This is a genomic window from Burkholderia sp. MSMB1589WGS, assembly GCF_001636105.1.
GTDB lineage: Bacteria > Pseudomonadota > Gammaproteobacteria > Burkholderiales > Burkholderiaceae > Burkholderia > Burkholderia humptydooensis.
Genome location: NZ_LNJT01000008.1, coordinates 1,204,928 through 1,259,638, shown reverse-complemented (window position 1 = coordinate 1,259,638; position 54,711 = coordinate 1,204,928). Strand labels below are relative to the sequence as shown.

Genomic DNA, 54,711 nt, shown 5'->3' with positions numbered 1-54,711 from the left:
CGCGGCCGTGCGATCTGTTCGTCGCGGCGGTCGGCGTCACGCCGAACTGCGGCTGGCTCGACGGCAGCGGCCTCGTGCTCGGTGATGGGGTCGAAGTCGACGCGTTCCTGCAGACAGCCGATCCGGACGTGTTCGCGGCGGGCGACGTCGCGCACTTCGGCGATCCGATTTTCGGCGTGCGGCGGCGGATCGAGCACTGGGACAACGCGGTGCGGCAGGGCAGGATCGCCGCGCGCAACATGCTCGGCCGCCGGCTGCCGTATCGCGACGTGTCGATTTTCTACGGCAGCGTGTTCGGGCTGTCGTACAACCTGCTCGGCTATCCGGCCGGCGCGACCGAGACGATCGAGCGCGGCTCGTTCGAGGATTCCTCGTACACGCTGCTCTATCTCGCCGACGACGTGCTGCGCGCCGCGTTCACGATCGACCGGCCGGCCGGCGAGATCGCCGCGCTGAACGATGCGATCCGGCTGCACGTGAACGTCGCCGCGCAGAAGTCGAAACTGAGCGATCCGAACTTTGCGCTCGACAGGCTGCCGGTGCAGACGATCCTGATCCTGCAGGGCGGCGGCGCGCTCGGCGCGTTCGAGTGCGGTGCGATCAAGGCGCTCGAGCAGCACGGCGTGCGGCCCGACGTGATCTCCGCGGTGTCGATCGGCGCGTTCAACGGCGCGATCGTCGCGAGCCACCCGACGGGCGCGTCGAAGGCGCTCGAAGCGTTCTGGCGCGACATGTCGATCGCGCTGCCGCTGCCGCACGGCTCGCAGTGGCATCAGGCGTGGCTGTCGACGTATGTGCTGTCGTTCGGCGTGCCGAATTTCCTGAAGCCGCAATGGTCGCGGCTCGGCTTCGACGCCGATCGGCTTCGCGCGAAATGGACGAGCTTCTTCGACGCGTCGTCGATCGAGAAGCTGATCGAGCGCTACGTCGATTTCGATTCGCTCGGCATGAGCCCGACGCGCCTCTTGATCGCCGCGGTCGACGTGGAGACGGGCGAGCCGCGCATCTTCGACAGCTACGTCGATCGCCTGAGCCCCACGCATCTGCTCGCGAGCGGCAGCCTGCCGCCGGGAATGCCGTGGACCGTCGTCGACGGCCGGCCATACTGGGACGGTGGCGTCGTCAGCAACTCGCCGCTCGATCTCGTGATCGCGCGGTGCGGGCAGATCGGCGGACGCGTGTTCATCGTCGATCTGTTCTCGGGCACGAAGATGCTGCCGACGAACCTCGTCGAAGTGATGCTGCGCCGCGAGGAAATCGCGTACATGGACCGCGTTCGCAACGATCTGCGCTTCGAGGAATACGCGAGCGATTTTCGCGATCTCGTCGACGGCATCCTCGCGCACGTCGACGCGCCGGCCGCGAACGAGATCCGTCAGCAGCCGCTCTACATCCGGCTGATGGGCAATCGCGCGGCGATCGACATCGAGCGGATCACGCTGAACCGGGACGGGCGGCTGTCGTTCATCGAGGATTACGATTTTTCGTCGGACGCGATCGCGCAATTGCAGAAGCAGGGCTACGACGCGGCACTCGCCGCGCTCGCGAACGGCCGCGCGCAGCGCCGGCGCGCGCATCGCGGAGCGTGACGTTTGACGTGTGACGTGTGACGTGTGACGCGCGCGAGGCGCTCGCGTCGCCCCGCACGCGCCCTCGCTCACGCCGCGGCGCGTTCCTCCCCGGCGCTGTCCCACTGCTGCTCGCCCGCCGCGGGCACGTGGCTCATCGCATGTTCGGCGAGCGCGGTGATCGTGAGACTCGGGTTGACCCCGAGATTCGCGCCGAGCACCGAGCCGTCGCAGACGTACATGTTCCGGTAGCCGAACACGCGGCTGCAGCCGTCGCACACGCCGTCGCGCGCCATCTCCGCGCCGCCGAGCGCGCGCGCCGCCTTCCGCGCGAAGTCGTTCGCGGCCGGAATGTACGCGGGGATCTTCGCGCCGGATGTCGCGAGCTGCTTCGAGAACGGCCAGACGTGGCGGCAGCCGACCATGCAGCCGCCGCAGCCGACGCACGACGTGCGCTCGGGGCACGCGCCGCCGAAGTACGGATCGGCATGGCGCGTGCCGGGCGCGTCGGCGTCGTCGCCGAAGAACACGCCGACCTCGGTCGGATAAAAGCTCTTCTCGGCGCCGATACGCTGCCGCCAAAGCCGGAGCCGATCACGACATAGTCGTAATCGCAGGACTGCTGCTTCATTCGGTTCACCTTTTTGATGGTTCGAACCGGCCGGCGTGCGCGACGGTGCGCGAGCGGGTTCGTCTCCCTGTTTTCCTGCTGTCGCGCGATGCGGCGCACGACGCGCGCACACCGATCCGATCCGCGTATTCCCGCGCGAACCCCGCGGTGTCGAGCGCCTTGCGCCGAGCATCGATTCGAAACGCGGTGCGCGCGATAGCGCGTTGATTTCCCGCTCGTTTGCGCGGCGATTCAAACAGCGGCCGGCGGAGCTCTCAGCGCCTGCGCGATGCACGGCCGCGATGCTTGCGCGGTTCCTGATTCATCGCGAACGCGCGTCACGCCGGCGCGTGCTCGGCGCACTCGACGATCGCGCGATGCGTGACGACGATCTGCTCGCGCAGCCAGCGCAGGCCGGGCTGAGCGTCCTGCTGCCGATGCCAGATGAGGCTCACCTGGATCGGCGCGATGTCGATCGGCAGCGGCGCGATCTGCAACGCATGGACATCGGCGAACCGCTCGGCGAGCCGGCGCGGGATCGTGCCGAGCAGGTCCGATTTCGCGACGAGCGCGGGAATCGTCAGATAGTGCGGCACCTGCAGATGCACGACGCGCCGCACGCGCGCGGAGCCGAGCACGATCTCGAGCGGCGAGCCGCGCCTGTCGCGCGGCTGGATCGACACGTGCCCGCTTTCCTCGTAACCGCGCAGCGCGAGCCCGCCGGCGAACGCCGGATGGCCGGCGCGCCCGATCACGACGAGATGCTCCTCGTGCAGCGGCTCGTAGCAGAGCTCGGGATTGTCGAAATGCAGATAGTCGATCGCGAGATCGAGCGTGCCCGTCGTCAGTTGTGCGGGAATCGAGCCGGCGTCGTCGCTCTGCACCGAGAGCATCACGTTCGGCGCGCGCGACTTGATGTGCGCGAGCAGATCGGGCAGCAGCACCGTTTGCCCGTAATCGTTCATCGACAGCTTGAACAGATGATGCGTGTCGGGTTCGAAATCGGCTTGCGGGCCAAGCCCGATCTGCAGCAGATACAGCGCCTGACGCACCGGCTCGTACAGCGCGCGCGCCTGTGCGGTGGGCGTCATGCCGCGCGCGGTGCGCGTGAAGAGCGACTCGCCGAGCTGCTGGCGCAGCCGCGTCAGCGCATTGCTGACGGCCGGCTGGCTCATGTGCAGGCGCACCGCGGCGCGCGACAGGTTCTGCTCCTGCATCAGCGCGTCGAACACGAGCAGCAGGTTCAGGTCGAGCTGTCGCAGATTCTGGATCATTCGGTGGCGCTCCGGAAGGGTTGCATGCCGCGCGCGGGGCGCGTCGACCATCTGCGCCGGGACGTCGTGCGCAACGAGCCCGGCGCGCCGTGGCAGGCGCGCGCCGCGAACGCGGCCGGCAGCCTGAGCATCCTGCCGACCTACGAGTGTCGCTCCGGCGCGCACGGAACGCGTTTCGTCCGCAGCACGCTGCACTACCATTCGCCGAGCCCGCTGCTGCGGCTCGCGAACGCGCTCGTGATGCGCAGGCGCGTCGAACGCGAGTCCGCGCATTCGCTGACGCTGCTGAAGCGGCGGCTCGAAGCCGCGCCCCGCGACGCATGCGTATCGAACGCATGCTTCGCGCTTCACGGTGCGCCTGTCGCCGCTTTCCGCGCGCTCACGCCCAGAGCCGCCGCGTCGCCACTTTCCCGAGCCCGCGGCGAATGCTGCCCTCGAGCACGTGCCGGACGAGCGGCGCGACGAACGGCACCTTGCCCTCGAACGTGATCACGTAATGAAAATACGTGCGGCGCTCGTCGATCGGAACGAAGCGCATCACGCCGAGATGGTCGCGCAGCGGGCTGCCGCGCGTGATCCGGTATTCGATCCGTTCGTTTTCCTGATAAGCGGTCACCGTCTCGACGAACGGCGGCGCACCCGGCACGCGCATCTCGCGCGCCGAGCCGACGCCGTTGCGCGCGGGCTCGCCGTCGCTGATCCGGCGGATTTTCGCGGGCGAGAAGATCGACTTGAGATTCTCGTGCTCGCTGAAGAAGCGGAAGACCTGCTGAACCGGGGCGTCGAACTCTTCGGCGATTTCTATGCGTTGCTGTTTCATATGAAGCTCGCGTTTCGAGGGTGGAGGGCGGCCGGTGCGCAATCGAGCAGGGCATCGCCCGGCTGCGCGCCGGCCGATGCTGCGGTGCGCCACGGCAGCCGGTCTCGTCGCACACGCAATGACAATGACATCGATCAATGTAATCGTCAATCGGGACGATCGCCGCGCATCGCCGTGCGGATGCGGGGCCGAGTCGCGGACGAGCGTCGCGCGACGGAGACGACGGGAAGCGACGGAAAGCAACAATGAAGCGAACCGTCAGCGCCGCGGCACCTCGCAATCGACGTACTCGATGTAGCCGCGGCCGCTGTATGCGCGGCCTTTGGTGAAGCCGTCGAAGCGATAGCTCGCGACATACCCGCGCCCATGGCCGAAGCGCCAGGGGCTGTCGATCGTGCCGCGCAGTTCGAGCCACGGCCGGCCCGCGCCGTCGCGCGCGGTCCACGACAGCCGTTGTGGCAGCCGCATGCGCCGGCCGTCCGGCGCGTTCGCAAGCTCCGGCCCGTATTCGTCGACGACGAACGCGACGCCGCGCTCGTGGAACTCGGCTGCGCCGTCGAGCGCGCGCAGATGGATGCCCTTGAACGCCTTTTCGCCGAGCACGCGGACTTCGGTCAGCAGCAACTGGACGCCTTCGCCGAGGTTCACGATCTGGTACGTGAAGAAATCGAGCGGCAGCTTCCAGCGCTCGCCGAGCGGCTTCGCGAACCACGCTTGCGGCGTCGTCATCCGTGCGTATTCGAACGTGCACAGCGTGTCGACCGGCATCGTGCGGCCGCCGTGGCGGATCGTGCCCGAGCACGTCGCGAGCAGGCTCAGGTGGTCGTATGCGACGTTGCGGACGAACCACGAGACGATGTCGGTGCAGTCGATCGCGACGTCGAGGCCGAAGTGCGCGTAGTCGGCCTTCACCGTGTAGCGCGGGTACGCGCCCGCGATCGTCAGGTCGCCGCCGAACGCGACGACCGTGTCCGCGCGCCGTACCGCGCATTCGCGCGCGATCGAATACGCGCGATAGTGATGCGCGCCGTCGGCGGCCGTTGACGACAGCACCGTCGCGACGTCGCGCGGATCGCCGTCGGTCAGGTAGTCATTGTCGAACGCGACGCTGCCCGTCGCGCCGAGCAGCGTCATCACGTTGCAGTACCGGTGCGGTTCCGGCAACTCGGGAAAGAAGATGCCGTAATGCGTGAGCCCGTAGCGCTTGTCGCGCACGTGCGGCACGAGCATGTCCGGCGTGACGAACGGACGCGTCGACGCATCGGCCGCGCGGTCGATTCTCGGCAGCAGCGCGGTGACGACGATGCGCGCGAGCGCCGACATCAGCGGGTTCGTGCGCGTCGCGCAGGCGGGCGGCGCGTTGTCCGGGGCAAGGATCGAGTTCATGAGCGAAAGCAGTCGGTGGCGCGCCGCAGGCGACGAAGTCGTGACGATTCGGAATCCAGATGATGTCGCGCGCGGGCGGTCTCCATGTCGTGAATGAAGCGGACTTCGCGCGAACGGTCGAGACGGAATGCGCGCCGCCCAGCCAATAATTACATCAATCGATGTAACGTTCTGGAGAGTCTAGGACGAAACGCGAAACCGCGGAAATTGATTGTGGTGATAAGCGATATTCGAATCGCGATGCGCCGCCGTTTTCCCCGCGTCGGCGGGCGGACGCAAGCGCATAACTCGTGACGAGAGTGGGGGCATCGCGCACGGCGCGCGCCGCTCGTGCGACGCGCGCATGCCGGGCGGGTTCGCGCGCGCGCTCGCGCCGCGGCGCTTGCGCATCGCACAAAAACGAACTCGACGAACACGCGTGCCGCATGCACGGCAACATGCCGCGCGATATCGCGCCCGCAGCATCCGCCGCGCGCGACCGACGCCACGCGAACGAGCGTGCTAAACGATCACATAACATTCCGGCGTCCGTTTGAAAATCGGGGCGACTCCGGGGCCGAAGAAGCTTTCACCATGCGCGATAACTTTGTTACGCTCTGCGGCGAAGCGTGCGACAAAATCAAACGTGGAGACAATTGAATGAGCCAGTACGGGCCATTGCGATTGCATGTGCCGGAGCCTACCGGGCGTCCGGGATGCAAGACCGATTTTACTTACCTGCGCCTGTCGCCAGCCGGCAAGGTGCGCAAACCCCCCATCGACGTCGCGCCCGCCGACACGAGCGACCTGGCCTATGGCCTCGTGCGCGTGCTCGACGAGCACGGACGAGCCGTCGGGCCCTGGGCGCCCGACATCGATCCCGACATCTTGCGCAAAGGCATCCGCGCGATGCTGAAGACGCGCATCTTCGACGCGCGCATGCAGATCGCGCAGCGCCAGAAGAAGATCTCGTTCTACATGCAGTGCCTCGGCGAGGAAGCGATCGCAGTCGCGCACACGCTCGCGCTCGAGCGCGGCGACATGTGCTTTCCGACGTATCGGCAGCAAGGGATCCTGATGGTGCGCGACTATTCGCTCGTCGACATGATGTGCCAGTTGATGTCGAACGCGCGCGATCCGCTGAAGGGCCGCCAGTTGCCGGTGATGTACTCGTCGCGCGACGCGGGCTTCTTCTCGATCTCGGGCAATCTCGCGACGCAGTTCATCCAGGCGGTCGGCTGGGCGATGGCCTCGGCGATCAAGGGCGACACGCGCATCGCATCCGCGTGGATCGGCGACGGCGCGACGGCCGAAGCCGATTTCCATACCGCGCTCACGTTCGCACACGTGTACCGCGCGCCCGTGATCCTGAACGTCGTCAACAACCAGTGGGCGATCTCGACGTTCCAGGCGATCGCGGGCGGCGAGGGCGCGACGTTCGCCGGGCGCGGCGTCGGCTGCGGGATCGCATCGCTGCGCGTCGACGGCAACGACTTCCTCGCGGTCTACGCCGCGTCCCGCTGGGCGGCCGAGCGCGCGCGCCGCAACCTCGGGCCGACGCTGATCGAATGGGTCACGTATCGCGCGGGCCCGCACTCGACGTCCGACGATCCGACCAAGTACCGCCCCGGCGACGACTGGACGCACTTCCCGCTCGGCGATCCGCTTGAGCGCCTGAAGCGCCACATGGTCGGCCTCGGCGTGTGGTCCGAGCAGGAGCACGAGGACACGAAGGCCGCGTTCGAGGCCGAGGTGCTCGCCGCGCAGAAGGAAGCGGAGCGCTACGGCACGCTGGCCGACGAGCACGTGCCGAACGTCGCGAGCATTTTCGAGGACGTCTACAAGGAGATGCCCGCGCACCTGCGCCGGCAGCGCCAACAGCTCGGGGTTTGACAGCGATGACGACAGCAGGCAAAGACGGTCCGGCGGCTTCGCCGATGACCATGATCCAGGCTTTGCGCTCGGCGATGGACGTGATGCTCGAGCGCGACGGCAACGTGGTGGTGTTCGGGCAGGACGTCGGCTATTTCGGCGGCGTGTTCCGCTGCACCGAAGGACTGCAGAACAAGTACGGCAAGTCGCGCGTGTTCGATGCGCCGATCAACGAAGGCGGCATCGTCGGCGCGGCGGTCGGGATGGGCGCGTACGGGCTGCGCCCCGTCTGCGAGATCCAGTTCGCCGACTACTTCTATCCGGCGTCCGACCAGATCGTGTCGGAGGCGGCGCGGCTGCGCTACCGGTCGGCGGCCGAGTTCATCGCGCCGCTGACGATCCGCATGCCGTGCGGCGGCGGCATCTACGGCGGCCAGACGCACAGCCAGAGCCCCGAGGCGATGTTCACGCAGGTGTGCGGGCTGCGCACCGTGATGCCGTCGAATCCGTACGACGCGAAGGGGCTGCTGATCTCGGCGATCGAGAATGACGATCCGGTGATCTTCCTTGAGCCGAAGCGGCTCTACAACGGCCCGTTCGACGGCCACCACGATCGGCCGGTGACGCCGTGGAGCAAGCATCCGGCGAGCCTCGTGCCCGACGGCTACTACACGGTACCGCTCGATTCGGCGGCGATCGTGCGCGCCGGCGGCGACGTGACGGTGCTCACCTACGGGACGACCGTTCACGTGTCGCTCGTGGCCGCCGCGGAAACCGGCATCGACGCCGAGGTGATCGACCTGCGCAGCCTGTGGCCGCTCGATCTCGACACGATCGTCGAATCGGTGCGCAAGACGGGGCGCTGCGTCGTCGTGCACGAGGCGACGCGCACCTGCGGCTTCGGCGCGGAACTCATCTCGCTCGTGCAGGAGCACTGCTTCCATTGGCTCGAAGCGCCCGTCGAGCGCGTGACCGGCTGGGACACGCCGTATCCGCATGCGCAGGAATGGGCGTATTTCCCGGGCCCGAACCGGGTCGGCGACGCGCTGCGGCGCGCGATGGAGAATTGACATGGGCATCCACGTCATCAAGATGCCGGACATCGGCGAAGGGATCGCGGAGGTCGAGCTCGGGCTGTGGCACGTGAAGATCGGCGATCGCGTGAAGGAAGACCAGGCGATCGCCGACGTGATGACCGACAAGGCGTCGGTCGAGATTCCGTCGCCCGTCGCGGGCGTCGTCGTCGCGCTGGGCGGCAAGGAAGGCGACGTGCTGCCGGTCGGCAGCGAACTCGTGCGGCTCGAAGTCGAAGGCGACGGCAATCACAAGGGCGAGCCCGATGGCGCGGCGGCGAACGGCGACGCGCGCGGCTCGGCCGCGGCGCGGGAGCGCATTGCCGACGTGGCGCATGCGCATGCGGGCGCGGCAGCCGCGCGAAGCGAGCGCGATGCCGGCGACGACCGCGAAGCGCGGAGCGCCGCGCACGCGGCATCGCCCGCCGCCGCGCAATCCGCCGCGCGCGAGAGCGCCTCGCCGCCGCCGCCCGCGCGCCGGCCGGGCGAGCGTCCGCTCGCGTCGCCCGCGGTGCGCAAGCGCGCGTGGGATCTCGGCGTCGAGCTGCGCTACGTGCACGGCACGGGCGAAGCGGGCCGGATCCGGCACGAGGATCTGGACGCCTTCCTGCAAGGCGGCGGCGCGGCCGAGTCGCGCGCGCGCGGCGGCCATGCCGCGTACGCCGAGCGTCACGACGAGGAAGCGGTGCCCGTGATCGGCCTGCGCCGCAAGATCGCGCAGCGGATGCAGGACGCGAAGCGCCGGATTCCGCACTTCAGCTACGTCGAGGAGATCGACGTCACCGAGCTCGAAGCGCTGCGCGCCGAGCTGAACCGCAAGTACGGCGATGCGCGCGGCCGCCTGACGGTGCTGCCGTTCCTCGCGCGCGCGATGGTGATCGCGCTGCGCGATTTCCCGCAGATCAACGCGCGCTACGACGACGAAGCCGGCGTCGTCACGCGTCACGGCGCGGTGCATCTGGGCATCGCCACGCAGAGCAAGGCGGGCCTCACGGTGCCTGTCGTGCGCCACGCGGAGGCGCGCGATCCGTGGGCGATCGCGGCCGAGATCGCACGGCTCGCGGACGCGGTGCGCGCGGGCCGCGCGGAGCGCGACGAGCTGTCGGGCTCGACGATCACGATCACGAGCCTGGGCGCGCTCGGCGGCATCGCGTCGACGCCCGTCATCAATTCGCCCGAAGTCGGCATCGTCGGCGTGAACCGGATCGTCGAGCGGCCGATGTTCCGCGGCGGCGCCGTCGTCGCGCGCAAGCTGATGAACCTGTCTTCGTCGTTCGATCATCGCGTGGTCGACGGCATGGATGCGGCCGAGTTCATCCAGGCCGTGCGCGCGCTGCTCGAGCAACCCGCCCTTCTTTTCGTGGAATGAGCCGATGAGCGACACCAGGACAACAACCCTGCTCGTGATCGGCGGCGGGCCCGGCGGCTATGTCGCCGCGATTCGCGCGGGGCAGCTCGGCGTGCGCACGATCCTCGTCGAGCGCGACAGGCTGGGCGGCACGTGCCTGAACATCGGCTGCATCCCGTCGAAGGCGCTGATTCACGCAGCGGGCGAATTCGACAAGGTGCGCGGCTTCGCCGGCGATTCGCCGCTCGGCATCCGCACCGAGGCGCCCGCGATCGACATCGCGCGCACGGTGGCGTGGAAGGACGGCATCGTGAAGAAGCTGACGGGCGGCGTCGGCGCGCTGCTGAAGAAGAACGGCGTCGAAGTCGTGCACGGCGACGCGCGCGTCGTCGACGGCAAGAACGTCGACGTCGACACGGGCGACGGCGCGCGCGTGCGTATCCAGTGCGAGCATCTGCTGCTCGCCGCGGGCTCCGAGCCCGTCGAGCTGCCGGCGATGCCGTTCGGCGGCAACGTGATCTCGTCGACCGAGGCATTGTCGCCGGGCAGGCTGCCGAAGCGGCTCGTCGTCGTCGGGGCAGGGTACATCGGGCTCGAGCTAGGCATCGCGTACCGCAAGCTCGGCGTCGACGTGACCGTCGTCGAGGCGCGCGAGCGCATCCTGCCGATCTACGATGCGGAGCTGACGAAGCCCGTCGCCGCTTCGCTCAAGCGCCTCGGCGTGCGCGTGCATCTCGGCCACGAGGTGCTCGGGCTGAACGCGCGCGGCGATGCGGTGCGCGTGCAGGACGACGCGCACGCGCAAACCGAGCTCGCCGCCGACCAGGTGCTCGTGACGGTCGGCCGCCGTCCGCGCACGCAGGGCTGGGGGCTCGAGACGCTGCAGCTCGACCGCGCGGGCGCCGCGCTGAAGATCGACGACATGTGCCGCACGTCGATGCGCAACGTGTGGGCGATCGGCGATCTGACGGGCGAGCCGATGCTCGCGCATCGCGCGATGGCGCAAGGCGAGATGGTCGCGGAGCTGGTTGCCGGCAAGCGGCGCCATTTCATGCCCACCGCGATTGCGGCGATCTGCTTCACCGATCCCGAGGTCGTGTCGGCCGGGCTAGCGCCCGACGAAGCCGAGCGCGCGTTCGGCGCATGCCTGAGCGCGTCGTTTCCGTTCGCCGCGAACGGCCGCGCGCTGACGCTCGAAGGCGCGGACGGCTTCGTGCGCGTCGTCGCGCGCCGCGACGATCACGTGATCGTCGGCTGGCAGGCGGTCGGCGTGGGCGTGTCCGAGCTCGCGGCCGCGTTCTCGCAATCGCTCGAAATGGGTGCGCGCCTCGAGGACGTCAGTGGTACGATTCATGCACATCCGACGCTCGGGGAAGCGGTGATGGAAGCCGCACTTCGCGCGCTCGGCCACGCGTTGCACATCTGAAGCACGCATTCGCGATCGCGCGCGCCGCGCGATCGCGTCCGACATCAACGACGCCGGGACGCGTCGCGATCCCGGCCATCAGGCACAGAGGCGAGCGAGGGCGAATGGCGATCTCCAACATCCACTACGACGAAAACTAAGCGGTACGGCGACGTGCCGGACGCGTTCGCGCGTCGCGGGCTGCGCTGGCCGACGCGTTTCGTTCGCCATTCCGGCGCGCGCCGCCGGTGCGCGGCATCGTGCCTCGCGCCGGCGGCGCGCCGCTTGAGCGAACGCAGCCTCTGCCGCGCGCGTCGCGCGCGTTTTCGCATTCGGTGCGCCGTGCCGGCGTACCGGTTCCAGCCCAGATAACGAGGCCCGCCGGGCACGCCGGCGTCCGATTCGCCCGCGCATCGCGCGGGCGTGCCCTTCCTTTTCCCTTTGCTTGACTCCGCTTGACGGCGGCAGCGTCGCTGCCGCGCGACTGATCACCACCGATGGCCGCCGGTGGCCGTGATGCAGGAGCAATTCTTTTCTTTCCCGACTCCGCACGACGCGTTCACGTCACCGTTCGCAATTTGACCTGTCGCCATGAGCCGCCCGGTCGTCGTGCGCTTTGCGGCTGTCGGGCCAAACCGCCATCGCCTTCCCACCCCAACCAATGGATCGGCGTCATGGCTCGACAATCCACCTCTGTTCCTTTCGAACCTTCCTCTTCCGACCTCGCGCGCACGCGCGTCGGCATCGTCGACGGCAAGCGCATCTCGCTCGGCGTGCAGGGCGACGCGTTGCGCGGCTTCGTGCTCGAACGGCGCTGCAAAAGCCCCGGCGAGCCGGTGTCGACGCAGCGCGTCGGCCTGCGCGACCCGGCGGCCGTCGCGGCGTTCGTCGAGCACGACCCTTATGCCGCGCAGCTCGGGATCGACTACCGCGCGTTGCTCGACGTGCATCGCGCAGCAGGCGATGCGGGGCTGCACGGCATGCTCGCTGTGCATGATGCACGGCATGCGCATGCCGCGAACGACGCATCCGATGCATACCGCCCAGCGGAGCGCGCGGCCGCCGCACCCGCCGCACTTGCCGCACCCGCCGCGCAGCCAGAATTCGCGGTCGAATGCGAGCACGACGGCGCGCTGCTCGCGCTGATGCGATGGATCTGCGCGTCATGCGGTGCGACGCAGTGCTTCTATCACTGGTTCGTCGTCGACGAGGACACGGGCGAGTTCACGACGCATGATCTGCTGATCGGCGGCGCGCCTGCGTGGGCGCAGCGCTACGTGCACCAGCACTGGTATCTGAACGATCCCGCCGTCGCGCACGCGCGCGACAACACGCAGCCGTTGCGCGGCTCGGCGCTTGCCGAATTGCCGTCCGATCACTGGCTGAACCACTACGCGCAGACGCAGGGGCTCGGCAGCAACGTGTTCTTTCCCGCGCATCGCCGCGACGTGTCGACGTTCGGCTTGCTGCACGTCGCGACGCCGCTGTCCGCGCCGCACGGCGAGGACGCGCTGTGGCGCAACCGGCGCGTGCTGCGCGGGCTCGCGAACGAGATGCTCGAATGGCGCGTCGTGCGGCGCCGTCGCGAGCTCGCGCAGGAGCTGTCGCTCGCCGCGCAGGACGTGCTGGCGCTGCGGCTCGTCGCGCGCGGCGGCGGCGCGCGCCACGTCGCCGAGGAATTGCGGCTCGACGAGCGCGCGGTCTATCAGCTCTTCACCGCGATCAACCGCAAGATGGACAGCAAGCACATCAAGAGCAGCGCGACGAAGGCGAAGCGCCTGGGATTGCTTGCCGAAGGCTATATCTCGAAATGAGCGTAAGCATGCTTGCCATATGCCGTAAACGATCTAAGTCATTACGCGGGCGTTTTCCGTTAGCCTGTATCGCACGCATCGGCCGTCACGCGCGATGCGTCGCCGGACGAACGCCGCGCACGCGCGCGGCGCGTCGCGCGGATGCGCCGTCCGGTTGGCCGCTGCATCCATCGGTTCACGATTCAGGTTGAATGCATGACGAAGTGCGTTCGATGCGGGCCCGAACCGCGCCGGACGCCGAGAAACAGAAACGGGCAGATTCGAACGAGAGGCAATTGGACGACGAGGGGCCGGTAGTCGTCGACGAACGGGCGCGCGCATCGGCGCACGGATGCGCGGCCCGCCGTTCGCCCGCCCGCCGGCGTGCGATGTCGCTGAATCGCGACGACAAGCGACGCCTCGCAGCGAGGATTCGATCAGATGGCGACAGACACCGGATTGGCGCGGCGGTTATCGCGTGTTGCGCACGGCGCGGGAAAGCGCGCGCTGTCGATCGTGGCGGCGGGCGCGGGCCGCGCGGGCTATTCGGTCGACGCGCGCATCGCGTCGGCCGGGCCGCTGTACATCGGCGGCGGCTGGTTCCTGATCGGCGGCGGCGCCGCGCGCTCCGGCACATCCGAATTCGCGTTGTTCGACGACCGTTTCGCGGCGACCGCCCGATATCAAAAGGAGGAGACGTAATGGCGAGCCCCTGGACCGAGCGCGCATCGCGCGCCTCAAGCGACGCGCACGCCGCATTCGAGCGGCCGGCGCCCGAGCGCGAACGGCGCGACGCATCGCGCGCCGAGCCGCGCGCATCGACGCCGCATGCACACGCATCGGCGCCGATGCGCGCGGCATCTTCCGCGCCCGCGCCGGATGCGCTCGCGCAGCATTTCAAGGCCGCGATGCGCCGGCTGACGTCGACGGTGTCGATCGTCGCGACGCGCGACGCGTGCGCCCGCTACGGCATGGCGGCGACCGCGGTGAGCGCGCTCACCACCGAGCCGCCCGCGATCCTCGTGTGCATCAATCGCGCGGCGACGCTGCATGCGCCGCTGATGCGCGCGCGCCGGTTCTCGCTGAACCTGCTGCACGAGCGCCAGCTCGACCTGATCGCGCCATTCAGCGGCAAGCTCGATCACGACGCGCGCTTCGCGCACGGCGAATGGCGCGACGCGCACGGCGTGCCGATGCTCGCCGGCGCGCAGGCGACGCTGTGGTGCGCCGTCGACGGCGATTTCAGCTACGGCAGCCATACGATCGTGATCGGCCGGGTCGATTCGGTGCTGGTTGCCGGGCCCGTCGCGCCGCTGCTGTGGCAGGACGGCGCGCCGTGCGCGGCGCGCGCCCTGACCCCATGCTTGCACGATGCGCAATGACGCCGAGCGGGCGAGGGAATTCCTGCACAAATGCGAAACGCTCATATAGACTCCAATGCGAATCATCCGATGGTTCCATGGCCGCAGCGCGGCGCGCCGACACGCGCCGGATTGTTGCGCTGCAAAGTCTTCGATCGTTCAGACGCTCGCGTGCGGTGCGGGCGCCAAGCGCAATCGTCGCGCGCATCCGAGGGCCGGCGACATGCCGCTTGCCGCGCGACGCGCCATTGCATTCGCGATGGCGCAAGCTTGCGGGCGCCGTGCGATCGAGGATGCGACGCCGTATCGACTAAAACGAATCGCGCTGTCCGCGTCGCGCTCGCGCCGTGGATAGCCGCCATAACAGGAGCGGACATGTTTGCACCCGAAACGCATCGACGCGACGGATCCCCACGTTTCTTCAATCCGATGATGATCGCCGTGATCGCCGGCGCGCTCGTGATGAGCGCGGCGATGGGCGTGCGGCAAACCTTCGGCCTTTTCATCGGGCCATTCTCGTTCGACCACGGCTTGCCCGTGACGACGATCGCGTTCGCGATCGCCTTGCACAACCTCGTCTGGGGCGCTGCGCAGCCGTTCGCGGGCGCGGCCGCCGACCGCTACGGCGCCGGGCCGCTCGTCGCGATCGGCGCGGTCGTGTTCGCGCTCGGCCTCGCGATCGCCGCGGTCGTGCCGACGGGCGCGATGCTCGTGCTCGGCATAGGCGTGCTCGTCGGCATCGGGATCAGTTGCACGAGCTTCGGCGTCGTGCTGACCGCGGTCGGCCGCGGCGCGCCGCCCGAAAAGCGCAGCATGGCGATGGGCATCGCGAGCGCGGGCGGCTCGCTCGGCCAGGTCGCGCTCGTGCCGGTCGCGCAGTGGTTCACGTCGCATTCGGGCACGATGGTGGCGCTGTTCGTGCTTGCCGGCTGCATGATCGCGATCGCGCCGCTCGGCGTGCTGCTCGACCGGAACACGCGCGGCAGCCATGCGGTCGTGCACGAGACTGCGGCCGTATCGCTGAAGGACACGCTGTCGTATGCGGTGCGGCATCGCGGCTATTGTCTGCTGACGCTCGGCTTCTTCACCTGCGGATTCCAGCTCGCGTTCATCGGAACGCACTTGCCGAACTACCTGCTGCTCTGCCACATGCCGGTCGGGCTCGGCGCGACCGCGCTCGCGCTGATCGGCCTGTTCAACATGGCGGGCAGTTGGGCGTGCGGCTGGCTCGGCGGGCGCTACCGGCAGCATCACGTGCTCGGCTGGCTGTACCTGATTCGCGGCGCGGCGATCGCGCTGTTCTTCCTCGGGCCGAAGTCCGCTACGTCGGTCGTCGTCTTCGCGGCGATCATGGGGCTCACGTGGCTCGGCACCGTGCCGCTGACGAGCGGGCTCGTCGCGAAGGTGTTCGGCACGCGGCATCTGGGCACGCTGTTCGGCGTGTGCTTCCTGAGCCATCAGATCGGCTCGTTTCTCGGCTCGTGGCTCGGCGGCTACGTGTTCGACGCGACGGGGTCGTACACGCTGATCTGGGCCGCGACGGCGCTCGCCGGGCTGTTCGCGGCGCTGCTGCACTTCCCGATCAACGACGCCCCCGCGCATGGCGGCGCGGCGGTCGCGCGGGCTTGACGCAGGGCGGCGCGCGAGGCGTCGGCGCCGCGAATGCGGACGCAATCGCGCGCGCCGACTCGAACATGGACCCGAATACCCGCGCGAGCGGCTCGCGCACGATACGACGACCCGTATGACGAACGCCTCGACGCCCTTCCCGACGATGAACGCATCGACTGCGCTGCCGCTCGGCGAACGCGACGCGCACGTGTGGTACGCGCGCACCGCCGCCTGCGACACGCCCGCGCTGCGCGAGCGCTATCGCGCGCTGCTGAGCGCCGACGAGCGCGAGCGCCTCGAACGCTTCGCCTTCGATCACCTGAAGCTCGAATATCTCGTGACGCGCGCGTTGTGCCGCACCGTGCTGTCCGCGTATGCCGGCGACGTCGCGCCCGCGCAATGGCGATTTCGCGCGAACGCGCACGGCCGGCCGGAAATCGACGCGGGCGATGCGCGGCCGCCGCTGCGCTTCAATCTGTCGAACGCGCGCAGCATCGTCGCGTGCGTCGTCACGCGCACGGCCGACGCGGGAATCGACGTCGAGGAGCGCGCGCGCAGCAACGATCTCGACGGCATCGCCGCATCGCACTTCTCGGCGAGCGAGCGCGCGGCGTTCTTCGCGTTGCCGCCCGACGAGCGGCGCACGCGCTTCTTCGAGCTGTGGACGTTGAAGGAGGCGTACATCAAGGCGCGCGGCGTCGGGCTGTCGATCGATCTCGGCGAGTTCTCGTTCGCGCTGCCCGCGCAGCCCGTTCGCATCGCATTCGATCGGCACGTCGGCGACGACGCGAGCCACTGGCAGTTCGCGTTGCTCGACATCGGCGCCGAGCATCAGATGGCGCTCGGGATTCGCGACGCGCACGCGGCGGCGCGCCCGTTCGACATCAGGATGCGCGAGATCGTGCCGGACCCGGCCGCGAGCGCGCGCTGCGCGGCCGCGCTCGGCTGAGCGCGCAGCGCGCACCGAAAGCAGGACGGCCGAACCGTACACGGATCGGTCGCGCGAATTTATTTAGTATCGCGAACTGACGGGCGATGTTCGCCCGACGTTCGAGACAGGCGCCGTCGCACGACGAAGTCCGGGTTCGTCGGACGACGGCGCCGCGAGGCTGCGGCGTGGTGCGCGGCCTTCCCGGGCGCGCGGCCCGAGCGGCGTGATGCGCCGCCGCGTTCGCGCGCGCTGTTTGAACGTTTCGATAGAGCCTTCCCATGACCAGAAAACACATCCATTTCGGCGTCCTGATTCAAGGGGCGGGTGCGAACATGAACGCATGGAAACATCCGAGCGTGCCCCCGGACGCGAGCATCAACTTCGATTTCTACGTCGATCGCGCGCGCCGCGCGGAAAGCGCCGGCATCGCGTTCGCGTTCATCGCGGATTCGGCGTACGTGACGCTGAAGTCGGCGCCGCACTTCCTCAACCGCTTCGAGCCGATCTCGCTGCTGTCCGCGCTCGCGGTCCTCACGTCGAAGATCGGCCTTGTCGGCACGATGTCGTCGTCGTACAGCGAGCCGTACAACGTCGCGCGGCAGTTCGCGTCGCTCGATCTGATCAGCGGCGGGCGCGCGGGCTGGAATGTCGTGACGTCGTCGATCGAGGGCACGGGCAAGAACTACGGCCGCCCGCATCCGGATCACGCGCAGCGCTACGCGATCGCCGAGGAGCATCTCGACGTGGTCCAGGGCCTGTGGGACAGTTGGGACGACGACGCGCTCGTGCGCGATCGCGCGACCGGCCAATTCTTCGATCCGGACAAGCTGCATCGCCTCGATCATCGCGGCCACTTCTTTTCGGTCGAGGGGCCGCTCAACATCCGCCGCTCGCCGCAAGGGCAGCCGGTGATCTTCCAGGCCGGCTCGTCGGACGACGGCATCGGCTTCGCGGGCCGCTACGCGGATGCGGTGTTCTCGAACGGCAGCACGTTCGACGAAGCGCGCGTGTTCTATCGCCGAGTGAAGGCCGCCGCCGCCGCCGCGGGCCGCGATCCCGATCACGTGAAGGTGTTTCCGGGCATCGGCCCGATCGTCGGCGCAACGCAGGAAGACGCGGACGACAAGTATCGGCAGGTGCGCGAGCTGCTGTCGCCGCGCGAGGCGCTCACGTACCTCAGCCATTTCTTCCAGCAGCACGATTTCAGCGTGTATCCGCTCGACGGCCCGTTTCCCGACATCGGCAATCTCGGCAACGACGGCTTCCAGTCGACGACCGAGAACATCAAGCGGCTCGCGCGCGAGCGCAAGCTGACGCTGCGCGAGGTCGCGTACGAAGTGTCGACGCGGCGCTCGAACATCGGTACGTCGGAGGCGTTCATCGGCACGCCGGACAGGGTCGCGGACGAGATGATCCGCTGGGTCGACGAGGGCGCGGCGGACGGCTTCATGCTAGGCCTGCCGGTGACGGGCTTCGGGCTAGACGATTTCGTCGACCGCGTGCTGCCGGTGCTGACCGCGCGCGGCTACTTCGATCCGGTGCGGCGTGGCGCGACGCTGCGCGACCACCTCGGGCTGCCGTACAAGGAGAGTCGCTACGCCCGTGACGCACAGGTTGCGGCAATTTAGCTAAACTGGCCGCCGGCGCGGCGCGCATGCCGCCAACCCGGGCGCACGGCCGACTGAAGCGCTCCGATCGCCCGCAACCTGTCGATGGCGCCGCCGCCCGCGTGCGGCGGCGTGCTCATGGAGGCGATCATGAAAGTAGGCTTCGTTGGCATCGGCGTGATGGGGCTGCCGATGGCGCTCAATCTCGCGCGCGCCGGAACCGGGCTCGTCGTGTGGAACCGCACGCGCGAGCGTTGCGAGCCGCTGCGCGCGGCCGGCGCGCAAGTCGTCGATTCGGTGGCCGACGTCTATCGGCACGCGCGCATCGTCATCCTGATGATGGCGACCGACGCCGCGATCGACGCGGTGCTCGGCCGCGGCAAGCCCGCGTTCGCGCGCAACGTCGCACAACATACGATCGTCCAGATGGGGACTGTGTCGGCCGAGTATTCGCGCGGCCTCGAGGCCGACATTCGTGCGGCGGGCGGCCGCTATGTCGAGGCGCCGGTGTCCGGCTCGCGCAAGCCGGCCGAAGCCGGGCGGCTCGTCGCGATGCTGGCGGGCGAGCCGGCCGCCGTCGACGAGGTGCGAGCGCTGCTGGCGCCGATGTGCCACGAGATCGTCGTGACGGGGCCGGTGCCGACCGGCCTGCTGATGAAGCTCGCGATCAACACGTTCCTGATCGCGATGGTGACGGGGCTCGCCGAGGCCGCGCACGCGGCGCGCGGCTTCGGGCTCGACATGAAGCAGTTCCAGGCGGCGCTCAACGCGGGGCCGATGGCGAGCAGCGTGTCGCGCGTGAAGATCGACAAGCTCGTCAACGAGGATTTCGACGTTCAGGCGTCGATCACCGACGTGTTCAAGAACAGCCGGCTCGCGACCGAGGCCGCGCACGGCGCGCATCTCGCGGCGCCGCTGCTCGAAGTCTGCTGCGAGCTGTATCGCGAGACCGAGGCGCTCGGGTACGGGCAAGCGGACATGGCGGCCGTCGTGCGCGCGATCGAGGCGCGCAGCGTCGCGCGGTACGCGGGCAGTTGACAACGCGCGTCTCGCCGCGCGATCGCTGCGCGACAGGCGCGCAGCGCGTCCGGCGCATTCATTGCTGCGCGGTTTCTCCATCGTGCTCGCGCATCAGCGCGAGCCGGTTGTACAGCGTCTTCAGGCTGATGCCGAGCGCCTTCGCGGTGCGCGGCTTGTCGCCGTCGAAGTACTTGAGCGACGCGGCGATGAAGCGCTGCTGCGAATGCGCGAGCGTCATGCCGAGCGGCAGCGTCATCGCGTGCTTGCGCACGTCGTCGCGCGGCGCGATCCGCCGCAGGGGCAACTGCTCGATCTGCTCGTCGGAGAGGATGTACGCGCGCTCGATCGCGTTGCGCAGCTCGCGCACGTTGCCGGGCCACGAATAGGTGCGCAGCGTCTTCAGCGCCTGCCCCGACAGCCGCTTGCGCGTGCGGTGCCGGGCGTTGAGCGTGTCGACGAGTTCCTGCGCGATGCCTTCGATGTCGTCCTCGCGATGCCTGAGCGCCGGCACGCGCAGCGCGAACACCGCGAGGCGGTAGAACAGGTCTTCGCGAAAGCGTCCTTCCTGCACCGCTTCGGCGGGATCGTGATGGGTCGCCGCGACGACGCGCACGTCGAGCGCGATCGGCTCGCTGCCGCCGACGCGCGTGATGCTGTTCGATTCGAGCGCGCGCAGCAGCTTCACCTGCAGATCGCGCGACATTTCGGCCACTTCGTCGAGAAAGATGGTGCCGCCGCGCGCGGCCTCGAAGAAGCCGATGTGCTGCGCGGCCGCGCCGGTGAAGCTGCCTTTCTCATGGCCGAACAACTGCGATTCGGCGATGTCGCGCGGGATCGCGCCGCAATTGACCGGAACGAACGGACCGTGGCGGCGCGGGCTCATGTCATGCAGGAGTCTCGCGACGATATCCTTGCCGACCCCGCTTTCACCGACGATCAACACGCTCGCGCGAGTCCCGGCCACTTTCTCGACCTTGTGCAACAGCGCCTGGATCAGACACGAATTGCCTTGCAGCCATCTGCCGTCACTGCTGGGTTGCGACATGAACCTCTCGCTGAGTGGGATATCCCCGAGGGGCCGCGCGGGCTCGCTCCGGTCGAACGGTGCCGGATGCGCCCGGCGCATGCATTTTTTACACAGAAGAAGCCTAGCGACTATTTTTCAACAATGAATTGAAATTTCCATGCTGACGATGGGACCGGATAGAAATATCCGATAACAGGTTTTGCCGCGGGCGCGTTTTCTATACTGTAATGAGCAACGCGCTTCGTCGCCGCGATCGAATCGTCGATCGCATCGCACATCGGCCGGCATCGTTCGGCTGCCTGATCGGATATGCGCCGGCATGCGGGCTCGTTCGTTGCTTGTGTCGGCGCGCAACGAATGAAGGAGCACGAATGCCCTGCATTCTCATCGTCGAGGACGATGCGGACACACGCGACATGCTGTCCGCGCTCGCCCACACCCAGCAACTTGCCTGTGACACCGCGGCGACGCTGGAGGAAGCGCGCGCGCTGATCGCGGCGCACACGCCGGATCTCGTGCTGTGCGATCTCGTCCTGCCGGACGGCAACGGCATGGATCTGTTCGACGAGCTGCCGAAGGGCGCGCATGTCGAGATGGTGTTGACGACGGGGCACGCGAGCCTCGAGACCGCGATCGACGCATTGCGGCGCGGGGCGACCGATTATCTGGTGAAGCCGATCAACGTGCAGCGGCTGAACAGCATCTTCGCGCGCGTGCCGCGCACCGGCGTGCTGCACGAGGAGATCGCCGCGCTGCGCTCCGAGCTGCAGCGGCTCGGCCGCTTCGGCAGGCTGCTCGGCAGCTCGCCCGTGATGCAGGTGATGTACGACGCGATCGGCCGCGTCGCCGGCACCGAGGCGTCCGTGCTGCTGATGGGCGAATCGGGCACCGGCAAGGAGCTTGCTGCGCAGACGATCCACGATCTGAGCCTGCGCCGCAAGGGGCCGTTTCTCGCGGTCAACTGCGGCGCGATCGCGGCGAATCTCGTCGAGAGCGAGATGTTCGGCCACGACCGCGGCAGCTTCACCGGCGCGGACCGTCAGCACAAGGGCTTCTTCGAGCGCGCGGACGGCGGCACGCTGTTCCTCGACGAGATCACCGAGATGCCCATCGAGTCGCAGGTGAAGCTGTTGCGCGTGCTCGAGACGGGGCGGCTCACGCGGCTCGGCTCCGCGCGCGAGATCGATGTCGACGTGCGGATCGTCGCCGCGACGAACCTCGACACGGAAGCGGCGATGGCGGACGGCAAGCTGCGCCCGGACCTGTATCACCGGATCAACGTGTTTCCGATCACGCTGCCGCCGCTGCGCGCGCGCGGCGACGACATTCCGATGCTCGCCGAGGCGTTCCTGCGGCAGCTCGGCGAAGAGAGCGGGCGCAAGATGCGCTTCTCGCCGTCCGCGCTCGCCGCGCTCGCCGAATACGACTGGCCGGGCAACGTGCGCGAGCTGCGCAACTTCGTGCAGCGCGCGTGCATTTTCAACGACGGCGACGTGATCGACACGCTGCCGCCGCCGATCATGGACGAAGTGGCGAGCGAGCCGGGCGGCGGGGGCGATTCGGTGACGGTGCCGTTCGGCACGACGCTCGAGGAAGTCGACAGACGGATCATCCTCGGCACGCTCGCGCAGTGCGGCGGCGTGAAGACGCACGCGGCCGACGTGCTCGACATCAGCCTGAAGACGATCTACAACCGGCTCGCGCAACGCGAAGAAGAGGAGGACGACAAGGCGAAGCGATGACGATGCGCGCGCCGTACACCGCACGCGATGCCGACGCCGCTACCGTTGCTGTCGCCGCGCCTGCCGGCGCGCGATGCGCTCGATGGCCTCGACGACGCGCCGCATCGCGTCGACGCGCATCGGAATCGGCCGGCGTTCGCGCAGCGTCCACGGCAGGCCGGCGAGCGTGCGCCACCAGCCGCGCAGGCCACCCGCTTCGCGCCAGACGCGCGGCGCGAGGCGCAGCGTGCGCGCGAGCTCGTGCTCGCGGCGGTGCGTGAGCACGATCGCGGTGATGCGCGGCTCGCGCGTCGGCACGACGACGCGCGCGGGCGTTACGCAGACATGGTCTCGCATTGGAGCCGCCGGCAGGTTTCGGGAGCATGGAGGTCGACGAGCGCATGAGCGGCGAAGAGGGCGACCTGGCTCGCATACGCACGCATCGTTTCGGCTTGGGCCGGCGGACTCGCTCGTGCGCCGGCGATCGGCGCGGCGGGCCGCTCGACGGCGCACGCGAGCGCCGCCGGCGCGAGCGACCGGTCGCAGCCGAACACGCCGCCGTCGAGATGCGGCGGCGAGATGACGAGCCGGCGGTGTGTCGATGTCATGGTCCGCGAGCCTCCTCGATGCGGCGCGCGTGGATGCGCGGCTTGTCCGCCCGGGCCCGCAAATTCCGTGCCGTCGGCTGGCGCCGGGCATCGCGGGCGGGCCGCGCGCGCATGCGCGGGCAGGAGAGGACGTAATGGCGGGATTTGTACGGAGACACGCAAGAAATTACGTGACAGTCGCGGGCTTCATCGCGATCGCGACGCTGCTGCAGGCGGCGCTCGTGCGCGCCGGCGGCGCCGACATGCCGCTCGCGCTGTATTTCCCTTTCATCGCGGCCGCCGTGTGGGCGACGTCGCTCGCGGGCGGAATCGGTGCGACCGCCGCGAGCGCCGTGCTGATCTGGGTGATGTTTCTGTCCGACACGCTCGCGTATCCGGGGCCGTTGTCGGCGCGCATCGTGCAGCTCGCGACGTTCGTGATCGTCAATTGCGCGATCTGCGCGATCGTCGCGGCGCTCAAGGGCTCGCGCCGCATGAACGAGGCGCTGCGCCGCCGCGAGGCGCTCGCGCGCCGGTACTACGAGGCGCTGCTGCAATCGCTGACGCAGGGCGTCGTCGTCAGCGACCGGCGCGGGGTGATCACGTACATGAATCCGGCCGCGGCCACGCTGATCGGCTGCGATGCGACGGCCGTGCGCGGCCTGCCGTTTCGCGGCGTGTTCCGCGCGTGCGACGGGCACGGAGCGCGCGTGCGCGCGACCGCGCTCGACCGCGTGCTGAGGAGCGGCGCGAGCGCGACCGTCGACGGGCACTGGCTCATGCCGCACGACGGCCAGCGCGTGCCGATCGCGGAAGTCGCGTCGCCGCTCGTCGATGCGGCGGGCGGCATGACAGGCGCGGTGCTGATCGTGCGCGACGTGAGCGTCGATCGCGAGCGCGTGGCTGCGAGCCAGATGCTGCGGCGGCTCGTCGAGGCGTCGCCCGATGCGATCGTCGGCGTCGGCGCGAACCGCCGCATCACGAGCTGGAACCCGGCCGCGCGCCGGATGTTCGGCTACGACGAGCAGGCGGCGCTCGGCCGCGACGTCGCGATGCTGATCGCGCCGCGCTGGCTGCGCCGTCATCCGCTGCCCGCATCGGTGCCCGGCGTGCGCGAGCCGATCGAGAACGTCGACGTGCTGTGCATGCGGCAGGACGGCTCGCGGCTGCGCGCGACGCTGTCGGCGTCGCCCGTGCTCGACGAGCGCGACGCATGCGTCGCGCTGTCGCTGACACTGCGCGACACGGGCGGGCAGCGCCGGCGCGAGCGGCGCGCGCATCGCTCGCTGCGCGGCGCGCGCGATGCGCGCCGGCAGGCCGATACGTCGAACCGGCTGAAGGACGAACTGCTCGCGACCGTGTCGCACGAGCTGCGCACGCCGCTGAACGTGATCTATGGCTGGATCGAGGTGCTGCGCAATCCGGTCGACGGCGCGCTGCAGCAGCAGGCGATCGACGCGATCGACCGCAGCGCGCGGTCGCTCGCGCGGATGGTCGGCGACATCCTCGACGCATCGTCGCTCGCGACGGGCAAGCTGCGGCTCGACGCGATGCCGGTCGATCTCGTGCGGATCGTCAACGACGTGACGGGCGCGCTCGGCACGGCCGCGCAGGCCGACGGGATCGAGCTGGCGGTCGAATGCGCGCTCGACACGTGCATCGTGTCCGGCGACGGCGAGCGCTTGCGGCAGATGCTGTCGAACCTGCTGTCGAACGCCTTCAAGTTCACGCCGCGCGGCGGCCGCGTGACGGTGTCGCTCGAGCGCACCGGCTCGCAGGCGAAGCTGACGGTTGCCGATACGGGCCAGGGCATCTCGCCCGAGTTCCTGCCGCATGTGTTCGAGGCGTTCCGGCGCGCGGAAGGCGCGCCCGCGTCGTCGCGGCGCGGGCTCGGCCTCGGGCTGTCGATCGTGCGGCACATCGTGGAGCTGCACGGCGGCAAGGTTGGCGCCGCGAGCGCCGGCAAGAACCGCGGCACGACGTTCGCGGTCACGCTGCCCGCCGGCTGGCAGCCGATCGGCGCGCTCGCATGGGCGGTGCAAATGGAGCGCGGCGCGCGGATGACGCTCGACGCGCAGCGGGTCCTGCTCGTCGACGACGACGCGACGTCGCGCGCGAGCCTGGCCGCCGCGCTGAAGACGCTCGGCGCGGAGGTGATCGTCGCGTCGTCGGGGCGCGAGGCGATCGCGAAGGCGGACGCGCTGCGGCCGACCGTCGTGCTGTCCGATCTCGCGATGCCGGACGGCGACGGCTTCTGGCTGCTCGACGCGCTGCGCCACGCGAATGCGCACGCGCACGCGGCGAACGACGCGCCGGTGCTCGCCGTCACCGCGCATGCGGGGCGCGAGGACGAGCGGCGCGTGCTCGCGGCGGGCTTCGACGGCTATCTGTGCAAGCCGGTCGACCTGCAGACGCTCGCGCGCGCGATCCTGCGCGCGACGGGGAGCGGTTGACGCGTGAGCATGAGGTTCAGGTTCTGAACCGCAGCTCCGGAGGCGCCTTTGCCAAGATTATCGAAAACCGCGGACAGCAGGACGTGCCCGTGCTCCACGTCATGAAATACGCTCAAGTGCATGTCGTTCGTACCGTTCAGCACTTGCGGGTCCAGGTGTTTCAAGGCGCTCGATTCGTGCAGCGGCAAGACTCGTACGTGAGTTACCTCGGCATAGTGGCGTGCGAGGCATGCGTGCAACGTGGCGCCATCCACGCCGGGCGCCAGCAGCCGCAACGCCAGCGGCACCGTCAGCACGATGCCCTGGCGGAACGCTCCATACGCGGGGACGAAAATGGGACGCTGCGCAAGCCAGGCGTGCTGCTGGATCTCCGGCGCGTGCTTGTGCGCGAGTTCCAGGCCATAGACCTGGTATGAAGGCGCGTTGGCGGCTCCCGGCCCCTCATGTTCCTCCACGCCGACACGCCCGCGTCCGGAGTAGCCGGATACCGCATGAATGCTGATCGGGTAATTGTCCGGTATGAGCCCGGCCTGCACCAACGGACGCAGCAGGCCAACCGCGCCGGTCGGATAGCAACCAGGATTGGTGACCCGACATGCGTTCGCAATTTGCTCAGCCTGCCCCGGCGCCATTTCCGGAAAACCGTAAGTCCAGTCCGGCTGCGTGCGGTGGGCGGAGCTTGCGTCGATAACTCGGACGGCAGGATTGACAATGGCGCCCACTGCCTCGCGCGCGGCGGCATCCGGCAAACAGAGGATGGCGATGTCGCAGGCGTTGATGGCTTCCGCGCGACGCCGCGAATCTTTGCGCTCCGCAGCGGCAAGTGTGAACAGTCTGATGTCGGTCCGGTTGCGCAGCCGGTCGTGGATTTGCAGCCCGGTGGTGCCTTGGTCGCCGTCGATGAAAACTACGGGAGAGCTCATACGTGGATGACTCCGCTGACTGTGGGTGGTAACAGGTAAAAAGAGCCTCCTATGTTGCGCGGACGGCTAGAATAGCGAAAGTTGAATTTCATAACGCAAACATTCAGTTTTTCTGAATCTGGACGCCGTCATGCGAGAGATCAGCCTGGACCGCTTGCGCACTCTGGTCGCCGTTACCGACCGTGGTTCATTTGCCGATGCGGCGCGTGCGTTGCACCTGGCGCCGCCAACGGTCAGCCTCCACATCGCCGAACTCGAAGACCGCATTGGGGCTCCACTCCTGTTACGCAAGCGCGGACAGGTGGGGCCGACGTCCATAGGCGAGGTGCTGGTGGAGCGCGCGCGCCGACTGCTGGCCGACGCGGAGCAGGCGTTAGACGATATTCAACGTCAAGTGGAGGGGCTCGAAGGGCGTGCGCGTCTCGGCGCGTCCACGGGCGTGATCGCGCACCTGCTGCCGCAAGCGCTCGAGGTCCTGCGCGAGCACCATCCCGCCATCGACATTCAGATTGCAGTGCTTACTTCGCAAGAAACCCTGTCCCGGCTGGTGGATGGAACGCTGGATGTCGGGCTGGTCGCGCTGCCTCAGCCCCCGGTGGCGGGACTCGTGATAAAGCCTTGGCGCCGCGACCCTGTGATGGCCTTTGTGCCGGCGCATTGGCGGTGTCCGGCCCGCGTTACCCCTGAATGGCTCGCCGCCCAACCTCTCATTCTCAATGACGCGACCACGCGTCTCTCGCGTCTGGCTGCGGAGTGGTTCGCGACCGGAGGGCACCATCCTGCGCCGCGCATTCAGCTCAACTACAACGACGCGATCAAGAGTCTGGTAGCGGCAGGTTACGGCGCAGCGCTGTTGCCCTATGAGGCCGCTACGCCATTACCCGACAGGCGCATTGTCATGCGTCCGCTGCGCCCAGCGTTGTGGCGACGGCTCGGTATTGCACATCGTGCGGGGCACGTTGAGCGTTCCACGCAACACGTACTTGATGTGTTGTGGAATTTGCGATTGGCGTAGGTGTTGCCATTTGCCGCTTAGGTTCACTTTCGCTGAAACAGTAGCCTTGTTGCACGCCACGACGAACGAATGGCCGGTTTGTAGAAATTTGATTGACCGAATTGGGTCGATTCGAGCCGGTCGCGAACCGCTGGGGTGACAACCGGCCGGAGGCGGCCATATTCGGACATTCGACACAGGTGTCAAGATCGTCCACAATCGGCCAGTTCGAGGCTGCAATGAGACAACTACAACGAACCATCGGGCGAATATGGGCTTACGGAGACTACTGCTGAAGGGCATCGTCGTCAGTGTTGTCGGCGTAATTGGGAGCATTTTTTTCATGCACCAAGATGGCAGCGCGCGTGCCGACGTTCTTATCGATCGACCGCCCACCGATGTCTGGAAAATCGTATCGAACAGCGCCGCGTATCCTGAGTGGAATCCCTTCATTACTCGGGTTGACGGCGATTTCAGGGAAGGAGAAACAATCCGAATTGTGCTAGGCACTGAGCCCGATTCGATGGTGTTCAAGCCGACGGTCCTGCTCGTCCGTCCGGAACAAGAGCTTTGCTGGCGTGGCAGTCTATGGATTCGCGGCGTCTTCGACGGTACGCATTGCATTCGCCTAACCGCCGTAGCCGGCGGCACCCATCTTGAGCAAACGGAGTCTTTCTCTGGATTGCTTGTTGGCCGCTTGACGAAAGACGTAATCGGGGAGACTCGGAGAAATTTCCAGGCGATGAATGCTGCGCTCAAGCAGCGTGCAGAATCGCAAACGCCGTGAGCGCCTGCTTCTCGTGCGATGCCAACGGAATCCGCAGCATTAGTTGCTGGCCGGCCAGTTCCGGACATTGGGGTCACTGGCGCTGAATTGACGACAATCTGGCAAACTTCCCGAAACACCGACACATGGAGGGCGCAGGTGTCCATTAATGTCAGCGGCACGGAGGGCTACGCGGAGAATTCGCCATTGCTCATCGAGCAATGGCAAGACATTTCGTTTGCCGAGCATCATGCGCCCATCATGCATCTCGTTCCGATAGCACCGTCCTGCGTTCTCGACGTCGGAGCCGGTATCGGAACCGACGCTGCTGCGTTTGTGACGATGGGGCATTCGGTCGTAGCCATCGAACCGGTGGACGCGTTGCGAGTTGCAGGAATCAGGCAGCATCCGTCTCCCCGGATTGAATGGCTGGACGATAGCCTTCCGGATCTCGCGATACTGCGTTCGAGACGAAAAGAATTCCACTTTGTAATGCTATCCGCTGTTTGGATGCACCTTGACGAGCACGAACGTCGCCGTGCGATGCCGAATGTCAGCGCTCTTCTTTGCGATGGTGCCATACTGATCATATCCTTGCGTCACGGCCCCGTTCCGGAAGGCCGACGGATGTTCGATGTTTCGGCGGCGGAGACGATGCAACTCGCGAATGCTCGTGGCCTGCGAACTGTAATGAACGTTCAGACCGAATCTTCTCAGCGAGGAAATCGGCGTATGGGCGTGACGTGGAGTCGCCTTGCTTTCGTCAAGGACGGTGCGCGGGGCTACCGGGAAGCTTAAACTCCCCGCACGAGTTACCGCTACCAGGAGTGACGAATGTCGGCTTTGGGTCGGTAAGCGCCATCCACGGAAATCCACGAAGAACCAAGAATCAGCGGTAGTCGACCGCGGGCAATGGGCGGCAACGGACGGCGACTGTCGCAGATCGCCGACCGCCGACCGCCGAGTGTCGGCCGCCGATCGTCGGCCACCGAGCACCGGCCGCCCCGCGCCTCCGCGCAATCGCTCCGCTACGCGCTGACGTCCGGCCCGCCGCACGCGGCCACGCGCGCGCAGTGCGATGCGCTCTCGTGCGAGCCGCTTCGCGACGTTCGCGACAGGGATGTCCTGCCCGCCCGCGTCGACGCCGCCGATGACGCGCAACGGCGATGCGGGCTCACTGCCCAGCGCGATTTTCTGCATGGCGATGGCTCCCGTGACCGCAGGCGCGAATGTGACCTTTGCCGGATGGGAACGCAACGAACGCAACGCGCATGCCCATTTGCGTTGCGCGCAAAGGCGCACGAACACGGCCGCAAAAGTTATAACGGCTTGCCGAAAAGCACGGCGGCTCGCGCGTCGCGCGCGAGCCCATGTCGGGCGCGTTCCGCAGACAGTGGCACACCGCTTGCGGCACCGTGAGGCACCCGGCCGCCGCGCCGATTCGACAACAGGGGCTGACGATGAACGACATGCAATTCCACGTACCGCGATACACGCAACCGCGTTCGCCCCATCATGCCGCGAATCGCTTCGGCCGCTTCGCCACGGCCGGTCTGATCGCGCTCGCGGCCGCATGCCTCGCGCTGCCGCAGGCCGACGCCGCGGGCGATCGCGACGAAGGTGAAGGCCGCGCTGCTCGCGACGAACGATCTGTCGTCCGGCGACATTCACGTGACGACGCGGCGCGGCGCGGTCCAGCTCGCGGGCACGGTGCCCGACGAGCGGCAGCGCACGCTCGCCGTCGACGTGACGAAGCAGGTGGACGGCGTGAAGAACGTGCGCGACAGGCTGACGGTGCGGCCGAAATAACCGGCCGTTTGGCAGGGAGGCAGTCATGCAATGCACGCTGACGCCGATCGGCGAGCAGGCGGCCGTGATCATCGGCGCGACGGGCGGCATGGGTCTCGTATGGCGATGATCGTGGCGGGCCGGTTCACGACGTTCGAGCAGGCGGAGGCGGGCGCGCGGCATCTGTATGCGCGCGATTTCGGGCCGGACGACGTATCGATGTTCTTTCTGAATCCGAGCGGGCAGCACGCGAAGTTTCCGATCGGCGGCGACGTCTACGCGGATTCCGCTGCGCGGCCGGGCAGCGGCCCGGGCGCCGCCTATGGCGCGGCGCTCGGTGCGATCGTCGGGCTCGTCGTGGGTTTCGTCGTCCACGTGCTCGGCTGGCGCTACCGGGTCGCATGGCTGGCCTCCGCGCTCGTCGGCTGCTACATCGGCGCGCTCGGCGGCGCGCTGCGCCGGAGGCAGGGCCGCCAGATCGAGGGGCTCGGCACGCTCAGGCAAAGCGATACCGGCGTGATGCTCGCCGCGCACGTGACGGGCGAGACGGCGGGCGCGGTCGAGGCGGTGCTGCGCGCGAGCGGCGCGGCGAACGTCGAGCGCGTCGACGGCGAGTGGCGCGACGGCGAATGGGCCGACTTCGATCCGGCGCGGCCCGACGTGCCGCCGCGATAGCGCAGCCCGTGCGTCGCCCGAACGCGTCGAGCTCGCGCCCGAGCCAGTACCGGCGCGCGTCGATTTCCCGCAGCGCGGCTCTCTCGAGCACGCGCCGCGCTCCGCTCACGCCGGCGCCCGGCGGCGCCGGGCCACGCGCGCATGCTCGTCGCCCGCATAGCCGAGCAGCGTCGCCCATGCGGTGTCGAGCCATTGCGCGAGATCGACGCCGAACGTGCGCCGCACTTCGTCCTCGGCGGTATAGGCGAGCACGCGCAGGCTCGCGACGCCGAGCCCCGTCAGCGCATCGTCGTCGAAGTCCGCGCGCTGCGCCGGCGCGGCCCCGCTGACGAGCGCCGCGATCGCGCGGGCCGCGTCGCTCGCGTCTGCGTCGGCGTCCGCGCGCGCGTCGGCAAGCGCCGGCAGCAGCAGCGCGAGCACGCACGCCACGCTCGCGCACGTTTTGAGGGCCATGAACCGTCTCCGCGAAAGCGATGGACTGACGCCGCAAGCGCCGTGCCCGCATCGGGTCCGTCCGTTGCTGCCGCGCGGGATGACGATATCCGGACGAAGGAGGTTTCGATGACGAACGAACGCATGGAGCCGGGCGAAGACGTCGTGCTATGGCGTCCGCTCGACGGCGCGCGGGCCGGCCATCGGCGCGTGCTCGTGGTCGACGATTACCGCGACGCGGCGCAGGCGCTGCGGCTGCTGCTCGATGCGCGCGGCTTCGAGTGCCGCGTCGTCGACGATCCGTTCGAAGTCTGCGGCACGGCGGGCGACTGGCAGCCGTTCGCGATCGTGCTGGACATCGCGATGCCGGGCCTCGACGGGCTCGAGATCGCGCGGCGGCTGCGGCGCGAGCGCACGACCGCGCACATGCTGCTCGTCGCGTGCAGCGCGTACTCGGCGCGGCACGACCTCGCGCGTGCACGCGACGCGGGATTCGACGCGTTCTGCGCGAAGCCGTTGACGCCGCACCGCCTGCTGCGTTTTCTCGAAGCGGCGAGCGCCGGCGCGCGCGACGGTTGAGCGGGCAGGCCGGCTGACGCTTTCGTTACAGCGCGTTTTGTAAAAAAGCGCGACGCGCGCGGGCGTCGCGCAAACGCAAAAAAGAGCGCCGCGAGGCGCTCGAAGGACTGCTCTGCGGTCGAACCCCAGGTTCCCGGACGTGTTCACAGAGCAGCGTGGCGCGCGTGCGGGCCGGAGCGCGCGCCGGCCTGGTGCCTAGTGCCGGCCGTCGCCGCGCTCGGGCCGGTCGGGCGACGCCTCGGGGGGCGGCGCGTCGATGCCGAGCGCGTCCTCGTCGGCGTCGCTCCAGTACGGCGCGCTGCCGTAGTACTGATGCAGCGACGCGGCCCAGTTCGGATCGGCCATCGCCGGCCAATGGCTCTTGTCGAATCCGGGCGCGTTCCTGACGCGCTCGGACGACACCGCCACGTGGAAACATTTGCGGTCGGTGTCGAGCGTGAGCGCGCTCCACGGAATCGCGAGCAGCTTGTCGCCGATGCCGAGCAGGCCGCCGCTCGACAACACCGCATAGGCGACCCGGCCGGTGCGCACGTCGAGCATGATCTCCTTGATCTTGCCGACGTCGTCGCCGTCCGTCGTGTAGACCTTGTCGCCGTCGAGCGTGCTCGTCGCCATCACGTCGGGGCCCGGGCCCGCTGCGGTGTCGCGGCCCTTGCCGATGCTTCGCGTGGTGCGTTGCTGAGGGGTGTTCATCGTCGACCTCCTTCGATTGAGCGGCGGCCGGGCGTCGCCCGGCAGCGCCGCGCGACCGGCCGATGCTGCCGTGCCGGTCCGGATACGGTCGCGCCGCGGGCGTGCGGCCCGCCGCCGCGGCCGTGCGCGCTGGCCGCGCCGCATTCCGTTCAGGAGCGGCGCGGCTGCGACACGCGTTCGAGCGTGTTCGCGACTTCGTCGCGCGATGCGCCGTCGGTGCGCGTCGCGATGTCGCCGATCGACAGCATGCCGACGAGGCGCTTGTCGTGATCGACGACCGGCATCCGCCGCACCTGCGCGTCCGCCATGTATTTCTGGACGTCGTCGACCTGATCGTCGTCGAAGCACCATTCGATCGGCCCGGACGCGATCTCGTGCACTTTCGTGTCGGGCGCCTTGCCGGCCGAGACCGCGCGCACGGCGAGATCGCGATCGGTGATCATGCCGATGAGCCGGCTGTTCTGACAGACGGGCAGCGCACCGATGTCGAAACGCGCCATCAGCTCCGCCGCATGCCGGATCGAATCGGACGGGGCGACCTGGACGACGTCGCGCGACATGATTTCGTTGATGCGATGCATGGGACCTCCTTTGTCGTGAGATGCGCGATGAATGCAGCAAGGGGCGTGCCGCCGGCGCGAATGCGCCCAGCCTCGATGCAACACGAATCCGAAACGAGCCCTCCGATCCTCGCCGCGCCGATCCACGCGGCGCTGCATTCCGTCATCGACGCAGTCGTGCATCGAAGCGTGTCCGAGGCGACGACGAAGAACGGCTACATGCGCTGCGCCGATTACGCGATCGTCGGCGCGCGCGTGCTGAGCATGCCGACCGGCGCGCGATACCGGCCCGTCGCGGGCGGCGAAGTGCTGGATTTCGGCGACGGCAAGCTGTTCGTGCTGGGCTCGACGCGCGAACGGCGCCGCGCCGCCAAGCATCTGTCGCAGCTCGCGCGCTATCACTGCTGGATCGAGGCGCGTCACACCGACGCCGACGGGCGCGCGCGAACCGAGGTCATCGATTTCACGATGCGCCACGACGCGATGGTCGCGAGCATGGTCGGCGTGCCGTTCACGGGCTCGCGCGGGACGTACTGATGGGGATGGGACGACGAGCACACGGTGCCCGCCGAGCTGCGGGACCATCCGGCTCTCGCCGACCGGCGCGGCACCGAATGCGATCCGGGCGGAAATGGGTGGAAACGGCCGCCGAAGGTCGGCTAGATGGCCGAGTGCGGAAACCCCAGTGCGACCAGAATGGCGATCAGCAGCGCGCATTCGATCGCTGCCAGTGCGGTGACTTCGACCGCGCCTTCGACTTCCCTCCACATGCGCCTGGCCCTGCTCATTTGATGCTCCTTGATTGACGATCCGGCGGCGGTGCGTCCGCCGCCCGACGTTCCTCCATTGAAAATCGCTGCGAAACGACAGACACCGGACACGCGTAGGCACGCGTGCGCGTATCCTGCCCAACCGCGCATCGTGGCCGCGGGCCGTCGTAAAACCTGCACGGGCAGCCGCGCTGACGGCAGCCGCCCGCATGCGTCAATGCTTCGCGCCGCCGCGCCGGTGCGCGTCGCGCGCCGGCCGATGCGGCTTGCCGCCGCGCGCGGGCTTCGAGGAATCGACGCGCGTGACGCCGTCCGTCGCGGGCGGGTCGCTCGCCGGGAAGGTGTCTTCGAGCGCCTTGTCGATCAGGTCCTCTGACCGGTGCGTGCGGATCTCGTCCTTGTCCTTCATCGGCGGCGAATTCGGCGCGCGCCGCGCGTGTTGCCGCTGGCTGTGCTGGGTCATCTCGGTTCTCCGGCAAGGTCTGTCTTTGTCCCTATCGTCAGCAAGGACCGTTCCCGGCAGTCGCGCGCGGGCACGCGAGTTGCCGCGTCGCGCAAAGCGCCGCATGTCGCGGCAGCGCCGTTCGCCGACGCTCGTGCTCATGCGCGGCGGCATCGATGCCGGCCCGGCCGGCCGTCGGCCGTCGCGCAGGCCGCGCGGCCTGCGCGATGCGCGTAATCGAACCCGTTCCGGACGCGGCGCGTCGCCGACGACGCGTCTCGATGCGCGGCGCCCGGGCGACCGGGAGGTGACCAGATGGAAATGCCGAAGTCGACGGTCCATTACGAATCCAGCGTATGCGGCGGCAGTTTCGAATCGGTCTTGAACCGCTTTGGAGATTGGAAGCGCGAGCCGCTCGTCTATCGGCCTGAGCGCCGCATGTTCGAGGGCAAGGACAGCGTGCGCCGCCTGGGCGACGAGGAGTTCGACAGCCCGGACCAGGCGCGCCGCGCGCTGATCCGCTCGTGCGCGCCGCGCGACCGCTTCGCGCTCGCCGCGCCGATTCGCGACGACGATCGTCGGATGTGGCTCGTGATGGCCGCGTTCGAGGCGTGAGCGCGGCAGGCGCGCGGCGGCTTGCAGGATTTACAAGCGGCCGGTGTAACCGATACCGGCTGGGCGGCGGCGCGCCGCGCATGCGTATGGACGTATGACATGCGACATGCGCCACGCGCAAGCGCGCCGACGGGCGCGGTGGGCGTGACGGGCACGACGCTTGCGGGAATCGAAACCGGCATCGTCGCCGCACCGATTCCCTGATGCAACCATTCGATGATCCGTTATGCAACCAGACGTGCTGTTTCATCGGCCGTATCCGCCGATCCCCGATCCGGAATACGTGCCGCCCGATCCCGGCGAAGATGGCGACAATCCGGTCGAGCCGCCTGAGCCATACCGTCACCCGGAGGGCGATCCGCCGCCCGATCCCCCGGTTCACGCATGGTTTGCGTCGCGCGGCCGCCGTGGCCGCTGAGTCGCCGCAGCCGTGTTCATCTGTCGCCGGATAGGCGCGAGCCGTCTTGGCGATGGCTGCTTCGCGAGGGCCGCTCCGAGATGCCCGCTCCATGACGGCCGCTTCGCGACGGCCCTTCTCACAGCGACGGCGGGCATGACGACGGCGTTCGCGGCGGCTGGCCGCCCACCGGAGGAAACGATGACGATCCGAGTCGAGCCCGGCGACAAGCGGGAAATCGCCGAGACGCTGGGCCGCTATTTCGAAACCCGCTCGATGCCTTTTCACATCGAAGAACACCCGGCTGACGTGCTGCACATCGGCTTTCAGGCGGACGGCCATCCGGCCGCCGTGACGGTGACGTTCGACGAAGACGCGTTCGCCGCGTTCGGGCAGTGGGATATCGGGCAGAAACGCCTCGCGCTGCGGCGGCTCGCCGACGAGTTCGCCGAGATGATGGCGCGGCGCAGTCCGACCGCCTATGCGGGCGATTTCCACATCAACCGATTCTGAGCGGCGGGCGTGCGCCGCGCACGACGGCCCGCGCCGTTTGCTCGATGGAGTTTCCATGACGATCCGCAAGATTTCGACGAAACTGGCGAGTGCCGCCGCAGTGGCGCTCGTGGCGGCGTGCTCGCAGAACGGCCCGAACGGCGGCGGATCGCCGCGCGCCGGCAACGCCGGCGGCACGATCACGGACGGCGTCAATCAGCCACCGACCGCCGTCACGCCGACCGACGGCGCACGCTACGGCAACCCCGGCTCCAGCGGCGCGCCGCCGATGGCCCCGGGCGGCAGCAACAGCGCGACGCCCGCGCCGGGCAGCAATTATTGATGCCGCCCGCCGTGCATGGCGCGCAGGGGCTCGCGCGGCGGGCCGCATGCGCGCACACTGGATGGCGCGGCAGCGGACCGGGACGGTGACATCGCGTCGCCGAGCGCCGGCGACGCCGCTCGCCATTCGCCGCGCCTGCCACGCGCGGCTTTCGTGCGAAAGCGCGCGGTACCGACTACAACGCGAACAAAGAGGACAGCACATGAGCGACGCACGAGCCGTTTCGATCCGGGGAGCCGCCGCTCCGAGCGGCGTGGCGGCGCGCCGGCGCGCCGCGCGCGGCATCGTCTGCGCGGCGTGCGCGGCGGCGGCCGTTGCCGTGCACGCGCAGACGCCGTCGCCGCTCGCCGAGTGGCAGTATTCGGCCGGCGTGCCGCTCGACAAGCTCTTCAATCCGAACCCGCAGACATGGCAGATCGCGGTCGGCGCGGCCGCGACGCTGCAGCCGCGCTACGACGGCTCGAACCAGTACCGGCCGATGGCCGGGCCGACGTTCGACGTTCGCTATCGCGACCTGTGGTTCGTGTCGACGGGCGAGGGAATCGGCGTCAACGTGCTGCGCGGGCCGAACTGGCGCGCGACGCTCTCGGCGGGCTACGACCTCGGCCGCCGCGAGGCCGACGACCGCGGCCATCTGACGGGCATCGGCAACATCAATCCGGCGGCGGTGATCAAGCTGTCGGCCGATTACGTGATCTCGCGCGCGTTCCCGCTCGTGCTGCGCGCGGACGTGCGGCGCAGCGTCGGCGGCGCGAACGGCTGGGTGGCCGATCTCGCCGCGTACATGCCGCTGCCCGGCAGCTCGGAAACGTTCTACTGGTTCGCGGGGCCGACCGTCACGTTCGCCGATTCGCGCTACATGAATAGCTGGTTCGGCGTGAACGATGCGCAGGCCGTGCGTTCCGGGCATCCTCGCTACGAGCCGAGCGCGGGCGTGAAGTCGTTCGGCGGCGGCGTGACGCTCGTGTGGTTCGTCACGAAGCACTGGTTCGTGACGGCCGACGGCGCGCTCGAGCAACTCGTCGGCAGCGCCGCGCGCAGCCCGCTCACGCAGCGTTCGACGAACGCGGTCGTCGACGTGTCGATCAATTACCAGTTCTAGCGGCGGGGGCGCGCTTGGGGTTCGACGCGTCGAGCCTGGGCCGTGAAGCTTGAAGCTTCAAGTCCGGAGCCGGGGCTCGAATCTCGCGGCGTTCCGGCCCGCCGATCGTCGCCGATCGCGGCCGATCGGCAGCGGGAGCCTTTCTTGCGTGCCGAACGAATCCGGCCGCGCCGTCGCGCGCGGCGTTCGCATTTTCGTTCGCAAGGAGGTGCGCATGCAGCACACGGAATCGAATCCCACCCTGCGGAAACAGCGCGAAATCGCGGCGAAGCGCTTCGTGAAGACGCCGGCCGCCGGTCGCGACATGCCCGACGCGGCGACGCAGGAGAAGGAGCCCCGCACGAACGAGCGCAAGCTGACCGCCGAGGCGATCGCGGGCAAGACGCCGACCGGCCTGCCCGCGATCGACATCGACAAGTACACGAGCGGCGATGGCGATCCGGTCCGGCGCGCGGCGAGCCGCATCGTCACGCTCGACAACGCGAACATGGCCGCGACCGACAACACCGTCGACGTCGACGGCAAGGGCCTCGAGGCGCGCACGGGGGCGTCCGAGTGGCACGACAACGTGATCTACTCGAACGCGTCGCTCGACGAGGCCGTCGATACGCCCGACGACGGGCTCGCCGGCATCGAGAGCCGCCCGCACGGCTGCCAGCCGGAGGTTAAGCCGCGCGAAGGCTGGCGTGTCGTCTATCGAGGCACCGTCGACGTCGAGCACACGCTGGGCGCGCGCACCGAGCACAAGTTCAGCTTCGAGCGTTCGACCTGAGCGTCACGGCGTCACGGCGGCATCGCGCGGCGCTCTACCGCTCTACTATTGCGGACCCAGCTCCTGCGCCGCCGTATCCGCGTCGTTGCCCTGCGCGACGAGCACGTGGATGTCGTTCGGCGTGACGTCCGCGACGCCGCCCGCCGGGATCGTCAGCAGCAGCCAGTCCGCGTTGTTCGCGATGCTGACGGGCGGCGTCGTGAGGATCGGCGTCTTCGTGCCCGGCAGCGTGACGATCACCTGGTACGTGCCGCCCGACAGATAGATCGAGTCCTGCCCCGACGCCGGCACGGCGTTCTGATACGCGGCGCCCGCGAGCGTCGGGCTTTGCGCGGCGATGTTCGTGCCCGGCGGCACGACGTAGATGTCGACGTTCGGCGCATTCGGCGATGCATTGAAGCTGCGCACGCGCGCCTGATCGGACAGCAGGCCCTTCGCGAACGGATCGTCGATCACCGAGATCGGCGTGGACGTGCTCGGAATCGCGATCGTCGTGTAATGGTGGCCGTTCGCCGCATTGAACGTATGCGACGCGATCGTCACGCTCGTGCCGGTCACGTTGTAGCTTGCGGTCTGCGATCCGCTGCCGACCGAGCGGTAGCGCGTGACGCCCTTGTACGCGATGTTGGTCGCATTGGCCTGCGCATTCAGGAAATAGTCGAGGTTGGGGCCGGCGGGAACGGCGTTGATGAAGCGCGCCTGCGGATTCGAGATGCCGAGCTCGGTGCCCGTATCGTCGCCGCCGCACGCGGCGACGAGCGCGACGGCCGAGATCAGCGCCGCAACGGTTCGAATCGGTTTCATGACTCCCTCTCTGTATCGGTCGGCCGACACGGCGCGGCGCGTTTCGCAGCGTCCGGTGCGGGTATTGCTGGCGCGTCGCGCCGCCGCCGTGGGTGAAGTTGACGTGTCGATGGGTTCGGCGAAAACAGGCTCGGTCGCCGTGCCCGCGCCTCGCGCGACGGGGTGCCCGCAGACAGCAACGCCCATGCCCGTCGATGCGGCGGCGCACGCGGCGGCGCGAATGCATGGAATTTTTGCGGCGAAAGGCAATATCTACGCGGACGCGTTGGCATCGACGCGGCAATCGCCGGCATGCGGCGAAGCCGACCGCATCGATCGCGGCCCCGATGCGGTCCCCATGCAATCCGGCTGCGACCCGAATACGGCCCGGATCGCGGCCCGGATCGCGGCCCGGATCGCGGCCGCGCGCGCCGCGGTCCAAAACTTGCGCACGCGTTTGTAAAAAGCGCCGGCCGGCGCGTCCGCGCGGCCGCATGCCCGTGGCGAAAACCCGTTCGCACAACGCACGCGAAATGGGTATGGAAGTTGCGGAGACCCGGGCATCCACGTCCACCTGCAAGGGAGTTCGGCATGCCCGCCACGCTCGCGTTGCAAATGCGTCAACACCTGGCGCTCACGCCGCGCTTGCAGCAGTCGCTGCGCCTGCTCCAGCTTTCTTCGCTCGAATTCCAGCAGGAGCTGCGTCAGGCGCTCGATACCAATCCGTTTCTCGAAGACGTGCAAGCGCCCGACGACGATACCGCCGAGGCTGCGGCCAAGCCGGGCGACACGCCCGCCGCCGAAGCGGACGCGCGGGCGGACGACGGCTACGCCGACGGCGAAGACGGCGCGCTCGCGAGCGACGCGTCGCCGCCAGTCGTCGGGCAGGACGTGCCGCTGACGGCCGAGCTGTCGGCGCGCGGCTCGAACCGGCGCGCCGACGACGCGTCGGATCTCGAGCCCGGCGACTGGATGACGGCCGAGCCGACGCTGCGCGAGCACCTGCACGACGCGCTGCGTCTCTGCCAGTTGACCCGGCGCGACCGCACGCTTGCGCGGATGATCATCGACGCGCTCGACGACGACGGCTATCTGCGCCAGGCGCTGCCCGAGCTCGCGGCGGCCGACCCGCTGCTGCATCCGGCCGAGCAGGAGCTGCTCGTCGCGCTGCGGCTCGTGCAGTCGCTCGATCAGCCGGGCATCGGTGCGCGCTCGCTGTCCGAATGCCTGCTGCTGCAACTCGATGCGATGCCCGCGGGCACGCCAGGCGTCGAATGCGCGAAGGAGATGGCCGCGCATCATCTCGAGCGTCTCGCGCGCCGCGAGACGGCCGAGATGCAGCGCCGCATCGGCTGCGACACGCGCACGCTGCACATCGCATGCGCGCTCGTGCGGCGGCTCGATCCGCGCCCCGGCAACCAGTACGGCAGCGCGGCGGGCAACTACGTCGTCCCCGACGTGATCGTGCGGCAGGTGCGCAACGAATGGATCGTCACGATCAACCCGGCCGTGATGCCGCGCGCGCGGATTCATCGCCGCTATGCGGAGCTGTTCGCGCAATCGAGCGGCTCGAATCAGTCGCCGCTCGGCCAGCAACTGCAGGAAGCGCGCTGGCTGATCCGCAACGCGCGGAAGCGCTTCGACACGATCCGCCGCGTCGGCGAGTGCATCGTCGCGCGCCAGCGCGATTTCTTCCGCTACGGCGAGATCGCGCTGAAGCCGCTCGTGCTGCGCGACATCGCCGATGAGCTCGGCCTGCACGAATCGACGATCTCGCGCGCGACCGGCAACAAGTACATGGCGACGCCGCACGGCACGTTCGAGTTCAAGCACTTCTTTCCGCGCAAGCTCGAGGCGGCGGGCAAGGGCGCGTGCTCGGCCGCCGCCGCGAAGGTGCTGATCCGCGACATGATCGCGGCCGAGCAGGCGGTCGATCCGCTGTCGGACGTCGCGCTCGCGCAGCGTCTCGCGGGGCGCGGGATCGTGCTTGCGCGCCGCACCGTCACGAAGTACCGGCAGGCAATGAAGATCCCGCCCGCGGAATTGCGCCGCCGCGCGCCACTTTGAACCTGCGGCGAACGCGCGGGCGGCGCGCGTCAGGGTTTGCGGCCGAATGCTTCGCGCAGCTTCTTCTTCGCGCGCTCGAGCGTCGTCCGGCGCGTTTTCGTAAGATTCCGGCCCGCGCGGTTCATGTAGAAATTGAGCATCGACATTGCCGACTGGAACGGATTCGCCTTGCGTCGCGTGCTGTCGAGCGCGGAGCGCTTCAGCGATTGCGCGATCGCTTCGGGGTCGTCGGACTTGAAGACGTCGGGTTCGAGATCGAGCGCGTGGCTGTGCTCCGTCACATCGCTCGACCAGTAGCGGCCGGACTTTTCCTGCGCGGCGCGGGCGCGCTTGCGGCCGGACGCGGGCGGGCGGTGCGCGGTCTCGCGCGGGGCCTGCTTGCGGGCGGGTGTCTTGCGGGTGGCCATCGCGCGCTCACAGCTTGATGCCGCCCGCTTCGGGCGCGTTCGACGAACCGGGCTCGACGTCGCCGACGCCGAACCGTTCGGGCCGCCGGATCTCGAACGGCTCGCGCGTGCGCGAAGCCGGCGTCGGATGCCGGGGGGGCGCGCCGTGCGCCCGGCCTTCGCGCACGCGGCGCGACGGACACGCGCCGCGCGCCGCGTGCGCGAAGGCGGAATGAGCGGAGCGCGTGCGCCTGCCGGCGGCGCGCGAGAACAGCAGGGCGATCGCACCGAATATCCGCATCGCGTGCTCCTTCGTGACGGGCGGCCTCGAATCGAAGCGGCGAGCCGACTTTTCAATATATGGCTTGCGCCGGCATTTGCACAAATCGTATTGAAAATCGGGCCAATCGCGTGCGTTGTTGATTTCGCCGAGTCGAATGTCCGCCTCGGCGCGCGATTTAAACAAGCATCCGTGACGTAAATATCCGCTTCGTCCATCCTGGCGCTTACGTCGTCGCGCTTGCGCCTGCCTGCCCGTCCGCCGCCGCGGCCTGCATGGAGCCGCAGGCTATGCGCGCATGCCGGAAAAGACCGAGTATTTCGTTGCAACGGGAATGCGCGAACGGGCGATTCGACGATAACCACGGCGAATCGGTCCGGATGCACTGTGGACCTATTGGAACGAGACTCGTCGGTTTTACCGGTTCGAACCTGAGAAAAAAATAGAAATGACTGAACCGCGCGGCATCACCCCGCGCGGGCGAAAGAAGGAAGGCACGGGGTGAACGAACAAGCCGCGCGTGACCGTTGCGTTCAACGGCATCGAGGCGGCGCTCGACGCGCAAACGGCGAAGTTCGCCGAGCGCAACGAAGCGGCGGCGCAGGCCTTCGAGCCGGTCAGCGTGCGCCGCGTCAAGACTTGAACGACGGCAAATCCCGCACGATGCGCGCGAGGATCTCGTTCGCCGCGCGCGGCAGCGCGCGCTCGTTGTGAACGAGCACCTTGCCGCAAGGCAAGTTGAACAGCGGGTTGCGCATGCGCAGCGCGACGATCTCGCCGCGTTGGACATCGTCTTCGATCAACAGATGCGTGAGAAACGCGACGCCGTTGCCCGAACGCACGAAACGCCGCATCGCGGGCACCGAGTTCGTGACGAGCCGCGGCGCAAGCGGAATGTTCTCCGCGTGCGCGACGGTATGCACAATCTGCCCGACGCCGTAATACGGCGCAGGCATCAGCGCGAGCGGATAGCGCACCGCATCGCGCAATTCGAGCGGCTCGCCGCGCTTCACGAGCGGATGATCGGGCGCGACCGCGAGAAACGTCGGATGCGCGACGCTCAAGCATTCGCGAATTTCCGGCGGCAACGAAGGATTGTACGTGAGGCCGATATGCGCACGTTTGCGTAATACGTCATCTACGACGTCGTCCGCGGAGCGCACGTTCAATGCGACCGATACGTGCGGATGTCGATGTAAAAAACGGGTGATGACGGAATCCATCAGGTCTTCGACATAGCCGACCGTCAGCGCGATTTCGACGCGCCCGCGCAATTCGCCGTGCAGCGATTCGTGGAACTGCTCTAGTCCGATTCGGCACGCGTGCGTGTATTCGACGAGGAGAGCGGCGGCTTCGGTCGCGATCATGCCGTGCTGGCGGCGCTCGAACAGCGGCGCGCCGATTTCGCTCTCGAGCAACTGCAATTGCCGGCTGACGACGGAGGGCGCGGTGTTCAGCCGTTCCGCCGCCGCGCGGATCGATCCGTGTTCGAGGATCGCGTGGAAATAGCGAAGACGGTTGAGGTTGACCTGAAACGATTGATCCATACGCTTGTTGCCTTGCAAAGCAACGGCTGTACACCAAAGTTGCTATCACTGGGATCATACAGTATGGAGATAATGACCACGATAAATGAGCGCAGGAGTACGCGCAGGCAGATTCCAATACGGGCCATATGAGAGAACAGAACGCATCCGGAAACGCGCGCTCGCGAATCTATCGAAAGGTCGACATCCGCATCCTCGGGTTTCTTGCAGTCTGTTACGTCACGGCCTATATCGATCGCGTCAACATCAGTTTCGCGAAGCTCGCGATGCAGACGGACCTCGGATGGAGCGAGGCCGTGTACGGCCTCGGCGCCGGAATCTTCTTTCTCGGCTACATCGCGTTCGAGGTGCCGAGCAATCTGCGGCTGACCCGTGTCGGCGCGCGGCTCACGCTGAGCCGCATCATGGTGTTGTGGGGTTTGACGTCGATCGCGACGATGTTCGCCGCCGACGTGACGACGTTCTACGTTTTGCGTTTTCTGCTCGGCGTGTTCGAGGCGGGCTTCGCCCCCGGCATGCTGTTCTGTCTGACCCGCTGGTACCCGCAGGCGCGCATGGCGCGCGCGACGGCGATGCTGCTGTGCGCGGGGCCCGTCGGCGCGGTGATCGGCGGGCCGGTGTCGATGCTCGTCATGACGCAGCTCGCGGGCGCGCACGGTCTGGCCGGCTGGCAGTGGCTGTTTCTGCTCGAAGGATTGCCCGCCGTGCTGCTCGGCGTCGTGCTGTTCTTCACGCTGAGCGAGCGGCCGGCCGACGCGAAGTGGCTGAGCGAGAACGAGAGGGCGATCCTGCTGAGCGAACTCGCTTCGGCGCCGCGCGCGGCGAGCCGGCACACGGCGTTTCGCGAGGTCCTGAAAGATCCACGAATCCATGCGATGGCGTTTTCCTATTTCGCGATCATCTGCGGTCTCTACGCGATCAGCTTCTGGCTGCCGACGCTCTTGCGCGGCGCGGGCGTGGAGAACCTGCTGCACATCGGCGCGCTGACCGCGCTGCCGTATCTCGCGGCGATCGTCGCGATGCAGGTGATCGGCCGGCTGTCCGACAAGCGCCGCGAGCGGCGCCGGCACAGCGCGATCGCGCTGCTGCTGAGCGCGGCCGCGCTGGCGGGCAACGTGCTCGCGGGCGACCGGTTCGTCGTCGCGATGGTCGCGCTCGTCGCGGCGACCGCGCTGATGTATGCGTCGTACGCGGTGTTCTGGGCGATTCCCGTCGCTTACCTGAGGGGCGACGTCGCCGCGGGCGGCATCGCACTCATCAATTCGATCGGCCTGTTCGGCGGCTTCGTGAGCCCGACGGTCATCGGCTGGATCAAGACCGCAACGGGCAGCCTGCAGGCCGGGCTGATGGTGATGGCCGCGCTGTTCGTCGCGGGCGCGATCGTGCTGCTCGCGAACCGCGTCGACGCGAACCAGTGGAGCGCCGCCGCGTCATGAAGATTCTGGTTGCCGGGTTCCGGCACGAGTCCAACACGTTCGCACCGAGCAAGGCGACCTACGCGAGCTTCGCGGCGGACGGCGGCCGCTATCCGCTGTCGCGCGGCGCCGAGATCGGCCGGCTCAAGCGCATGAACCTGCCCGTCGCGGGCGCGCTCGCGGCGCTCGACGATGCCGGCCACGTCGCGCTGCCCGCCATCTGGGCCGACGCGACGCCGTCGGGCCGCGTCGAAACGGTTGCGTTCGAGCGGATCGCGGGCGAGATCGTCGACGCCGCGAAGCGGCGCGATGCCGACGGCATCTACGTCGACCTGCACGGCGCAATGGCGACCGAGCGCCATGACGACGGCGAAGGCGAGCTGCTGCGCCGGCTGCGCGAGACAGTGGGCGCGCGCGTGCCGATCGTCGCGTCGCTCGATCTGCACGCGAACGTCACGCAGCAGATGCTCGACAGCGCGGACGGCCTCGTCACGTACCGCACGTATCCGCATGTCGACATGGCGGACACCGGGCGCCGCGCGGTCGCGCTGCTCGACGCGCTGCTCGGCAGGCGCGGCCGCCATCGCCATTTTCGCAGCGCGCGGCGCGTGCCGTTCCTGATTCCGGTCAACGCGATGTGCACGTCGCTCGAGCCGTCGAAGAGCCTGTTCCGGCTGCTCGCGCGGCTGGAGACGGGCAGCGTGCGGTCGCTGTCGTTCGCGCCGGGCTTTCCGGCCGCGGACTTCTCCGAATGCGGGCCGACGATCTGGGGCTACGGCGCGGACCCTGTCCAGCTCGCGCGCGCGGTCGACGCGCTGTACGAGCACGTCGTGTCGACCGAGTCGGAGTGGACGGTGCACTTCATGTCGGCGGACGACGCGGTGGCCGAGGCGATCCGGATCGCGCGCCGCGCGCGCAAGCCGGTCGTGATCGCCGACACGCAGGACAACCCGGGCGCGGGCGGCGGCTCGAACACGACGGGGCTGTTGCACGCGCTCGTCAGGCACCGCGCGCCGGACGCGGCGCTCGGGCTCTTCTTCGATCCGGCGGCCGCGTGCGCGGCGCACGCGGCGGGGCCAGGCGCGTCGGTCGAGGTCACGCTCGGCGCGGACAGCGGGCTGCCGTTTACCGGGACGTTTCGCGTCGAGTCGCTGTCGAACGGCCGCTGCCACTGCGACGGCCCGATGCTCAAGGGCGCGACGTTCGAGCTCGGCCCGACCGCGTGCCTGCGGATCGCCGACGTGCGCGTCGTCGTCACGTCGGCGCGCGTGCAGATGTCCGACCGGAGCTTCTATCGGATCGCGGGCGTCGCGCCCGAGACGATGAAGATCCTGGTCAACAAAAGTTCCGTTCATTTTCGGGCGGATTTCGATGCGATCGCAGATTGCGTGCTGATTGCGAAAGCGGGCGGCTGGATGGCCGCCGACCCGGCCGACCTGCGCTGGACGTCGCTTGCCGACGGAATGCGCACGAGCCCTTGCGGCGCGCCGTTCTTCGGCTGCGGCGGGCGGCGCGCGCCGCATGCGGACGGGATCACGGGAGAGATGCGGATATAGGACGGATGCATTGAGGCGAGCAGCCGCGCAAGGTGCGCCAATACCTGCTGCGGCCTGACCACGGAAGACTTTCAGCGAAGCCCCCATCATGGTTGTCGGCATTGTACGGCAACGTCCATGCCTCGTCGCGCGCGTGCCGCCGCGACGGCGCGGCGCGTTGCGTTTCACGAGGCAGGCGTCCGGGCGCGGCGAGCGTCCGGACGCGGTGCGCGCGCGCCGCTCGCCCGAGCTTCGCGCTTTCGCGGCCGGCGCCCCATCCGGCCGCATCGGTTCGATTGTCACGACGCGCACTGCGCGCGTCGTGCTCCATCTGCCGCCTGGTGGCCCGGTTGTCAGCGGCAGTGGCCTTGCGATCGGAACACGCTCCGGTCGCGCTTTTTATTCCCGAGGCAGCGAGCGCCGCAGCCGATCCCGCTTTCGCATGCCTTTGTCGCGTTGCGGATGCGTTCACGTCGTCGCGCCTTCCGTTTTCAGCGAAGGACCCCATTGCGCACATGGATGAGTACGATGAACTCCTTAGATAGCAACCATCTCCTGAACCCGGCGCGCACGCCGGCAAGACCGTTCGGCGACGCGGCCGAGCGCCGCTCGCTGAAGGCGTCCCCGCGCGTGCAGCGCGTGCTCGACGAGCTCGTCACGCGCATCGTCGACGGCGAATACACGTCCGGCCTGCTGCCGCCGCAGGACGTGCTCGCGCGCGAGCTCGGCGTGCCGCGCTCGGTGATGCGCGAGGTCACGCGCATGCTGACCGCGCGGCGGATGCTGCATGCGCGGACGAAAGCGGGCACGCGCCTCACGCCGCGCAGCGAATGGCGGCTCTTCGACGATCACGTGATGCAGTGGCGGATGCGGATCGCGTCGGACACGGACTTCCTGCTCGACGTCGCCGCGATGTGCGACCTGATCGAGCCGGAGGCGGCCGCGCAGGTGGCCGTGCATTCGGACGAGACGCAGCGCCGTGCGGTGCGCGCCGCGCATGCGGCGCTGCACGACGCGGTCGAGCCCGACGCATTGCGCCGCGCGCTCGAGCTGCTGCATGCGTCGATCGTCGAGGCGAGCCGCAATCAGTTCATCCGGCAGATGGCCGAAGTCGCCCGCGCGGGCGTGATGGCGATCGACCTCGACGCGGCGATGCTGCAGGAGCGCAACGAAGCGATCCGCGACGCGGCGGCGAAGCTCGTCGCGGCGATCGACGGCCGCGACGCGGACGGCGCGCGCACCGCGATGATCGCGCTGCGCGCGGCCGTCAACGAAACGAGCCTCGATCCGGCCTGACGCAGCGCGGGGCGGCCCTGCTCGATGCGCGCCGCCCCGGCGTGATGTCGACGAATTCGGGTATCGTGCTCGCGACGCTCAAGCGCGACGGCTCCGTGCCCGATCTCGCGAGCAAGCCGGCTTAGGGCCTCTCCTGGGCGTGGACGGGCCCTAAGCCGGACGGGTACGCGGCGCGTTTCTATCAGGACTTCGGGATGTCGGCATGTCGGGATGACGGAATGACCGCGAAGCGTGCGGCGAGCGGGCGCATCGTCGCCGCACGCGGCGGGAGGAGCGGCAATCGACGCCCCACCCGCCGCGCTGCTTTGGACTTCTTGTTGTCGGCGCGGCGGGCTGACCGCCGGGCGGCGCCGGCGGCACGGCGGAAAAAGCCGCCCGACGCCGCCGCGGGCGTTGCTCAGCCGCCCGCCATCGTCGGCAGCAGCGTCCGGTAGATGTGGATGAACGCGGGCCCGAGCAGCACCGTCAGCAGCGCGGGAAAGATGCAGAAGATCAGCGGAAACAGCAGCTTCAGCGCGATCTTCGCCGCGCGCTCCTCGGCGCGCATCCGCCGCTGCGTGCGCAGCGTGTCGGACAGCACGCGCAGCGACGCGCCGATGCTCGTCCCGAAGCGGTCCGCCTGGATCAGCATCGCGCAGAACGCGTCGACGTCCTCGGCGCCCGTGCGCAGCGCGAGGTTGCGCAGCGCGGCGTCCTTCGCGAAGCCGGAGCGTATCTCGAGCAGCATCAGCCCGAGCTCGTCCGCGACGATCGGGCTGCGCAGCCGCAGCTCGTCGGCGACCTTCGTCAGCGCCGCGTCGAGGCCGAGCCCCGCTTCGACGCACACGGTCAGCAGATCGAGCGCGTCCGGAAAATCCTCGATGATCTTGCGCTGCCGCAACCGGATGTGGCGCGACAGCATCGCGTTCGGCAGATAGAAGCCGAACCCGCCGATCAGCAAGACCATCGCCGATACCGCGTATGGGTTGTCGCCGAGCGCGGTGCCGATCATGAACGGCATCGCGACCGCGGGCAGCGTGAGCGCGAGCACGGTCTTCGCGGCGAAGTACAGGTGCGCGGCGCCAGGCGAGCGCCAGCCGGCGTTGATGAGGCGCAGCCGCAGCGGCGAGTTCTCCCAGCCGGACTTCGGCAGCGACAGCCTCGAGATCGGCTGCGAGATCTCGGCGAGCTTCTCGACCCAGACGGCTGGCGGCGCCGGACTGTCGCCCGCCGCAACCGCGCCGGAGCCGCCGCCGCCGCCGATCTGCGCGAGCCGCCGCGCGAGGCCGCGCGGCGCGAATGCGAGCCACGTGGCCATCACGCCCGCGACGACGATCGCGAACAGGCCGAGCAGCAGCAGGATATGCATGACGTTGAGGTTTTCCATGACAGTCCCCGAATGTCGTTCAACGAATGATGGCCGGATGCGTGGCGCGCCGCTTCACACGCGAATGCGGATGATGTGCCGCATCCACAGGATGCCGAACGCCATCGACGCGATCGTCATCCCGACGAGCAGGATGCCGGCCGGGTCCTGCCAGAGCACCGCGATGAAGTCGGGATTCATGACCGACAGCAGTCCCGCCGTGCCGAACGGCAGCAGCGTCAGGATCAGCGCGGACAGCTTGCCTTCCGCCGACAGCACGCGGACCTTGTCGAACAGCTTGAAGCGCTCGCGGATCAGGAGCGCGATGCCGTCGAGCAGCTCGGCGAGATTGCCGCCCGTTTCGCGCTGGATCAGCACCGCGATCACGAAGTAGCGCAGATCGGGCACCGGCACGCGCGTCGCGAGATTCAGCAGCGCCTCCTGCAGCGGCACGCCGTAGTTGATCTCATCGAACGTGATCCGGAACTCGCCGCCCATCGGCTCGGCGAACTCGCCGCCCACCATCGAGATCGCGCTCGAGAACGCGTGGCCGGCGCGCAGTGCGCGCGCGATCGTGTCGCAGGTGTCCGGCAACTGCCGTTCGAGCTTGCGCAGGCGGCGTGTCCGGCAGTGCAGCACGAACAGCGTCGGCAGGCATATCGTCGCGACGGAAGCCACTGCCGCGACCCACAGCGGCAGCGGCGCGAAGCTGAGCGCGACGAACGCGGCGAACGGAATCGCGAGCGAGATCCACGCGAGCTTCACGACCGACCACGTGAGGCCCGACTGCTCGATCAGCAGGTCGAGCGTCTGCACGCGCGGCATGCGCATCAGCAGGCGGTCGAACGGCTTCGCGTCGTTGAGCATCCGCTCCTTGAGGATCGACAGCCGTTCCTTCTGCACCTGGCCGCCCGCCGACATCGCGCGGATGCGGGCCTCGATGCGCCGCGCGGCCGGCCCGTGGCGGGCGTTCCACCATTGATAGACGCCTTCGAACGCCAGCACCACGGCGACGAACAGCAGCAGGACGAAACCGTAGAAAATCGGGTCCATGACGGGCTCCTTCATGCAGCGCGGGCTTACGCCACTTCGAAGCGGCGCGCGGGGTCGTACATCGCGTCGGGCAACTGGATGCCGAACGCGCTCAGACGCTCGGCGAACTTCGGCCGCACGCCCGTCGCGGTGAAGTAGCCGAGCACGTTGCCGTTCGCGTCGAGACCGGTGCGCTTGAACGTGAAGATCTCCTGCATGTTGATGATCTCCCCTTCCATGCCGGTCAGCTCCTGGATGCTGACGATCCTGCGCTTGCCGTCCGTGAGGCGCGTGGTCTGCACGACGACGGAGAGCGCCGAGCTGATCTGCTGGCGCATCGTCTTCGGCGGCAGCGAGAGGCCCGAGACGCCGATCATGTTTTCGAGCCGGGTCAGCGCGTCGCGCGCCGTGTTCGCGTGGATCGTCGCGAGCGAGCCTTCGTGGCCGGTGTTCATCGCGTTCAGCATGTCGAGCGCCTCGGCGCCGCGCACTTCGCCGAGGATGATGCGGTCGGGGCGCATGCGCAGCGCGTTGCGCACGAGCGTGCGCTGCGTGATCTCGCCCTTGCCCTCGATGTTCGGCGGGCGCGTCTCGAGCCGCAGCACGTGATGCTGCTGCAATTGCAGCTCGGCCGCGTCCTCGATCGTCACGATCCGTTCGTCGTCCGGAATGTAGCCGGACAGGATGTTCAGAAGCGTCGTCTTGCCGCTGCCGGTGCCGCCCGATACGAGCACGTTGACCTTCGCGCGCGCGAGCGCTTCGAGCAGTTGCGCCATCGGCGGCGTCAGCGTCTGGTAGTTGACGAGGTCGTCCATCTTCAGCGGATTGACCGCGAAGCGGCGGATCGACATCAGCGGGCCGTCGATCGCGGACGGCGGGATGATCGCGTTCACGCGCGAGCCGTCGGGCAGGCGCGCGTCGACCATCGGGCTCGATTCGTCGATGCGCCGGCCGACGCGCGACACGATCTTCTCGATCACCTTCATCAGGTGCGCGTCGTCGTAGAACGTGACGTCGGTCAGCTCGAGCCGGCCGTACCGCTCGACATAGACGGCGCTCGCCGTGTTCACGAGGATGTCCGACACGGTCGGGTCGCGCAGCAGCGATTCGAGCGGGCCGAAGCCGAACATTTCGTCGTAGATGTCGACCGTGAGCTGGCGGCGTTCGAGATCGTTCGCGAGCAGCTTCTCTTCGTCGAGAATGCGCGCGATCAGCGTCGAGATCTCGTTGCGCACCTGCTCGGCGGGCAGCCGCGACAGGCGTTCGAGCTCGACGCGCTCGAGCACCGCGCCGTGCATCTGGCGGCGCAGCTTCTGATACGCTTCGCGCGCCATCGCGGTTGCCGCGCCGATGGCGTCGCTTCGGGACATGAGCGGTTGCGCGCGCCGCGTGGACATCTGGTCTCGCAATGACATGATGGTCTCCTCGAACGGGGGTTACATCGATTTGAGTTTGGGGGCCGCGCCGCGGGTGAAGAGCCGGGCGAAGAGCGGCGCGTCGCGCTCGCTGTCTCGCTGCGGGCGCTGCTCGCCTTCGACGAGCTGCTTGGCGAACGCCTGCAGGCTGCGTGCGACGCCGCAGCCGCGCGCGAGCCGCGAAAGCGGGACGCCCTGGTCGACGGCCTCGCCGACCGCGGCGGGATCGTCGGGAATCACGTGCGCGGCGCGCATGCTCAGCACTTCTTCGAGCGCCGCGCGCGCGCGCTCGGACGTGCGCGTCTGCCGGTTCAGAACGAGCTGGATGCGATCGAGCGGGCAGCCGAGCGACACGAGCAGCTCCTGCAGGCGGCGCGCCGCACGCACATGCGGCATGCTCGGCTGCAGCACGACTTCGATGTGGTCGCTGCGGTCGAGCGCGACCATCGACACCGCGTTCAGGCTGACGCCGAGCTCGAAGATCACGAAGTCGTAGCGCGGCAAGGCAACGCCGAGAATCCATTCGAGCGCATCCTCGCGGATGTCGGCGGCCTTGACCGGATCGCCCGCGCCCGCGAGCACGTGGAACGAATCCGTCACGCGCACGACGCTCGCGTCGAGAAACGCGCCGTCCATTCTTTCGAGCTGCCCGCAGAGCTGCGCGATGCTCGACGGCGGCGTCTGGTCGCTGACGAGGAACGCGGCGTCTGCGAACTGCTGGTTCAGGTCGATCAGCAGCGTGCGGCGCTTTGAGCATTCGGCGATTTCGTACGCGACGTTCCCCGCGATGAAGCTCGTGCCCGCGCCGCCCTTGCACGACATGAACGACACGATCCGCGTGTCGGGCGTATTGCGCTGCGTGCACTGCGCGGCCGCGCGCTTGAACGCGTCGTCGAGCGCGCGCGGCTCGACCGGCCAGTGCAGCACGTCGCGCACGCCGGCGCGCATCGCGTCGAGCAGCGTCTGCGACGACGCGTCGGTCGTCACGAGCATGCATGTGAGCCCCGGATGCAGGCGGCTCAGCTTTTCGATCGCGGCGAGCTCGGCGGCGTCGAGCGCGACGCCGTCGATCATCAGGATGTCGAAGGCGTCGAGCCCGTCCGTGCGCTGCACGATCTGCGCGGCGCGGCCGACCGTGCGCGTGATGCGATAGCGGCCGGCGTCGGCGACGAGCCGCGCGAGAAGCGCGAGCCGCGATGCGTCTTCGGAAGCGACGAGGATGTTGATCATGGTCGTTGATCTCGTGTAGGGGTTCATTGACAGACCGAGCCGCCCGTCGACGTCGAGAGACTTTCGCGGGGCAGCGTGGTGACGAAGGGCGGCATCGAGAGCGTGAGCGGCACGAACGGAATCAGCGTCCTGACCGTCACGTTCGTGACCGACACGGTGACGAACGTGCAGGTGCTGCGCGCCGTCGCCGCGTCGGAATCGCAGCCGGCGGGCGTGTACGCGAGGCTCACGTTCGCGTTGCCGATGAGCGGCATCAACTGGCTGATGCGGGTCTTCACGACGGACGCGTCGGCGTCGCAGACGGTCGCCGTGCGCGCGCCGAGCCGCACCGCCTCGCTCGCGGTGTTCCAGTAGAACAGCACGCGGCCGAACTCGCAGATGCCGATCAGGATCGTGCAGAGAATCGCGGCGACGAGCGCGAACTCGACAGCCGCCGCGCCGCGCTGCGCCCGGCGCCGAATGAGGGAGAAGGGGCGCGCGTTCATGACACCTGCCTCATCACGGTGACGATGTTGCCGAAGGTCAAGGCCGGCAGCCCCGGAAACACAGGGATCGGCTGGTACCGATAGCCCTTGATCTTGACCTCGACGAGATTCATGCTGCCCGCGAGGCTTGCCGGGTCGGGCGAGCCGTTGTTCGTGTCGTAGGTCGGCACGCTCGCGAACTGCGCCGGATCGGACGAGTCGCTGCAGTTCGTCGTGTGCGACGCGTCGCACACGATGACCATCGACGTCGCGAGGCCCGGCGCGAGCTCGCTGCCCGTCGAGCCGCAGGTCGTGCTGCCGTAGACGGCAAGGCACTGCGCCTGCGCGACCGGATAGGCAGGGTCGGTCGACAGGTACGTCGACAGGTAGCGCGTCGCATCGCGCGTCGCCTTCGTCAACGCCTCGTACTGATAGATCGCGCGGCCGAATTCCGCGACGCCGGTCGCGAGCAGCACGAGCGGGATCATCACGATCGCGAATTCCACCGCGACGGCGCCGCGCATCCGCGACGGACGGGAGCGGAATGAGAGTCGGTTCATGATCGTCTCTTGTGGTTGCGGGTTCATTGGAGCAGCACGGGCACTTGCGGGCCCACCGAGCTGCCGTTGCCGGGCGTGCCTTGCGTCGCGCACGGGCTGCCGGCGGCCGTTGACGAGCCGCGGTACTCGAGATGGATCGGGCCCGCACTGCCGCCGGAACCCATCGGATCGAGCATCAGCACGCAGTCCCACGACAGCACGGGCGCGCTGTGGCCGCTCAGCAGCACCGTGCAGTCGACCTCGGGCGCGAGCGCGAGCCGCCGGTCGGCGCCCGCCGGGTAGTAGCTCGCGTTGTACGTGCCGCTCGTGGTGATGCCGGAAAGATGGTCGCCCTGGTAGCTCGTGAACGTCAGGCGCTTGCTCACGAAATCCGAGTACGCGTTGTTCTGCGCGGGCCACGTGGTCGCGTCGTATGCGTAGCCGGTGAAATCGGGCGTGCCGTACGACGGGTCCTTGTACGGATTCGCATAGATGCCGAAGCGCGTGTTGTATGCGGCGCTGTCCGCGACCTTGTTGCCCGGCGTGCCGACCTGCGAGCCGGTGGCGGGCAGCGCGCAGTAGTTGCCCGTGAGCTCGCTCTTGATCGACGCTGCGCTGTTCGATCCGTCGAGCGCCGACCAGCCGAAGTTGCCCGCGCCGAACGACGGCGGCGAGCCCGTCTTCACGGCGAGCCAGTCGCCGATGTTGTACGTCGCGCCGGCGACGGGCGGGCTCGTCTGCGTGCCGGCCTTGCAGATGAACACCGGGATCGCGCAGGTGGTCTGCGCGGCGCCGACGGTGGCGACGGCCGTCGCGGACACCGACGCGTTCGCGACGCTCACGCCCGGCACCAGGTTGAGCGTCTGGATGAACCAGTTGACGATGCCCGTTCGCGACGTCGTGCACTTCACGTACTTGATCGACGACGGCGAGGCGATCGAGCTCTTCGGCTGGAACGGATTGCTGAGCGAATCGCTGAACGTGACGCTCGAGTTCGTCAGCATCTGAACCGGAAACTGCTCGAACAGCGCGTAGTTGAGATGGCCGGCGGTGATGCCGGCCGCCTCCGGCACGGACAGGTTGATTGCGCCCGTCAGGTCGCGCGCGGCGGCGAGCGCGCATGCGTCCGCGCTGTTCTGCAGCTCGCTGCGCGTCACGTAGAGCTTGCCGAGATCCAGCGCGAGGCCGACGAAGCCGATCAGCACCGCGAGCATCAGCGCGACGAGAATCGACACGACGCCGCGCTGGCGGCGCCGCCCGCCGTGAAGGGCGGCGCCTGAGGAGAAAGTGACGCGAGACATGACGGTCTCCCTGAGCGAATGGTGGTTATTGGCCGCCCGTCTTGCCGCCGCCGACGCCGATCACGAACGCGTTCGGCGTGGGCTCGATCTGCTGGAACGACCTGTCGTAGTTGTCGAGCGCGGCGGCGGCCGCGCGCCCGTCGACGCCGGGCGCGGACTGCGCGTGCTCGGCCGCGTGCGGATCGATGATCTGCGCGTGCATCACGGCGCGCACCGAATCGCCGAAGCGGCCGTCCCAGACGGGCGTGCTGGACATGCAGCCGCCGAGCGAGGCGGCGAGCGACGCG

The 54,711-nt window shown here is 68.6% G+C and carries 55 protein-coding genes and 7 pseudogenes (2 of these 62 only partly in view); 35 read left to right on the top strand and 27 right to left on the bottom strand.

What is annotated here, in order from left to right:
* Nucleotides 1–1,589, top strand: partial view of an FAD-dependent oxidoreductase gene (locus WT16_RS23370; protein WP_059934488.1) — the 3' portion only. It extends 685 nt beyond the left edge of the window; only the last 1,589 of its 2,274 coding nucleotides appear in the window; its start codon lies beyond the left edge, outside the window; it ends in the stop codon at nt 1,587–1,589.
* 68 nt (nt 1,590–1,657) lie between these two features.
* On the opposite strand, the pseudogene WT16_RS35700 reads toward WT16_RS23370, so the two are convergent.
* Both WT16_RS35700 and WT16_RS23360 read right to left on the bottom strand, forming a co-directional pair.
* A pseudogene (locus tag WT16_RS35700) lies at nt 1,658–2,371 on the bottom strand (GMC oxidoreductase).
* Between the two features lie 145 nt (nt 2,372–2,516).
* Nucleotides 2,517–3,452, bottom strand: coding sequence for a LysR substrate-binding domain-containing protein (locus WT16_RS23360; protein WP_006028278.1), 936 nt, complete (start codon nt 3,450–3,452; stop codon nt 2,517–2,519).
* Nucleotides 3,453–3,485: 33 nt separating this feature from the next.
* Between WT16_RS23360 and WT16_RS32530 the strand changes: the two are divergent.
* Nucleotides 3,486–3,773: pseudogene (locus WT16_RS32530) on the top strand (SRPBCC family protein); the annotation flags it as partial.
* 58 nt (nt 3,774–3,831) lie between these two features.
* On the opposite strand, the gene WT16_RS23355 reads toward WT16_RS32530, so the two are convergent.
* Together WT16_RS23355 and WT16_RS23350 are read right to left on the bottom strand one after the other, a co-directional pair.
* A complete protein-coding gene (locus WT16_RS23355) occupies nt 3,832–4,272 on the bottom strand; it encodes an SRPBCC family protein (protein WP_006028277.1) in 441 nt (146 codons plus the stop codon).
* A 258-nt stretch (nt 4,273–4,530) separates the two neighbouring features.
* Nucleotides 4,531–5,658, bottom strand: coding sequence for a DUF6670 family protein (locus WT16_RS23350; RefSeq protein WP_063534326.1), 1,128 nt, complete (start codon nt 5,656–5,658; stop codon nt 4,531–4,533).
* Nucleotides 5,659–6,297: 639 nt separating this feature from the next.
* Here WT16_RS23350 and WT16_RS23340 point away from each other — a divergent pair.
* The 4 genes from WT16_RS23340 to lpdA are packed head-to-tail and all read left to right on the top strand — an operon-like array spanning nt 6,298 to nt 11,356.
* On the top strand, nt 6,298–7,530 hold the full coding sequence (locus WT16_RS23340; protein ID WP_009916083.1) for a 3-methyl-2-oxobutanoate dehydrogenase (2-methylpropanoyl-transferring) subunit alpha: 1,233 nt from the start codon (nt 6,298–6,300) through the stop codon (nt 7,528–7,530).
* A 5-nt stretch (nt 7,531–7,535) separates the two neighbouring features.
* Complete coding sequence (locus WT16_RS23335) at nt 7,536–8,579, top strand: alpha-ketoacid dehydrogenase subunit beta (protein WP_009916082.1); 1,044 nt, start codon at nt 7,536–7,538, stop codon at nt 8,577–8,579.
* 1 nt (nt 8,580) lies between these two features.
* A complete protein-coding gene (locus WT16_RS23330) occupies nt 8,581–9,951 on the top strand; it encodes a dihydrolipoamide acetyltransferase family protein (protein WP_063534324.1) in 1,371 nt (456 codons plus the stop codon).
* 4 nt (nt 9,952–9,955) lie between these two features.
* Nucleotides 9,956–11,356 carry a dihydrolipoyl dehydrogenase gene (gene lpdA, locus WT16_RS23325; RefSeq protein ID WP_063534323.1) on the top strand — a complete coding sequence of 467 codons (1,401 nt, stop codon included), beginning with the start codon at nt 9,956–9,958 and terminating at the stop codon, nt 11,354–11,356.
* A gap of 78 nt (nt 11,357–11,434) precedes the next feature.
* Here lpdA and WT16_RS35695 read toward each other — a convergent pair whose 3' ends face one another.
* Nucleotides 11,435–11,830: a hypothetical protein gene (locus WT16_RS35695; RefSeq protein WP_082874977.1), complete on the bottom strand. Its 396-nt coding sequence runs from the start codon at nt 11,828–11,830 to the stop codon at nt 11,435–11,437.
* 179 nt (nt 11,831–12,009) lie between these two features.
* On the opposite strand from WT16_RS35695, the gene WT16_RS23315 reads away from it, so the two are divergent.
* The 7 genes from WT16_RS23315 (at nt 12,010) to WT16_RS23285 (ending at nt 19,676) form a co-directional block, all read left to right on the top strand.
* A complete protein-coding gene (locus WT16_RS23315; protein ID WP_063534322.1) occupies nt 12,010–13,149 on the top strand; it encodes an autoinducer binding domain-containing protein in 1,140 nt (379 codons plus the stop codon).
* Nucleotides 13,150–13,569: 420 nt separating this feature from the next.
* Nucleotides 13,570–13,830, top strand: coding sequence for a hypothetical protein (locus WT16_RS23310; protein ID WP_043282944.1), 261 nt, complete (start codon nt 13,570–13,572; stop codon nt 13,828–13,830).
* A complete protein-coding gene (locus WT16_RS23305; RefSeq protein ID WP_006028268.1) occupies nt 13,830–14,510 on the top strand; it encodes a flavin reductase family protein in 681 nt (226 codons plus the stop codon). The genes WT16_RS23310 and WT16_RS23305 overlap by 1 nt, the downstream gene beginning before the upstream one ends.
* 354 nt (nt 14,511–14,864) lie before the next feature.
* Nucleotides 14,865–16,118, top strand: a complete 1,254-nt coding sequence (locus WT16_RS23300) for an MFS transporter (RefSeq protein WP_015603460.1) — start codon at nt 14,865–14,867, stop codon at nt 16,116–16,118.
* Nucleotides 16,119–16,233: 115 nt separating this feature from the next.
* A complete protein-coding gene (locus WT16_RS23295; protein WP_063534947.1) occupies nt 16,234–17,049 on the top strand; it encodes a 4'-phosphopantetheinyl transferase superfamily protein in 816 nt (271 codons plus the stop codon).
* Nucleotides 17,050–17,309: 260 nt separating this feature from the next.
* The gene (locus tag WT16_RS23290) at nt 17,310–18,659 is read left to right on the top strand and encodes an LLM class flavin-dependent oxidoreductase (RefSeq protein ID WP_063534321.1); all 1,350 of its coding nucleotides are present in this window, start codon (nt 17,310–17,312) and stop codon (nt 18,657–18,659) included.
* A 117-nt stretch (nt 18,660–18,776) separates the two neighbouring features.
* Nucleotides 18,777–19,676, top strand: a complete 900-nt coding sequence (locus tag WT16_RS23285) for an NAD(P)-dependent oxidoreductase (RefSeq protein WP_167359329.1) — start codon at nt 18,777–18,779, stop codon at nt 19,674–19,676.
* A gap of 58 nt (nt 19,677–19,734) precedes the next feature.
* Here WT16_RS23285 and WT16_RS23280 read toward each other — a convergent pair whose 3' ends face one another.
* A complete protein-coding gene (locus WT16_RS23280; RefSeq protein WP_063534320.1) occupies nt 19,735–20,703 on the bottom strand; it encodes a sigma-54 dependent transcriptional regulator in 969 nt (322 codons plus the stop codon).
* 353 nt (nt 20,704–21,056) lie between these two features.
* Between WT16_RS23280 and WT16_RS23275 the strand changes: the two genes are divergently transcribed.
* Nucleotides 21,057–22,427 carry a sigma-54 dependent transcriptional regulator gene (locus WT16_RS23275; protein WP_063534946.1) on the top strand — a complete coding sequence of 457 codons (1,371 nt, stop codon included), beginning with the start codon at nt 21,057–21,059 and terminating at the stop codon, nt 22,425–22,427.
* 39 nt (nt 22,428–22,466) lie between these two features.
* Here WT16_RS23275 and WT16_RS23270 read toward each other — a convergent pair.
* Nucleotides 22,467–22,664 (bottom strand): annotated as a pseudogene (locus WT16_RS23270) (glycosyltransferase family 2 protein); the annotation flags it as partial.
* A gap of 77 nt (nt 22,665–22,741) precedes the next feature.
* Complete coding sequence (locus tag WT16_RS23265) at nt 22,742–23,014, bottom strand: hypothetical protein (protein WP_059934479.1); 273 nt, start codon at nt 23,012–23,014, stop codon at nt 22,742–22,744.
* A gap of 134 nt (nt 23,015–23,148) precedes the next feature.
* On the opposite strand from WT16_RS23265, the gene WT16_RS23260 reads away from it, so the two are divergent.
* A complete protein-coding gene (locus tag WT16_RS23260) occupies nt 23,149–25,446 on the top strand; it encodes an ATP-binding protein (RefSeq protein WP_063534318.1) in 2,298 nt (765 codons plus the stop codon).
* Here WT16_RS23260 and argC read toward each other — a convergent pair.
* Nucleotides 25,377–26,369 (bottom strand): N-acetyl-gamma-glutamyl-phosphate reductase, encoded by a 993-nt coding sequence (gene argC, locus WT16_RS23255; RefSeq protein ID WP_063534317.1) that lies wholly within the window; start codon nt 26,367–26,369, stop codon nt 25,377–25,379. The genes WT16_RS23260 and argC overlap by 70 nt on opposite strands.
* 130 nt (nt 26,370–26,499) lie before the next feature.
* On the opposite strand from argC, the gene WT16_RS23250 reads away from it, so the two are divergent.
* The 3 genes from WT16_RS23250 (at nt 26,500) to WT16_RS32500 (ending at nt 28,927) form a co-directional block, all read left to right on the top strand.
* Entirely contained in the window at nt 26,500–27,384 is an 885-nt protein-coding gene (locus tag WT16_RS23250) for a LysR family transcriptional regulator (RefSeq protein WP_063534316.1), read from the top strand.
* A 322-nt stretch (nt 27,385–27,706) separates the two neighbouring features.
* Nucleotides 27,707–28,150 carry an SRPBCC domain-containing protein gene (locus WT16_RS23245; protein WP_059934541.1) on the top strand — a complete coding sequence of 148 codons (444 nt, stop codon included), beginning with the start codon at nt 27,707–27,709 and terminating at the stop codon, nt 28,148–28,150.
* 138 nt (nt 28,151–28,288) lie between these two features.
* Nucleotides 28,289–28,927: a class I SAM-dependent methyltransferase gene (locus tag WT16_RS32500; protein WP_082874976.1), complete on the top strand. Its 639-nt coding sequence runs from the start codon at nt 28,289–28,291 to the stop codon at nt 28,925–28,927.
* A 288-nt stretch (nt 28,928–29,215) separates the two neighbouring features.
* Here the strand turns inward: WT16_RS32500 and WT16_RS35130 are convergent.
* Nucleotides 29,216–29,437: pseudogene (locus WT16_RS35130) on the bottom strand (hypothetical protein); the annotation flags it as partial.
* A gap of 152 nt (nt 29,438–29,589) precedes the next feature.
* Here WT16_RS35130 and WT16_RS35690 point away from each other — a divergent pair.
* Nucleotides 29,590–29,938: pseudogene (locus WT16_RS35690) on the top strand (BON domain-containing protein).
* Nucleotides 29,939–30,037: 99 nt separating this feature from the next.
* Nucleotides 30,038–30,592, top strand: a complete 555-nt coding sequence (locus tag WT16_RS23235; RefSeq protein ID WP_063534315.1) for a hypothetical protein — start codon at nt 30,038–30,040, stop codon at nt 30,590–30,592.
* Between the two features lie 105 nt (nt 30,593–30,697).
* Here the strand turns inward: WT16_RS23235 and WT16_RS23230 are convergent, their stop codons facing one another.
* Nucleotides 30,698–31,045, bottom strand: coding sequence for a hypothetical protein (locus WT16_RS23230; protein ID WP_063534314.1), 348 nt, complete (start codon nt 31,043–31,045; stop codon nt 30,698–30,700).
* 108 nt (nt 31,046–31,153) lie between these two features.
* On the opposite strand from WT16_RS23230, the gene WT16_RS23225 reads away from it, so the two are divergent.
* Nucleotides 31,154–31,603 (top strand): response regulator, encoded by a 450-nt coding sequence (locus WT16_RS23225; RefSeq protein WP_063534313.1) that lies wholly within the window; start codon nt 31,154–31,156, stop codon nt 31,601–31,603.
* A 195-nt stretch (nt 31,604–31,798) separates the two neighbouring features.
* Here the strand turns inward: WT16_RS23225 and WT16_RS23220 are convergent, their stop codons facing one another.
* On the bottom strand, nt 31,799–32,296 hold the full coding sequence (locus WT16_RS23220) for a PRC-barrel domain-containing protein (protein WP_006028249.1): 498 nt from the start codon (nt 32,294–32,296) through the stop codon (nt 31,799–31,801).
* 149 nt (nt 32,297–32,445) lie between these two features.
* Complete coding sequence (locus tag WT16_RS23215) at nt 32,446–32,877, bottom strand: CBS domain-containing protein (RefSeq protein ID WP_059934469.1); 432 nt, start codon at nt 32,875–32,877, stop codon at nt 32,446–32,448.
* A 75-nt stretch (nt 32,878–32,952) separates the two neighbouring features.
* On the opposite strand from WT16_RS23215, the pseudogene WT16_RS23210 reads away from it, so the two are divergent.
* Nucleotides 32,953–33,390, top strand: a pseudogene (locus tag WT16_RS23210) (hypothetical protein); the annotation flags it as partial.
* Nucleotides 33,391–33,515: 125 nt separating this feature from the next.
* On the opposite strand, the gene WT16_RS35445 reads toward WT16_RS23210, so the two are convergent.
* Nucleotides 33,516–33,644 (bottom strand): hypothetical protein, encoded by a 129-nt coding sequence (locus WT16_RS35445; RefSeq protein ID WP_015603476.1) that lies wholly within the window; start codon nt 33,642–33,644, stop codon nt 33,516–33,518.
* Between the two features lie 196 nt (nt 33,645–33,840).
* On the bottom strand, nt 33,841–34,089 hold the full coding sequence (locus WT16_RS23205) for a hypothetical protein (protein ID WP_063534312.1): 249 nt from the start codon (nt 34,087–34,089) through the stop codon (nt 33,841–33,843).
* 294 nt (nt 34,090–34,383) lie between these two features.
* On the opposite strand from WT16_RS23205, the gene WT16_RS23200 reads away from it, so the two are divergent.
* The 6 genes from WT16_RS23200 to WT16_RS23175 all read left to right on the top strand — a co-directional run bounded on the left by WT16_RS23200 (nt 34,384) and on the right by WT16_RS23175 (nt 37,789).
* A complete protein-coding gene (locus WT16_RS23200) occupies nt 34,384–34,683 on the top strand; it encodes a hypothetical protein (protein ID WP_063534311.1) in 300 nt (99 codons plus the stop codon).
* Between the two features lie 226 nt (nt 34,684–34,909).
* Nucleotides 34,910–35,101 (top strand): hypothetical protein, encoded by a 192-nt coding sequence (locus tag WT16_RS23195; RefSeq protein WP_006028244.1) that lies wholly within the window; start codon nt 34,910–34,912, stop codon nt 35,099–35,101.
* A gap of 180 nt (nt 35,102–35,281) precedes the next feature.
* Nucleotides 35,282–35,593 (top strand): hypothetical protein, encoded by a 312-nt coding sequence (locus WT16_RS23190; protein ID WP_006028243.1) that lies wholly within the window; start codon nt 35,282–35,284, stop codon nt 35,591–35,593.
* Nucleotides 35,594–35,648: 55 nt separating this feature from the next.
* Nucleotides 35,649–35,915 carry a hypothetical protein gene (locus WT16_RS23185; protein ID WP_063534310.1) on the top strand — a complete coding sequence of 89 codons (267 nt, stop codon included), beginning with the start codon at nt 35,649–35,651 and terminating at the stop codon, nt 35,913–35,915.
* Between the two features lie 202 nt (nt 35,916–36,117).
* On the top strand, nt 36,118–37,017 hold the full coding sequence (locus WT16_RS23180; RefSeq protein WP_063534309.1) for a MipA/OmpV family protein: 900 nt from the start codon (nt 36,118–36,120) through the stop codon (nt 37,015–37,017).
* 214 nt (nt 37,018–37,231) lie between these two features.
* A complete protein-coding gene (locus WT16_RS23175; RefSeq protein WP_063534945.1) occupies nt 37,232–37,789 on the top strand; it encodes a DUF3005 domain-containing protein in 558 nt (185 codons plus the stop codon).
* 45 nt (nt 37,790–37,834) lie between these two features.
* Here the strand turns inward: WT16_RS23175 and WT16_RS23170 are convergent, their stop codons facing one another.
* The gene (locus WT16_RS23170; RefSeq protein ID WP_015603252.1) at nt 37,835–38,593 is read right to left on the bottom strand and encodes a DUF4397 domain-containing protein; all 759 of its coding nucleotides are present in this window, start codon (nt 38,591–38,593) and stop codon (nt 37,835–37,837) included.
* Here WT16_RS23170 and WT16_RS35120 point away from each other — a divergent pair.
* Nucleotides 38,592–39,035 carry a hypothetical protein gene (locus tag WT16_RS35120; protein ID WP_231892103.1) on the top strand — a complete coding sequence of 148 codons (444 nt, stop codon included), beginning with the start codon at nt 38,592–38,594 and terminating at the stop codon, nt 39,033–39,035. The genes WT16_RS23170 and WT16_RS35120 overlap by 2 nt on opposite strands.
* A 128-nt stretch (nt 39,036–39,163) precedes the next feature.
* Nucleotides 39,164–40,639 carry an RNA polymerase factor sigma-54 gene (locus WT16_RS23160; protein WP_063534307.1) on the top strand — a complete coding sequence of 492 codons (1,476 nt, stop codon included), beginning with the start codon at nt 39,164–39,166 and terminating at the stop codon, nt 40,637–40,639.
* Nucleotides 40,640–40,668: 29 nt separating this feature from the next.
* Here WT16_RS23160 and WT16_RS23155 read toward each other — a convergent pair whose 3' ends face one another.
* Nucleotides 40,669–41,046, bottom strand: coding sequence for a DUF3175 domain-containing protein (locus WT16_RS23155; RefSeq protein WP_006028236.1), 378 nt, complete (start codon nt 41,044–41,046; stop codon nt 40,669–40,671).
* A 7-nt stretch (nt 41,047–41,053) separates the two neighbouring features.
* Nucleotides 41,054–41,326 (bottom strand): hypothetical protein, encoded by a 273-nt coding sequence (locus WT16_RS23150; protein ID WP_063534944.1) that lies wholly within the window; start codon nt 41,324–41,326, stop codon nt 41,054–41,056.
* 499 nt (nt 41,327–41,825) lie between these two features.
* On the opposite strand from WT16_RS23150, the gene WT16_RS35440 reads away from it, so the two are divergent.
* Complete coding sequence (locus tag WT16_RS35440; RefSeq protein ID WP_269447548.1) at nt 41,826–41,948, top strand: hypothetical protein; 123 nt, start codon at nt 41,826–41,828, stop codon at nt 41,946–41,948.
* Here WT16_RS35440 and WT16_RS23145 read toward each other — a convergent pair.
* Nucleotides 41,938–42,852, bottom strand: coding sequence for a LysR family transcriptional regulator (locus tag WT16_RS23145; protein WP_006028233.1), 915 nt, complete (start codon nt 42,850–42,852; stop codon nt 41,938–41,940). The two genes, WT16_RS35440 and WT16_RS23145, sit on opposite strands and share 11 nt — an antisense overlap.
* Before the next feature lie 128 nt (nt 42,853–42,980).
* Between WT16_RS23145 and WT16_RS23140 the strand changes: the two genes are divergently transcribed.
* The 4 genes and pseudogenes from WT16_RS23140 to WT16_RS32480 all read left to right on the top strand — a co-directional run.
* Nucleotides 42,981–44,288, top strand: coding sequence for an MFS transporter (locus tag WT16_RS23140; RefSeq protein WP_063534306.1), 1,308 nt, complete (start codon nt 42,981–42,983; stop codon nt 44,286–44,288).
* On the top strand, nt 44,285–45,823 hold the full coding sequence (locus WT16_RS23135) for a M81 family metallopeptidase (protein WP_063534943.1): 1,539 nt from the start codon (nt 44,285–44,287) through the stop codon (nt 45,821–45,823). Before WT16_RS23140 ends, WT16_RS23135 begins: the two co-directional genes overlap by 4 nt.
* A gap of 507 nt (nt 45,824–46,330) precedes the next feature.
* Nucleotides 46,331–47,098, top strand: a complete 768-nt coding sequence (locus WT16_RS23130) for an FCD domain-containing protein (RefSeq protein WP_009916044.1) — start codon at nt 46,331–46,333, stop codon at nt 47,096–47,098.
* 26 nt (nt 47,099–47,124) lie between these two features.
* Nucleotides 47,125–47,223, top strand: a pseudogene (locus tag WT16_RS32480) (Lrp/AsnC family transcriptional regulator); the annotation flags it as partial.
* 272 nt (nt 47,224–47,495) lie between these two features.
* On the opposite strand, the gene WT16_RS23125 reads toward WT16_RS32480, so the two are convergent.
* The 8 genes in view from WT16_RS23125 to WT16_RS23090 are tightly spaced (at most 59 nt apart) and all read right to left on the bottom strand, a layout consistent with a single transcriptional unit that may run on beyond the window.
* Nucleotides 47,496–48,464 carry a type II secretion system F family protein gene (locus WT16_RS23125; protein ID WP_063534305.1) on the bottom strand — a complete coding sequence of 323 codons (969 nt, stop codon included), beginning with the start codon at nt 48,462–48,464 and terminating at the stop codon, nt 47,496–47,498.
* A 54-nt stretch (nt 48,465–48,518) separates the two neighbouring features.
* Nucleotides 48,519–49,496, bottom strand: coding sequence for a type II secretion system F family protein (locus WT16_RS23120; RefSeq protein ID WP_009917575.1), 978 nt, complete (start codon nt 49,494–49,496; stop codon nt 48,519–48,521).
* Between the two features lie 26 nt (nt 49,497–49,522).
* Nucleotides 49,523–50,890, bottom strand: a complete 1,368-nt coding sequence (locus WT16_RS23115) for a CpaF family protein (protein WP_006028227.1) — start codon at nt 50,888–50,890, stop codon at nt 49,523–49,525.
* A 21-nt stretch (nt 50,891–50,911) separates the two neighbouring features.
* Entirely contained in the window at nt 50,912–52,120 is a 1,209-nt protein-coding gene (locus WT16_RS23110) for an AAA family ATPase (RefSeq protein ID WP_063534304.1), read from the bottom strand.
* A 23-nt stretch (nt 52,121–52,143) separates the two neighbouring features.
* Nucleotides 52,144–52,605 (bottom strand): TadE family protein, encoded by a 462-nt coding sequence (locus tag WT16_RS23105; RefSeq protein WP_015602502.1) that lies wholly within the window; start codon nt 52,603–52,605, stop codon nt 52,144–52,146.
* Nucleotides 52,602–53,108 carry a TadE/TadG family type IV pilus assembly protein gene (locus tag WT16_RS23100; RefSeq protein ID WP_006028224.1) on the bottom strand — a complete coding sequence of 169 codons (507 nt, stop codon included), beginning with the start codon at nt 53,106–53,108 and terminating at the stop codon, nt 52,602–52,604. Before WT16_RS23100 ends, WT16_RS23105 begins: the two co-directional genes overlap by 4 nt.
* 59 nt (nt 53,109–53,167) lie before the next feature.
* On the bottom strand, nt 53,168–54,424 hold the full coding sequence (locus tag WT16_RS23095; RefSeq protein WP_059934459.1) for a pilus assembly protein TadG-related protein: 1,257 nt from the start codon (nt 54,422–54,424) through the stop codon (nt 53,168–53,170).
* A 25-nt stretch (nt 54,425–54,449) separates the two neighbouring features.
* On the bottom strand, nt 54,450–54,711 hold the 3' portion of the coding sequence (locus WT16_RS23090) for a hypothetical protein (RefSeq protein ID WP_059934458.1). 44 nt of this gene lie beyond the right edge of the window; only the last 262 of its 306 coding nucleotides appear in the window; its start codon lies beyond the right edge, outside the window; its stop codon occupies nt 54,450–54,452.

Excerpts from the sequence above, each read along its gene's own strand:
- WT16_RS23360 (WP_006028278.1), bottom strand. The coding sequence starts at position 3,452 with ATGATCCAGAATCTGCGACAGCTCGACCTGAACCTGCTGCTCGTGTTC.
- WT16_RS23355 (WP_006028277.1), bottom strand. The coding sequence starts at position 4,272 with ATGAAACAGCAACGCATAGAAATCGCCGAAGAGTTCGACGCCCCGGTT.
- WT16_RS23350 (WP_063534326.1), bottom strand. The coding sequence starts at position 5,658 with ATGAACTCGATCCTTGCCCCGGACAACGCGCCGCCCGCCTGCGCGACG.
- WT16_RS23340 (WP_009916083.1), top strand. The coding sequence starts at position 6,298 with ATGAGCCAGTACGGGCCATTGCGATTGCATGTGCCGGAGCCTACCGGG.
- WT16_RS23335 (WP_009916082.1), top strand. The coding sequence starts at position 7,536 with ATGACGACAGCAGGCAAAGACGGTCCGGCGGCTTCGCCGATGACCATG.
- WT16_RS23330 (WP_063534324.1), top strand. The coding sequence starts at position 8,581 with ATGGGCATCCACGTCATCAAGATGCCGGACATCGGCGAAGGGATCGCG.
- lpdA (WP_063534323.1), top strand. The coding sequence starts at position 9,956 with ATGAGCGACACCAGGACAACAACCCTGCTCGTGATCGGCGGCGGGCCC.
- WT16_RS23315 (WP_063534322.1), top strand. The coding sequence starts at position 12,010 with ATGGCTCGACAATCCACCTCTGTTCCTTTCGAACCTTCCTCTTCCGAC.
- WT16_RS23310 (WP_043282944.1), top strand. The coding sequence starts at position 13,570 with ATGGCGACAGACACCGGATTGGCGCGGCGGTTATCGCGTGTTGCGCAC.
- WT16_RS23305 (WP_006028268.1), top strand. The coding sequence starts at position 13,830 with ATGGCGAGCCCCTGGACCGAGCGCGCATCGCGCGCCTCAAGCGACGCG.
- WT16_RS23300 (WP_015603460.1), top strand. The coding sequence starts at position 14,865 with ATGTTTGCACCCGAAACGCATCGACGCGACGGATCCCCACGTTTCTTC.
- WT16_RS23295 (WP_063534947.1), top strand. The coding sequence starts at position 16,234 with ATGACGAACGCCTCGACGCCCTTCCCGACGATGAACGCATCGACTGCG.
- WT16_RS23290 (WP_063534321.1), top strand. The coding sequence starts at position 17,310 with ATGACCAGAAAACACATCCATTTCGGCGTCCTGATTCAAGGGGCGGGT.
- WT16_RS23285 (WP_167359329.1), top strand. The coding sequence starts at position 18,777 with ATGGAGGCGATCATGAAAGTAGGCTTCGTTGGCATCGGCGTGATGGGG.
- WT16_RS23280 (WP_063534320.1), bottom strand. The coding sequence starts at position 20,703 with ATGTCGCAACCCAGCAGTGACGGCAGATGGCTGCAAGGCAATTCGTGT.
- WT16_RS23275 (WP_063534946.1), top strand. The coding sequence starts at position 21,057 with ATGCCCTGCATTCTCATCGTCGAGGACGATGCGGACACACGCGACATG.
- WT16_RS23265 (WP_059934479.1), bottom strand. The coding sequence starts at position 23,014 with ATGACATCGACACACCGCCGGCTCGTCATCTCGCCGCCGCATCTCGAC.
- WT16_RS23260 (WP_063534318.1), top strand. The coding sequence starts at position 23,149 with ATGGCGGGATTTGTACGGAGACACGCAAGAAATTACGTGACAGTCGCG.
- argC (WP_063534317.1), bottom strand. The coding sequence starts at position 26,369 with ATGAGCTCTCCCGTAGTTTTCATCGACGGCGACCAAGGCACCACCGGG.
- WT16_RS23250 (WP_063534316.1), top strand. The coding sequence starts at position 26,500 with ATGCGAGAGATCAGCCTGGACCGCTTGCGCACTCTGGTCGCCGTTACC.
- WT16_RS23245 (WP_059934541.1), top strand. The coding sequence starts at position 27,707 with ATGCACCAAGATGGCAGCGCGCGTGCCGACGTTCTTATCGATCGACCG.
- WT16_RS23235 (WP_063534315.1), top strand. The coding sequence starts at position 30,038 with ATGGCGATGATCGTGGCGGGCCGGTTCACGACGTTCGAGCAGGCGGAG.
- WT16_RS23230 (WP_063534314.1), bottom strand. The coding sequence starts at position 31,045 with ATGGCCCTCAAAACGTGCGCGAGCGTGGCGTGCGTGCTCGCGCTGCTG.
- WT16_RS23225 (WP_063534313.1), top strand. The coding sequence starts at position 31,154 with ATGACGAACGAACGCATGGAGCCGGGCGAAGACGTCGTGCTATGGCGT.
- WT16_RS23220 (WP_006028249.1), bottom strand. The coding sequence starts at position 32,296 with ATGAACACCCCTCAGCAACGCACCACGCGAAGCATCGGCAAGGGCCGC.
- WT16_RS23215 (WP_059934469.1), bottom strand. The coding sequence starts at position 32,877 with ATGCATCGCATCAACGAAATCATGTCGCGCGACGTCGTCCAGGTCGCC.
- WT16_RS35445 (WP_015603476.1), bottom strand. The coding sequence starts at position 33,644 with ATGAGCAGGGCCAGGCGCATGTGGAGGGAAGTCGAAGGCGCGGTCGAA.
- WT16_RS23205 (WP_063534312.1), bottom strand. The coding sequence starts at position 34,089 with ATGACCCAGCACAGCCAGCGGCAACACGCGCGGCGCGCGCCGAATTCG.
- WT16_RS23200 (WP_063534311.1), top strand. The coding sequence starts at position 34,384 with ATGGAAATGCCGAAGTCGACGGTCCATTACGAATCCAGCGTATGCGGC.
- WT16_RS23195 (WP_006028244.1), top strand. The coding sequence starts at position 34,910 with ATGCAACCAGACGTGCTGTTTCATCGGCCGTATCCGCCGATCCCCGAT.
- WT16_RS23190 (WP_006028243.1), top strand. The coding sequence starts at position 35,282 with ATGACGATCCGAGTCGAGCCCGGCGACAAGCGGGAAATCGCCGAGACG.
- WT16_RS23185 (WP_063534310.1), top strand. The coding sequence starts at position 35,649 with ATGACGATCCGCAAGATTTCGACGAAACTGGCGAGTGCCGCCGCAGTG.
- WT16_RS23180 (WP_063534309.1), top strand. The coding sequence starts at position 36,118 with ATGAGCGACGCACGAGCCGTTTCGATCCGGGGAGCCGCCGCTCCGAGC.
- WT16_RS23175 (WP_063534945.1), top strand. The coding sequence starts at position 37,232 with ATGCAGCACACGGAATCGAATCCCACCCTGCGGAAACAGCGCGAAATC.
- WT16_RS35120 (WP_231892103.1), top strand. The coding sequence starts at position 38,592 with ATGACTCCCTCTCTGTATCGGTCGGCCGACACGGCGCGGCGCGTTTCG.
- WT16_RS23170 (WP_015603252.1), bottom strand. The coding sequence starts at position 38,593 with ATGAAACCGATTCGAACCGTTGCGGCGCTGATCTCGGCCGTCGCGCTC.
- WT16_RS23160 (WP_063534307.1), top strand. The coding sequence starts at position 39,164 with ATGCCCGCCACGCTCGCGTTGCAAATGCGTCAACACCTGGCGCTCACG.
- WT16_RS23155 (WP_006028236.1), bottom strand. The coding sequence starts at position 41,046 with ATGGCCACCCGCAAGACACCCGCCCGCAAGCAGGCCCCGCGCGAGACC.
- WT16_RS23150 (WP_063534944.1), bottom strand. The coding sequence starts at position 41,326 with ATGCGGATATTCGGTGCGATCGCCCTGCTGTTCTCGCGCGCCGCCGGC.
- WT16_RS23145 (WP_006028233.1), bottom strand. The coding sequence starts at position 42,852 with ATGGATCAATCGTTTCAGGTCAACCTCAACCGTCTTCGCTATTTCCAC.
- WT16_RS23140 (WP_063534306.1), top strand. The coding sequence starts at position 42,981 with ATGAGAGAACAGAACGCATCCGGAAACGCGCGCTCGCGAATCTATCGA.
- WT16_RS23135 (WP_063534943.1), top strand. The coding sequence starts at position 44,285 with ATGAAGATTCTGGTTGCCGGGTTCCGGCACGAGTCCAACACGTTCGCA.
- WT16_RS23130 (WP_009916044.1), top strand. The coding sequence starts at position 46,331 with ATGAACTCCTTAGATAGCAACCATCTCCTGAACCCGGCGCGCACGCCG.
- WT16_RS23125 (WP_063534305.1), bottom strand. The coding sequence starts at position 48,464 with ATGGAAAACCTCAACGTCATGCATATCCTGCTGCTGCTCGGCCTGTTC.
- WT16_RS23120 (WP_009917575.1), bottom strand. The coding sequence starts at position 49,496 with ATGGACCCGATTTTCTACGGTTTCGTCCTGCTGCTGTTCGTCGCCGTG.
- WT16_RS23115 (WP_006028227.1), bottom strand. The coding sequence starts at position 50,890 with ATGTCATTGCGAGACCAGATGTCCACGCGGCGCGCGCAACCGCTCATG.
- WT16_RS23110 (WP_063534304.1), bottom strand. The coding sequence starts at position 52,120 with ATGATCAACATCCTCGTCGCTTCCGAAGACGCATCGCGGCTCGCGCTT.
- WT16_RS23105 (WP_015602502.1), bottom strand. The coding sequence starts at position 52,605 with ATGAACGCGCGCCCCTTCTCCCTCATTCGGCGCCGGGCGCAGCGCGGC.
- WT16_RS23100 (WP_006028224.1), bottom strand. The coding sequence starts at position 53,108 with ATGCGCGGCGCCGTCGCGGTGGAATTCGCGATCGTGATGATCCCGCTC.
- WT16_RS23095 (WP_059934459.1), bottom strand. The coding sequence starts at position 54,424 with ATGTCTCGCGTCACTTTCTCCTCAGGCGCCGCCCTTCACGGCGGGCGG.